Origin of the sequence: Streptomyces sp. NPDC051636 (assembly GCF_044453765.1) — a bacterium.
GTDB lineage: Bacteria > Actinomycetota > Actinomycetes > Streptomycetales > Streptomycetaceae > Streptomyces.
The window spans coordinates 1-55,685 of record NZ_JBITDA010000024.1; the positions used below are offsets into that span (position 1 = coordinate 1).

55 protein-coding genes and 1 tRNA gene (1 of these 56 running past the window's edge) are annotated in these 55,685 nt (G+C 71.1%); 25 read left to right on the top strand and 31 right to left on the bottom strand.

Features of this window, described 5'->3' with window-relative positions; genetic code table 11:
- Positions 1-792: helix-turn-helix domain-containing protein (locus tag ACIBBH_RS32020; RefSeq protein WP_399410614.1), on the bottom strand; the 792-nt coding region annotated here is incomplete at its 3' end.
- Between the two features lie 197 nt (positions 793-989).
- Here ACIBBH_RS32020 and ACIBBH_RS32025 point away from each other — a divergent pair.
- Together ACIBBH_RS32025 and ACIBBH_RS32030 are read left to right on the top strand one after the other, a co-directional pair.
- Positions 990-1,601: a hypothetical protein gene (locus ACIBBH_RS32025; RefSeq protein WP_399410616.1), complete on the top strand. Its 612-nt coding sequence runs from the start codon at positions 990-992 to the stop codon at positions 1,599-1,601.
- Between the two features lie 116 nt (positions 1,602-1,717).
- The gene (locus ACIBBH_RS32030; protein ID WP_399410618.1) at positions 1,718-2,176 is read left to right on the top strand and encodes a hypothetical protein; all 459 of its coding nucleotides are present in this window, start codon (positions 1,718-1,720) and stop codon (positions 2,174-2,176) included.
- A 92-nt stretch (positions 2,177-2,268) separates the two neighbouring features.
- Here the strand turns inward: ACIBBH_RS32030 and ACIBBH_RS32035 are convergent, their stop codons facing one another.
- Together ACIBBH_RS32035 and ACIBBH_RS32040 are read right to left on the bottom strand one after the other, a co-directional pair.
- Positions 2,269-3,282 (bottom strand): hypothetical protein, encoded by a 1,014-nt coding sequence (locus tag ACIBBH_RS32035; protein WP_399410620.1) that lies wholly within the window; start codon positions 3,280-3,282, stop codon positions 2,269-2,271.
- A gap of 197 nt (positions 3,283-3,479) precedes the next feature.
- Positions 3,480-4,649, bottom strand: a complete 1,170-nt coding sequence (locus ACIBBH_RS32040; RefSeq protein ID WP_399410622.1) for a steroid 3-ketoacyl-CoA thiolase — start codon at positions 4,647-4,649, stop codon at positions 3,480-3,482.
- 261 nt (positions 4,650-4,910) lie between these two features.
- Between ACIBBH_RS32040 and ACIBBH_RS32045 the strand changes: the two genes are divergently transcribed.
- On the top strand, positions 4,911-6,146 hold the full coding sequence (locus ACIBBH_RS32045) for a cytochrome P450 (protein ID WP_399410624.1): 1,236 nt from the start codon (positions 4,911-4,913) through the stop codon (positions 6,144-6,146).
- 116 nt (positions 6,147-6,262) lie between these two features.
- Here ACIBBH_RS32045 and ACIBBH_RS32050 read toward each other — a convergent pair whose 3' ends face one another.
- Both ACIBBH_RS32050 and ACIBBH_RS32055 read right to left on the bottom strand, forming a co-directional pair.
- The gene (locus tag ACIBBH_RS32050; RefSeq protein ID WP_399410626.1) at positions 6,263-6,406 is read right to left on the bottom strand and encodes a hypothetical protein; all 144 of its coding nucleotides are present in this window, start codon (positions 6,404-6,406) and stop codon (positions 6,263-6,265) included.
- Positions 6,406-8,463 (bottom strand): bifunctional glycosyltransferase 87/phosphatase PAP2 family protein, encoded by a 2,058-nt coding sequence (locus ACIBBH_RS32055; protein ID WP_399410628.1) that lies wholly within the window; start codon positions 8,461-8,463, stop codon positions 6,406-6,408. Before ACIBBH_RS32055 ends, ACIBBH_RS32050 begins: the two co-directional genes overlap by 1 nt.
- A 715-nt stretch (positions 8,464-9,178) precedes the next feature.
- On the opposite strand from ACIBBH_RS32055, the gene ACIBBH_RS32060 reads away from it, so the two are divergent.
- The 3 genes from ACIBBH_RS32060 (at position 9,179) to ACIBBH_RS32070 (ending at position 11,723) form a co-directional block, all read left to right on the top strand.
- Positions 9,179-10,321 (top strand): DUF2330 domain-containing protein, encoded by a 1,143-nt coding sequence (locus ACIBBH_RS32060; RefSeq protein ID WP_399410630.1) that lies wholly within the window; start codon positions 9,179-9,181, stop codon positions 10,319-10,321.
- Entirely contained in the window at positions 10,318-10,989 is a 672-nt protein-coding gene (locus ACIBBH_RS32065) for an O-methyltransferase (protein ID WP_399410632.1), read from the top strand. The genes ACIBBH_RS32060 and ACIBBH_RS32065 overlap by 4 nt, the downstream gene beginning before the upstream one ends.
- A gap of 104 nt (positions 10,990-11,093) precedes the next feature.
- On the top strand, positions 11,094-11,723 hold the full coding sequence (locus ACIBBH_RS32070) for a hypothetical protein (protein WP_399410634.1): 630 nt from the start codon (positions 11,094-11,096) through the stop codon (positions 11,721-11,723).
- A gap of 6 nt (positions 11,724-11,729) precedes the next feature.
- Here ACIBBH_RS32070 and ACIBBH_RS32075 read toward each other — a convergent pair whose 3' ends face one another.
- Entirely contained in the window at positions 11,730-12,125 is a 396-nt protein-coding gene (locus ACIBBH_RS32075; protein WP_399410636.1) for a hypothetical protein, read from the bottom strand.
- A gap of 99 nt (positions 12,126-12,224) precedes the next feature.
- Here ACIBBH_RS32075 and ACIBBH_RS32080 point away from each other — a divergent pair, with 99 nt between their 5' ends.
- A complete protein-coding gene (locus ACIBBH_RS32080; RefSeq protein ID WP_399410639.1) occupies positions 12,225-12,665 on the top strand; it encodes a DUF1992 domain-containing protein in 441 nt (146 codons plus the stop codon).
- Here the strand turns inward: ACIBBH_RS32080 and ACIBBH_RS32085 are convergent.
- The 4 genes from ACIBBH_RS32085 to ACIBBH_RS32100 form a co-directional block, all read right to left on the bottom strand.
- A complete protein-coding gene (locus ACIBBH_RS32085; protein WP_399410641.1) occupies positions 12,654-13,067 on the bottom strand; it encodes a hypothetical protein in 414 nt (137 codons plus the stop codon). The two genes, ACIBBH_RS32080 and ACIBBH_RS32085, sit on opposite strands and share 12 nt — an antisense overlap.
- 5 nt (positions 13,068-13,072) lie before the next feature.
- Positions 13,073-13,717: a hypothetical protein gene (locus ACIBBH_RS32090; RefSeq protein WP_399410643.1), complete on the bottom strand. Its 645-nt coding sequence runs from the start codon at positions 13,715-13,717 to the stop codon at positions 13,073-13,075.
- Between the two features lie 76 nt (positions 13,718-13,793).
- Positions 13,794-14,198: a nuclear transport factor 2 family protein gene (locus tag ACIBBH_RS32095; protein WP_399410645.1), complete on the bottom strand. Its 405-nt coding sequence runs from the start codon at positions 14,196-14,198 to the stop codon at positions 13,794-13,796.
- A gap of 103 nt (positions 14,199-14,301) precedes the next feature.
- Positions 14,302-15,021 (bottom strand): helix-turn-helix transcriptional regulator, encoded by a 720-nt coding sequence (locus tag ACIBBH_RS32100; protein ID WP_399410647.1) that lies wholly within the window; start codon positions 15,019-15,021, stop codon positions 14,302-14,304.
- A 71-nt stretch (positions 15,022-15,092) separates the two neighbouring features.
- Here ACIBBH_RS32100 and ACIBBH_RS32105 point away from each other — a divergent pair, with 71 nt between their 5' ends.
- A complete protein-coding gene (locus ACIBBH_RS32105) occupies positions 15,093-15,596 on the top strand; it encodes a GNAT family N-acetyltransferase (RefSeq protein ID WP_399410649.1) in 504 nt (167 codons plus the stop codon).
- Here ACIBBH_RS32105 and ACIBBH_RS32110 read toward each other — a convergent pair.
- On the bottom strand, positions 15,589-17,637 hold the full coding sequence (locus ACIBBH_RS32110) for a DHA2 family efflux MFS transporter permease subunit (protein WP_399410844.1): 2,049 nt from the start codon (positions 17,635-17,637) through the stop codon (positions 15,589-15,591). The genes ACIBBH_RS32105 and ACIBBH_RS32110 overlap by 8 nt on opposite strands.
- A gap of 175 nt (positions 17,638-17,812) precedes the next feature.
- Here ACIBBH_RS32110 and ACIBBH_RS32115 point away from each other — a divergent pair, with 175 nt between their 5' ends.
- Entirely contained in the window at positions 17,813-18,838 is a 1,026-nt protein-coding gene (locus ACIBBH_RS32115) for a peptidoglycan-binding protein (protein WP_399410651.1), read from the top strand.
- Positions 18,839-18,846: 8 nt separating this feature from the next.
- Here the strand turns inward: ACIBBH_RS32115 and ACIBBH_RS32120 are convergent, their stop codons facing one another.
- From ACIBBH_RS32120 to ACIBBH_RS32130, 3 genes are all read right to left on the bottom strand, one after another.
- Positions 18,847-20,118, bottom strand: a complete 1,272-nt coding sequence (locus tag ACIBBH_RS32120; RefSeq protein ID WP_399410653.1) for a serine hydrolase domain-containing protein — start codon at positions 20,116-20,118, stop codon at positions 18,847-18,849.
- 129 nt (positions 20,119-20,247) lie between these two features.
- Positions 20,248-20,922, bottom strand: coding sequence for an HAD family hydrolase (locus tag ACIBBH_RS32125; RefSeq protein WP_399410655.1), 675 nt, complete (start codon positions 20,920-20,922; stop codon positions 20,248-20,250).
- Between the two features lie 179 nt (positions 20,923-21,101).
- The gene (locus tag ACIBBH_RS32130; protein WP_399410657.1) at positions 21,102-21,683 is read right to left on the bottom strand and encodes a TMEM165/GDT1 family protein; all 582 of its coding nucleotides are present in this window, start codon (positions 21,681-21,683) and stop codon (positions 21,102-21,104) included.
- A 416-nt stretch (positions 21,684-22,099) separates the two neighbouring features.
- Here ACIBBH_RS32130 and ACIBBH_RS32135 point away from each other — a divergent pair, with 416 nt between their 5' ends.
- The 5 genes from ACIBBH_RS32135 to ACIBBH_RS32155 all read left to right on the top strand — a co-directional run bounded on the left by ACIBBH_RS32135 (position 22,100) and on the right by ACIBBH_RS32155 (position 27,795).
- Positions 22,100-22,753 carry an HNH endonuclease family protein gene (locus ACIBBH_RS32135; RefSeq protein WP_399410659.1) on the top strand — a complete coding sequence of 218 codons (654 nt, stop codon included), beginning with the start codon at positions 22,100-22,102 and terminating at the stop codon, positions 22,751-22,753.
- A gap of 64 nt (positions 22,754-22,817) precedes the next feature.
- Positions 22,818-24,446: an alkaline phosphatase D family protein gene (locus ACIBBH_RS32140; protein ID WP_399410661.1), complete on the top strand. Its 1,629-nt coding sequence runs from the start codon at positions 22,818-22,820 to the stop codon at positions 24,444-24,446.
- A gap of 145 nt (positions 24,447-24,591) precedes the next feature.
- Positions 24,592-26,505: an FAD/NAD(P)-binding protein gene (locus ACIBBH_RS32145; protein ID WP_399410663.1), complete on the top strand. Its 1,914-nt coding sequence runs from the start codon at positions 24,592-24,594 to the stop codon at positions 26,503-26,505.
- Positions 26,506-26,567: 62 nt separating this feature from the next.
- Positions 26,568-27,023: a DoxX family protein gene (locus tag ACIBBH_RS32150; RefSeq protein ID WP_399410665.1), complete on the top strand. Its 456-nt coding sequence runs from the start codon at positions 26,568-26,570 to the stop codon at positions 27,021-27,023.
- A 148-nt stretch (positions 27,024-27,171) separates the two neighbouring features.
- Positions 27,172-27,795: a DedA family protein gene (locus tag ACIBBH_RS32155; protein ID WP_399410667.1), complete on the top strand. Its 624-nt coding sequence runs from the start codon at positions 27,172-27,174 to the stop codon at positions 27,793-27,795.
- Between the two features lie 89 nt (positions 27,796-27,884).
- On the opposite strand, the gene ACIBBH_RS32160 is transcribed toward ACIBBH_RS32155, so the two are convergent.
- Positions 27,885-28,115 (bottom strand): DUF2277 domain-containing protein, encoded by a 231-nt coding sequence (locus ACIBBH_RS32160; protein ID WP_399410669.1) that lies wholly within the window; start codon positions 28,113-28,115, stop codon positions 27,885-27,887.
- 23 nt (positions 28,116-28,138) lie between these two features.
- Positions 28,139-28,510 carry a hypothetical protein gene (locus tag ACIBBH_RS32165; RefSeq protein ID WP_399410671.1) on the bottom strand — a complete coding sequence of 124 codons (372 nt, stop codon included), beginning with the start codon at positions 28,508-28,510 and terminating at the stop codon, positions 28,139-28,141.
- 60 nt (positions 28,511-28,570) lie between these two features.
- On the opposite strand from ACIBBH_RS32165, the gene ACIBBH_RS32170 reads away from it, so the two are divergent.
- Positions 28,571-29,023 carry a MarR family winged helix-turn-helix transcriptional regulator gene (locus ACIBBH_RS32170; protein ID WP_399410673.1) on the top strand — a complete coding sequence of 151 codons (453 nt, stop codon included), beginning with the start codon at positions 28,571-28,573 and terminating at the stop codon, positions 29,021-29,023.
- An 84-nt stretch (positions 29,024-29,107) separates the two neighbouring features.
- Complete coding sequence (locus ACIBBH_RS32175) at positions 29,108-29,449, top strand: hypothetical protein (protein WP_399410675.1); 342 nt, start codon at positions 29,108-29,110, stop codon at positions 29,447-29,449.
- A gap of 45 nt (positions 29,450-29,494) precedes the next feature.
- Here the strand turns inward: ACIBBH_RS32175 and ACIBBH_RS32180 are convergent.
- Positions 29,495-29,566: transfer RNA gene (locus ACIBBH_RS32180), tRNA-Val, on the bottom strand.
- Between the two features lie 153 nt (positions 29,567-29,719).
- Here ACIBBH_RS32180 and ACIBBH_RS32185 point away from each other — a divergent pair.
- Both ACIBBH_RS32185 and ACIBBH_RS32190 read left to right on the top strand, forming a co-directional pair.
- Positions 29,720-30,988, top strand: a complete 1,269-nt coding sequence (locus ACIBBH_RS32185; RefSeq protein ID WP_399410677.1) for a hypothetical protein — start codon at positions 29,720-29,722, stop codon at positions 30,986-30,988.
- A 78-nt stretch (positions 30,989-31,066) separates the two neighbouring features.
- Positions 31,067-31,672 (top strand): DUF4383 domain-containing protein, encoded by a 606-nt coding sequence (locus ACIBBH_RS32190; RefSeq protein WP_399410679.1) that lies wholly within the window; start codon positions 31,067-31,069, stop codon positions 31,670-31,672.
- Here ACIBBH_RS32190 and ACIBBH_RS32195 read toward each other — a convergent pair.
- The 3 genes from ACIBBH_RS32195 to ACIBBH_RS32205 form a co-directional block, all read right to left on the bottom strand.
- The gene (locus tag ACIBBH_RS32195; protein WP_399410846.1) at positions 31,660-32,757 is read right to left on the bottom strand and encodes an amidase domain-containing protein; all 1,098 of its coding nucleotides are present in this window, start codon (positions 32,755-32,757) and stop codon (positions 31,660-31,662) included. The two genes, ACIBBH_RS32190 and ACIBBH_RS32195, sit on opposite strands and share 13 nt — an antisense overlap.
- Positions 32,758-32,943: 186 nt before the next feature.
- Complete coding sequence (locus ACIBBH_RS32200; RefSeq protein ID WP_399410681.1) at positions 32,944-34,245, bottom strand: hypothetical protein; 1,302 nt, start codon at positions 34,243-34,245, stop codon at positions 32,944-32,946.
- A 50-nt stretch (positions 34,246-34,295) separates the two neighbouring features.
- The gene (locus ACIBBH_RS32205; RefSeq protein WP_399410683.1) at positions 34,296-36,662 is read right to left on the bottom strand and encodes a transglycosylase domain-containing protein; all 2,367 of its coding nucleotides are present in this window, start codon (positions 36,660-36,662) and stop codon (positions 34,296-34,298) included.
- A gap of 242 nt (positions 36,663-36,904) precedes the next feature.
- Here ACIBBH_RS32205 and ACIBBH_RS32210 point away from each other — a divergent pair, with 242 nt between their 5' ends.
- Positions 36,905-37,135 (top strand): zinc ribbon domain-containing protein, encoded by a 231-nt coding sequence (locus ACIBBH_RS32210; protein ID WP_399410685.1) that lies wholly within the window; start codon positions 36,905-36,907, stop codon positions 37,133-37,135.
- A 3-nt stretch (positions 37,136-37,138) separates the two neighbouring features.
- On the opposite strand, the gene ACIBBH_RS32215 is transcribed toward ACIBBH_RS32210, so the two are convergent.
- The 3 genes from ACIBBH_RS32215 to ACIBBH_RS32225 are packed head-to-tail and all read right to left on the bottom strand — an operon-like array spanning position 37,139 to position 41,603.
- A complete protein-coding gene (locus ACIBBH_RS32215) occupies positions 37,139-37,951 on the bottom strand; it encodes an HAD family hydrolase (protein ID WP_399410687.1) in 813 nt (270 codons plus the stop codon).
- Complete coding sequence (locus ACIBBH_RS32220; protein WP_399410689.1) at positions 37,951-40,383, bottom strand: phosphoribosyltransferase; 2,433 nt, start codon at positions 40,381-40,383, stop codon at positions 37,951-37,953. The genes ACIBBH_RS32215 and ACIBBH_RS32220 overlap by 1 nt, the downstream gene beginning before the upstream one ends.
- A 53-nt stretch (positions 40,384-40,436) precedes the next feature.
- Positions 40,437-41,603, bottom strand: coding sequence for an HpcH/HpaI aldolase/citrate lyase family protein (locus ACIBBH_RS32225; RefSeq protein ID WP_399410691.1), 1,167 nt, complete (start codon positions 41,601-41,603; stop codon positions 40,437-40,439).
- A 185-nt stretch (positions 41,604-41,788) separates the two neighbouring features.
- On the opposite strand from ACIBBH_RS32225, the gene ACIBBH_RS32230 reads away from it, so the two are divergent.
- The gene (locus ACIBBH_RS32230; protein ID WP_399410693.1) at positions 41,789-42,568 is read left to right on the top strand and encodes a TerD family protein; all 780 of its coding nucleotides are present in this window, start codon (positions 41,789-41,791) and stop codon (positions 42,566-42,568) included.
- Positions 42,569-42,581: 13 nt separating this feature from the next.
- On the opposite strand, the gene ACIBBH_RS32235 is transcribed toward ACIBBH_RS32230, so the two are convergent.
- The 6 genes from ACIBBH_RS32235 to ACIBBH_RS32260 all read right to left on the bottom strand — a co-directional run bounded on the left by ACIBBH_RS32235 (position 42,582) and on the right by ACIBBH_RS32260 (position 47,294).
- Positions 42,582-43,319 (bottom strand): Tellurium resistance, encoded by a 738-nt coding sequence (locus tag ACIBBH_RS32235; RefSeq protein WP_399410695.1) that lies wholly within the window; start codon positions 43,317-43,319, stop codon positions 42,582-42,584.
- Positions 43,320-43,409: 90 nt separating this feature from the next.
- Entirely contained in the window at positions 43,410-44,549 is a 1,140-nt protein-coding gene (locus ACIBBH_RS32240) for a DUF475 domain-containing protein (RefSeq protein WP_399410697.1), read from the bottom strand.
- Positions 44,550-44,668: 119 nt separating this feature from the next.
- On the bottom strand, positions 44,669-45,244 hold the full coding sequence (locus ACIBBH_RS32245) for a TerD family protein (protein WP_399410699.1): 576 nt from the start codon (positions 45,242-45,244) through the stop codon (positions 44,669-44,671).
- A gap of 286 nt (positions 45,245-45,530) precedes the next feature.
- Positions 45,531-46,106 carry a TerD family protein gene (locus ACIBBH_RS32250; RefSeq protein ID WP_399410701.1) on the bottom strand — a complete coding sequence of 192 codons (576 nt, stop codon included), beginning with the start codon at positions 46,104-46,106 and terminating at the stop codon, positions 45,531-45,533.
- Between the two features lie 130 nt (positions 46,107-46,236).
- Positions 46,237-46,695, bottom strand: coding sequence for a peroxiredoxin (locus tag ACIBBH_RS32255; protein ID WP_399410703.1), 459 nt, complete (start codon positions 46,693-46,695; stop codon positions 46,237-46,239).
- 161 nt (positions 46,696-46,856) lie between these two features.
- Entirely contained in the window at positions 46,857-47,294 is a 438-nt protein-coding gene (locus ACIBBH_RS32260) for a DUF3052 domain-containing protein (RefSeq protein ID WP_399410705.1), read from the bottom strand.
- Positions 47,295-47,765: 471 nt separating this feature from the next.
- Here ACIBBH_RS32260 and aceE point away from each other — a divergent pair, with 471 nt between their 5' ends.
- Together aceE and ACIBBH_RS32270 are read left to right on the top strand one after the other, a co-directional pair.
- Positions 47,766-50,513: a pyruvate dehydrogenase (acetyl-transferring), homodimeric type gene (aceE, locus tag ACIBBH_RS32265; RefSeq protein ID WP_399410707.1), complete on the top strand. Its 2,748-nt coding sequence runs from the start codon at positions 47,766-47,768 to the stop codon at positions 50,511-50,513.
- Positions 50,514-50,593: 80 nt separating this feature from the next.
- Complete coding sequence (locus tag ACIBBH_RS32270) at positions 50,594-51,346, top strand: potassium channel family protein (protein WP_399410709.1); 753 nt, start codon at positions 50,594-50,596, stop codon at positions 51,344-51,346.
- A 51-nt stretch (positions 51,347-51,397) separates the two neighbouring features.
- Here ACIBBH_RS32270 and ACIBBH_RS32275 read toward each other — a convergent pair whose 3' ends face one another.
- Positions 51,398-51,706, bottom strand: a complete 309-nt coding sequence (locus ACIBBH_RS32275) for a small hydrophobic protein (protein WP_399410711.1) — start codon at positions 51,704-51,706, stop codon at positions 51,398-51,400.
- Between the two features lie 225 nt (positions 51,707-51,931).
- Positions 51,932-53,548, bottom strand: coding sequence for an MFS transporter (locus tag ACIBBH_RS32280; RefSeq protein WP_399410713.1), 1,617 nt, complete (start codon positions 53,546-53,548; stop codon positions 51,932-51,934).
- A gap of 63 nt (positions 53,549-53,611) precedes the next feature.
- Here ACIBBH_RS32280 and ACIBBH_RS32285 point away from each other — a divergent pair, with 63 nt between their 5' ends.
- From ACIBBH_RS32285 to ACIBBH_RS32295, 3 genes are all read left to right on the top strand, one after another.
- Positions 53,612-54,250 (top strand): TetR/AcrR family transcriptional regulator, encoded by a 639-nt coding sequence (locus ACIBBH_RS32285; protein WP_399410715.1) that lies wholly within the window; start codon positions 53,612-53,614, stop codon positions 54,248-54,250.
- Between the two features lie 82 nt (positions 54,251-54,332).
- Complete coding sequence (locus ACIBBH_RS32290) at positions 54,333-55,550, top strand: alpha/beta hydrolase (protein WP_399410717.1); 1,218 nt, start codon at positions 54,333-54,335, stop codon at positions 55,548-55,550.
- Positions 55,551-55,617: 67 nt separating this feature from the next.
- A protein-coding gene (locus tag ACIBBH_RS32295; RefSeq protein WP_399410719.1) for a DUF4429 domain-containing protein crosses the window boundary here: on the top strand, positions 55,618-55,685 show its 5' portion. The gene runs 784 nt beyond the window's last position; 68 of the gene's 852 nt are visible here — the first part of the coding sequence; it begins with the start codon at positions 55,618-55,620; its stop codon lies off the right edge, out of view.

A 55,685-nucleotide genomic window follows, 5' to 3' on the forward strand; every position in this document is an offset into this window, starting at 1 on the left:
AACGCTCGGCTGGGAAACCCCAGCCGAGCGACTGCATAAACTGCTCGCCGTCTGACACAACCGATCATGTGTTGCGACGATCCCTAGAATCCGCCCGGCGGACGGGGCGGGGGCCTTCTGAGGGGCGCCGGACGACGCGGAGCTCCGGGAAGGGGAGGGGGAGGCGGTAGGCGACGGTTTCGAGGAGCGGTGGCGTGCGCCGGGGGTGGCCGTCCGCGGGCCCGCGGAGCGGGAGGCGTCCGCCTCGGAGGAGCGGTCGTCCGACAGGGCCGACATGCTGCCCAGAGTGGCGAGCAGCGCGCAGGCGACGGCGGTGGACGCCAGGACCCGTCGGCGGCGGTACCAGGGGCGGGGAGCGGGGGAGGTGGCGGGCTCGTCCGGGTCGGGATCGTCCCCTGGCTGGTCCGCGGAGCCGCTCTCCTCGACGAGTGCCCCGTCCGCGTCCGGCGCCGGTGCCGGAACCGGCGCCTCCGCCGAACCGGTCGTACGCACCCGCTGCCGAGCCGCCACCGCCGACAACCACAGCCGGTGCAACTCGAGCCGCTCCTCCGGTGTCGCCTCGCAGAAGGCCGCGAGCCGCTCCACGGGCGCGAAGTCCTGCGGCACCGCCTCGCCCGCGCAGTACCGGTGCAGCGTGGAGGTGTTCATGTTGAGGCGGCGGGCCAGGGAGCCGTAGCTCCGGTTCGTGCGGTCCTTCAGCCGGCGCAGCAGCGCCGCGAACTCCTCGACATCGTCCCGAACCGACACCGTTCCCCCGCCGTCCGCCCGCGACCCCGTATCCCAGGCACTCATGTACCTGCACGTCAGATGGGCTGGGATGGTTCCACCGCCGGCAAGAGGGCGGCAGTCGTTGCGCCGGACTCCGGTGACCGCCGATGCTCTTGGTGTCGCACCGACCAGGACCGGACCGACCAACCGGCGTCGGGCGACGTCCGACACGCATGCACCGCACTCATGCATTCACCGCACTCATCCACGGGGGGACACCCATGCCCAAGCGCACCCGAGCAGGCGCGCTCCTGGCAGTCGCCGTCACGGGTCCGGCCGTGGCGCTCGCCGGACCGGCCACCGCCGCTCCGAAGGCGCCCGGCTTCCTCGCGGCCGCGGACCTGCCGCCGCACCCCACCTCGTCCTGGACGGCCGGCAAGGTCACCGCCGGCGTACCGGAGGAGACGGACTGGGACACCTGTCTGCGGGCGTTGCCGGGCCACGAGTCCGCCTGGCACCGCGACTTCCGCACCGACCTCGACACGAACACCCGGCAGATCACCGTGGTCCTGCCCGACGCCCGTTCGGCGAAGCAGCTGACCTCGTGGCTGAACAAGGACATCAAGTCCTGCACGGCACGCATCGAGCAGCAGGACCCGGACACCGAGGCCACCGGCAAGGACTACGGGAAGCTGTCCGTCGAGGAGGGCGCCCACGTCTACGGCGTCCACGCCGAGACCTCCTGGGGCGCGAGCGACGTCCGCCTGCTGTCGGTCGGCCGGGACGGCCGCACCGTCACGGTCGTGAACTGGGCGCAGCTCGGCGGCTTCGAGGGCGCTCCGGGGAAGGCCTTCAAGAAGACGACCACCAAGGCCGTGAACAAGCTCCACTGAGGGCGCCGCCCGGGGCCGCCCTCCCGCCACGGGGGTCGGGAGGGCGGCCCGGCACCGACGACCACACCACGGCCCGACCACTCGATCACTCGATCACTCGAAAAAGGGGAACAGACGTGAACAGCAAGACCCGCACCGCCCTCACCGCCGGCGTCCTCGCCGTCGCCCTCGGCCTCGGCGCCACCGTCCAGGCCTCCGCCGGGACCCCGCGCAGCGTCAGCGGCAAGCCGTCCGACAACATCACCCGCATCGCCGACTTCTACGGCGCCTACATCGACGCGGTGACCGACGAGGACAGCGGCGACCTCGGGGAGGCACTGCGCGGCCACTACCTCACCGCCGACTTCCAGAGGGAACTGAACGCCTGGGAGGAGAAGAACCACGCCGACGGCGTCCTGCGCGCCCAGAACGTGCCGCTCGCCTGGAAGGTCACCGACAACGGCACCGCCGACTACACGGAGGCCGTGATCACCCTCACCTGGAGCAGGTCCAGCACGACCAAGCTGGTCGTCGACATGACCCGCGGCAGCCACAAGGTCTTCCACATAGGGGAGAAGGGCATCGGCGGGAAGTGACGGCCAGGCAGTTTCGTCGGGCCGGTCGTTCGGGAGGTGATCGATGCATCGCCTTCGAGTTCCAGACCGTCACCAGCCCGGTGGGGAGGGCCTCACCTCGCCTGTCCGCTTCTCCCCGAGCCCTTCGACGGCCGCGGCGGATGCCGCTCCTTACGGCCGCCGGCCGTGCCCTGTTGTGTCCGCGGCCCGCCGGCGGGCCGGCTTGTGCGGTCCTTGGCGTTCTGGTGGCGTCCTGCGGAGCGGCTCATGAGCTGGGTGATGGCCCGCCAGGTCTCCTCCGGGCAGTCGCCCTGCGGAGTGGACTTCAGGAAGCCGCCGTAGGGAACACGGCGGGGCGGCAGGGCGACCTCCAGCCAGTGCTCGTACTCCGTGTTGTCCCAGCCGTCGTTGGGGATCGGGATGTGGTCCCGCCGATCGCTCTTGTCCTTGCTGGTGATCTGCATGACGTCGGCGTACGAGGCGTGGTTCCGCACGACGACGCAGTAGTGCTGCAGTGTCCGACTGTCGTCCTCGCGCAGCGGGACGTCGGCCAGCCATATCTCCCCGGTCCGCGGGCGGCGCACCTCCTGGTCCGCGCTGCCCGGACGGCCCGTGCCGGGGCGGGGGCCGTGGATCACCGCCTGCCACGGCGGCTCGTTGCGCCGGCACCACCGGCGGACGGCGTGGAAGGTGATCGCCACGGCGACCGCCGCGGCCACCGTCTCCAGCGTGGCGGTGAACGACCACGGCAGCTCGGTGGGTGAGGCGGCGTCCCCGGTGGGGTGGGCCCGCAGGTCCGCGGCGACCGACCGGTTGACCCGTATGGCGCCCCGGACCGCAAGGCCGGCAGCGCCGGACAGCAGGGCGGTGTGCAGCAGCAGCGGCAGCGGCCTCGGACGGCGGCGCCCCTGGGCGGCCCAGGCGAGGGCGAGCACCACCAGCGCGGACGCCGTCCACAGGCCGGCGTCCTGGACGGGCGTCGTGGTGCGCGGCCCGTGCTCCTGGACGGCGAGCAGCGCGGGCAGGGTGACCGGCAGCAGCAGCACATGGCCGACGACCAGCCAGCCGAGGAGGAGCCCGAGGCAGCCACCGCATCCGCAGCCAGGTGTGTCCGATCGCCGTGCCATGCCTGTTCCCCCCGGCTGCCTTGCCTTTCCGGTGACGATAGCGACGGGATGGCGGGGATGTCCGGGAAACCGGTGGAGTGGGTCAGACGGTGGACACAGTGCCGTATGAACCGTTTTGCATGCCGGGGCGAGTGACTGGTGCCCGCCCCGGCACCTCCCCTCGCTGCTGCCTGTGCGGCGTCAGCCGATTGGGCACGTCAAAGCCGCTGAATGATCGTCCCGGTGGCCAGCCCTCCCCCGGCGCACATGGTCACCAGCGCGAACTCCTTGCCGATCCGCTCCAATTCGTGAAGGGCCGTCGTGATGAGCCGGGCCCCGGTCGCCCCGACCGGGTGTCCGAGCGCGATCGCGCCGCCGTTGACGTTGACCTTCTCCAGGTCCTGCTCGAAGACCTGGGCCCAGCTCAACACCACCGACGCGAACGCCTCGTTGATCTCGACGAGGTCGATGTCGTTCAGGGACATCCCCGCCTTGCCCAGCACCGCACGCGTGGCGTCGATGGGCCCGTCGAGATGGAAGTGCGGATCGGCGCCGACGAGCGCCTGGGCGACGATCCGCGCCCGGGGCTTCAGCTTCAGCGCCCGCGCCATCCGCTTCGACGCCCACATGATGGCCGCCGCCCCGTCCGAGATCTGCGACGAGTTGCCCGCCGTGTGCACGGCCGTCGGCATGACCGGCTTCAGCCGGGCCAGCGCCTCCATCGACGTGTCCCGCAGCCCCTCGTCCTTGTCGACGAGCCGCCACATGCCCTGCCCGGCGCGCTGCTCCTCTTCCGTGGTCGGGACCTGGACGGCGAACGTCTCCCGCTTGAAGCGTTCCTCGGACCAGGCGACGGCGGCCCGCTCCTGGGAGCGCAGACCGAGGGAGTCGACGTCCGCGCGGGTGAGGCCGCGATGCCGGGCGATGCGCTCGGCGGCCTCGAACTGGTTGGGCAGGTCGACGTTCCACTCGTCGGGGAAGGGCTTGCCGGGCCCGTGCTTGGAGCCGGAGCCGAGCGGCACCCGTGACATCGCCTCGACGCCGCAGCTGATCCCCACGTCGATGACGCCCGCGGCGACCATGTTGGCGACCATGTGCGAGGCCTGCTGCGAGGAGCCGCACTGGCAGTCGACGGTGGTCGCGGCGGTCTCGTACGGCAGTCCCATGGCCAGCCAGGCCGTGCGCGCGGGGTTCATGGACTGCTCGCCGGCGTGGGTGACCGTGCCGCCGGCGATCTGCTCGACGGCGTCGGCGGGGATGCCGGTGCGGCCGAGGAGCTCACGGTAGGTCTCGCCCAGGAGATAGGCGGGGTGGAGGTTGGCGAGCGCGCCGCCGCGCTTGCCGATGGGGGTGCGTACGGCTTCGACGATCACGGGTTCCGCGGCCATGGGGGTGCGTCCTCTCCCTAGGGCCCGTCCGGCGGAGCAGGCCCGGTCAACCCGCGCGGCGCGGGCGTCCCGGCCACCCGCCACGCAGAACTAGTACGCGTTCTAGTTCCGAAGCAGTCTGCTGACAGCCCGTCCGCAACCGCAAGAGGGATGCACGCAATTGAAGATGCCACGCCCCTTGCGACTTGTAGAACCCGTTACTACCTTCACGGCAACCCCGAGTTCCTGATAGGCCGTCAGAGTGGTGGGAGTGTGTCGCTCATGCCCTGTCCCGCGCTGCCCGACGGGTTCGACTTCACCGACCCCGACCTGCTGCACGCCCGCGTCCCGCTCCCGGAGTTCGCCGAACTGCGCCGGGCCGAACCGGTCCGCTGGATTCCGCAGCCGCACGGCATCGCCGGGTTCGCGGACGACGGGTACTGGGCCGTGACGCGGCACGCGGACGTCAAGTACGTCTCCACGCACCCCGAAACCTTCTCCTCCTACCTCAACACGGCGATCATCCGCTTCACCGAGCACATGGAACGGGACGCGATCGACGCGCAGCGCCTGATCCTGCTGAACATGGACCCGCCCGAACACACCCGGGTCCGCCAGATCATCCAGCGCGGCTTCACCCCGCGGTCCGTCCGCGCGCTGGAGGACCGCCTGCGCGCCCGCGCCCGGTCGATCGTCGCGTCGGCCCGAGCCCACTCCGGCCCCTTCGACTTCGTCACGCAGGTCGCCTGCGAACTGCCTTTGCAGGCCATCGCCGAGCTGATCGGCGTCCCGCAGGACGACCGGGCGAAGATCTTCGACTGGTCCAACAAGATGATCTCGTACGACGACCCGGAGTACGCGATCACGGAGGAGGTCGGCCAGGAGTCGGCCACCGAGCTGATCGCCTACGCGATGAACATGGCCGCCGACCGCAAGCAGTGCCCGGCCCGCGACATCGTGACGACGCTGGTGGCGGCGGAGGACGAGGGCAACCTCAACTCGGACGAGTTCGGCTTCTTCGTGCTGATGCTGGCGGTCGCGGGCAACGAGACCACCCGCAACGCCATCACCCACGGCATGCACGCCTTCCTCACCCACCCCGACCAGTGGGACCTCTACAAGCGCCAGCGCCCGTCGACCACCGCCGAGGAGATCGTCCGCTGGGCCACGCCGGTCAACTCCTTCCAGCGCACGGCCACCCAGGACACGGAACTCGGCGGCAGGCAGATCAAGAAGGGCGACCGGGTCGGCCTCTTCTACGCCTCCGCCAACCACGACCCCGAGGTGTTCACCGACCCCGGCACCTTCGACATCACCCGCGACCCCAACCCCCACCTCGGCTTCGGCGGCGGCGGCCCCCACTACTGCCTGGGCAAGTCGCTCGCGGTCCTGGAGATCGACCTGATCTTCACCGCGATAGCGGACACGATGCCGGGCCTGAAGCTCGTGGACGCCCCCCGCCGCCTGCGCTCCGCGTGGATCAACGGCGTAAAGGAACTCCAGGTCACCACGGCCTGAGGACCCGGGCCGACGGCTCCCGGCGCCGCCGGCCCGACCCGGGGGAGGCAGGAGCAGCCCCTACGCCCCGTTCCTGCCTCCCCCGGCTGCCTGCGGCGGTTCGGGTCGGTCAGGGCTCAGGGCCTCTCCGGGAACGGCTCCATGGTGATCAGGACGGCGGGAGTGACCGTGGGCTTCGGTGCGGAGAACCAGGTCACGCCCTCCTCCAGCGGCGTGAGTCCCTGCGCGAACCTGTTGACGATCAGCTCCGGCTCCCGCATCAGCCGGACGCCGCCTCCTTCACCGGTGCCGGCCGCTCGTCACCGGCCTGCGCCGAAGCCCTCGTGGCAACGACCCGTGCCCGCGGTCCCTGGAACACATACGCCAGCCCGAACCCCGCGCCCACCACCACCGCGCCGCCCACCGCGTCCAGCACCCAGTGGTTGCCGGTGCCCACGATCGCGGAGACGGTGAAGAGGGGGTGCAGGAGGCCGAGGGGCTTCATCCACCACCTCGGGGCGATGACCGCTATGACCACCCCGCACCACAGGGACCAGCCGAAGTGCAGCGAGGGCATCGCCGCGTACTGGTTGGTCAGGGCCGTCAGCGTGCCGTAGTCCGGCTTGGAGAAGTCCTGGACGCCGTGGACCGTGTCGATGATGCCGAGGCCGGGCAGGAGGCGCGGCGGGGCGAGGGGGAAGAGCCAGAAGCCGACCAGGGCGAGGAGGGTGGCGAAGCCGAGGGCCGAGCGGGCCCAGCGGTAGTCGACCGGGCGGCGCCAGTAGAGGACGCCGAGGATGGTCAGCGGGACGGCGAAGTGGAAGGACTCGTAGTAGAAGCCGAAGAAGTCGCGCAGCCAGCCGACCTTGACCACCGCGTGGTTGACCGCGAGCTCGATGTCGATGTGCAGGAAGCGTTCGAGGTCCAGGATCAGATGGCCGTGGTGCTCCGCCCGCGCCCGGCCGGCCGAGTTGCTGCCGCCCGTCGCCGCGAGGCGGACCTTCTGGTACGCGGCGTACGTGACCCGAAGGAGGAGCAGCTCCAGGAGGAGGTTCGGGCGGGTGAGCACCCGGCGGAGGAAGGGCAGGAGCGGGACGCGCCGGAAGCGGGCGGGGACCGGCGGCGCGAACTCCGCCGGAATCGGGGACCGGTAGTGCGGGGAGGTGCGGGACAGGAACGGTACGGCGGTCGCGGCGGCCAGGGCCGCCAGCAGCACGATGTTGTCCCGCAGGACGTACATCACCGCCATGTTCGGCAGCATCATCTTCGCCGGGAGGCTGGTGACGAGGACCACCGCCACCGGCCACACATAGCGGTCCGAGGCCCGCTTGCCGACCCGGCCCACCACCGCCAGCAGCACCCACAGCAGCTGGTGCTGCCAGGTCGTCGGCGACACCGCGATCGCCGCGCAGCCGGTGATCGCCACGGCGAGCAGCAGCTGCCCGTCGCGGGCGTAGCGGACGGCGCGGCGCAGGCCGAGGGTCGCCACGGCCGCGCCCAGCAGCAGGAAGAGGCCTATCTCCAGCGGGCCGGTGAGGCCGAGCCGCAGCAGGGCGCCGTGCAGGGACTGGTTGGCGAGGGCGTCGGCTTTGCCGCCGAGCCCGACGCCGGCCATGTGGTGCACCCAGTAGGTGTACGAGTCGTGCGGCATCGCGGCCCAGGCCAGCACGGTGCACGCGGCGAAGGCGGCCCCGGTGGCCAGGGCGGCGTTGCGGCGGCCGGTGAACCACAGCAGCGGCGCGAAGAGCAGCACGGTCGGCTGGAGCGCGGCGGCGAGACCGACGCAGACGCCGCCGGCCCGTTCCCCGCGCACGGTGAAGCAGCCGAGCAGGACGAGCAGCACCGGAATGATGCTGGTCTGGCCCAGCCAGAGCGTGTTGCGCACCGGCAGCGACAGCATCAGCAGGCTGACCGCGACCGGCGCGGCCAGCAGCGAGGTGCGGCGGCCGACCGGCTGGGGCAGGGCGCGGGCGGCGACCAGGCCGAGGGCGGCGACCAGCAGCAGCGTGCCGAAGGTCCAGCCCCAGCCGAGCGCCTGTTCGGCCGAGCGGGTGAGGGGCTTGAGGACCAGCCCGCCGAAGGGGGTGCCGGTGAACCGGGTCGAGTCGTACAGGGAGCCCTTGACGTGCAGGACGCCGTTGGGGCCGACCCAGGTCTCCAGGTCCGTCAGCCGCTCGCCGCTGGGGGTGCTGAGGACGACCGCCACCTGCCGTACCGCCAGGATCGCGGCCACCAGCCACAGGCCGAGCCGGACCGCCCGCAGGCGCGCTCCGGCCCCTTCGACGGCCGTCGCCCCGAACACATCCGCCGGTCCCCCGCCGTGCTCCACGTTCGCCACGCCTCGTCGGCCTCCCGCCCCGTCCGTCCCGCGCGTCCCCCGTTGTCCCACGCGCGGAAGTTCTCCGCGCACCCTATGAGACGCGCGCCCCCGACGAGAGACGCGGGCAACCCCTGCTTCACCTGACGTCCGCTCGCCTTTTGTCCGGATGACGATGGTGCGGGGCGACGAGGTTGCCTGCCGGTGGCGCGAGATGGATCACAGGGGGGTGTCCGGAAACGGACGCGGCGGCGGTCGGACGTGCCTGCGCACACGACATTCAGCCGTACTCTGCATCGAAGTGCATACGCCCGGTAAGCGACACAAGTCTCCCTATGGTCGTTTTTCGGCCCGCCCGCCGTCGTGCGGACCGCGTCCCTGTCCCCGTCGAGAGGTGGGCGAGCGACGTCTTGCCGACTGCCACAGTCGCCCCCGTCCCCGTCCCTGCGTCCGCGTCGGCCCGCCACACCCGCGTACCACATGATGGCCGCGGCCGTCGTCGGCGGCTTCGCGGTCTGGCGGATGGCGGAGTCCGCGGGCCGTCCGCTGCCGGGTTCGGCGCCGTCGGTGGAGCGGCGGTAAGGGCCGTCGGCCGTCCCCCCGCGCGCGGGTGCGTGGGGCTGGTCGCGCAGTTCCCCGCGCCCCTTCCGCCCCGCCCGGCCGACCCGCACCGGAACCGCTGCCTCTCGCACACCGTCTGTGACCCCGTCGGCAACAAGACGGAGGTCAGCGGTTCATGGAGCGGTGGCGGCGGGGGCGCTTGCGTGTCCTGGCGGTGGTTCTGGGAGTGCTGGGTGTGCAGCTGAGCTGGCTCGTGGCTCCCGCGTACGCCTGCGGGTGCGGCGCGATGGTGCCGACCGGGGCACGGCAGATCAGCGTCGCCGAGGAGCAGTCCGTTCTCCGCTGGGACGGGCGGCAGGAGCAGATCGTGATGCGGCTCACCGTGAACGGTGACGCCGAGCGTGCCGCCTGGATCATGCCCGTACCGCACCGGGCGAGTGTGCGGCTCGGTGACGCGGCGGTCTTCGACGAGCTGGCGGGCGCCATCGCCCCCGTGTACCGCGACCGGTACCACTTCTGGCCGCAGAACGACGACTGGCCGCTGACCACCGGCGGCGACACCGCCGACGACGCGCCCGCCGCCGGAGCCGCGCCGGGCGTCGGCGTGGTCGGCCGGCAGCGGCTCGGTCCCTTCGACGTGGCCCGGCTGACCGCCACCGACCCCGGCGCGCTGGACGCCTGGCTGCGCGGCCATGGCTTCACCTTCCCGGCCCGGCTGAAGAGCGCGCTCCAGCCGTACGTCGACCGGCACTGGGAGTACGTGGCCGTCCGCCTCGCCCCCCAGTCCGCGGGCACCGCCCTGCACGGCGCCCTCGACCCGCTGCACCTCACCTTCGCCAGCGACGGACCGGTCTACCCGATGCGCCTGTCCCGCCTCGCCCGCACCCCGCAGGCGCTCGGCCTGTACGTCCTCGCCGCGCACCGCATGGAACCGCGCACCGCGATCGGCGGCGACCGCCCGAAGGTCGTCTTCGCCGGACGCCTCACCGCGCCCAAGAGCCCGCTGGCCGGCCTGACGGCGGGCACCCCGTACCTGACCGCCCTCACCCAGGAGTTCCCGCGGCCGTCGGCGATCTCCGGCGACCACGTGCTGCGGCGGACCGCCGCAGACACGCCGTACCAGCAGGTGATCTACGTGGACCGGCTGCGTAAGGTGGCCGGGATCCCGGCGTGGCTGCTGACGATCGGCGGCACACTGGCGGTGGCCGCAACGGCCGCGGCCGTGTTCGCCGTACGACGGTCCCGACGGTCACGGCTGCCCGCGGCGCTCGCGGGGTATCCGACAAGTACCGGACACGGAAAGGCAGAGGGCGCATGAGCGGGTCGCAGCTCTGGGACGACGTCGACTTCTACTTCACGAGCCACCTATCGCCGGACGACGAGGCGCTTCAGGCGGCCCTGCGCGACAGCGAAGCGGCCCAGCTGCCGCACGTCAACGTCACGGCGAGCCAGGGCAAGCTGCTCCAGCTCCTCGCCCAGATCCAGGGCGCGAACACCATCCTGGAGATCGGCACGCTCGGCGGCTACAGCACCATCTGGCTGGGCCGCGCCCTGCCCGCCGACGGCCGGCTGATCTCGCTGGAGTACAGCGCCAAGCACGCCGAGGTCGCCACCCGCAACATCGCCCGCGCGGGACTGGACAAGATCGTCGAGGTGCGGGTGGGCCCGGCCCTGGAGTCGCTGCCCAAGCTGGCCGACGAGAACCCGGCCCCCTTCGACCTGGTCTTCATCGACGCCGACAAGGCCAACAACGCGCGCTACGTCGAGTGGGCGCTGCGTCTCACCCGCGCGGGCAGCCTGATCATCGTCGACAACGTCGTACGCGGCGGCCGGGTCGTGGACGCCGAGAGCATCGAGCCGGACGTCCGCGGCACCCGCGCCGCCGTCGAACTGATCGCCGCCCACCCGAGGCTGAGCGGCACGGCGATCCAGACGGTGGGCAGCAAGGGCTACGACGGCTTCGCGCTGGCCAGGGTGCTGGCGTAGGGCCTGTAGCGTGACGCGTCCCGAACGGCATGCGGGCTGCCCGGGCGCGCGGCACGCTGGACAGGAGAGGGGGGCGTCCTCGACCAGCGATGGGAGGCCCTTCCGTGGAACGGCAGACGACGACGGAAGCCCCGGCCAGGAAGTCCGTCAGTACCCTCAGCGTCCTCTTCGGCTTCGCCCCGTGGATCGTCTTCGGCGTCGTCGCCAGCCCCAGTACCTGGGAGTACGCGGCGCTGGCGGCACTGATCGTCTCGGTCGTCCTCTCCGGGCGGGACATCCTGCGCGGCCGGCTCTACGTCCTCGACATGGCCGGCATCGTGTTCTTCGCCGTGCTCACGGTCCTCGCGCTGGCCCTGGACCGCGGGCAGCTCAGCTGGCTGGAGACGTACGCCCAGGTCATCGCCAACGGGGTGCTGGCCGCCGTCGCGCTGGGGTCGCTCTTCTTCGACCCCTTCACCGCCCAGTACGCCCGGCAGCAGGTCCCGGCGAGCGTGTGGGACTCCCCCGTCTTCCGGCACGTCAACCGGGTGCTGACGGCGGTGTGGGGGACGGCGTTCGGCCTCATGACCCTCTCCACCTGGCTGGCCATCCGCGTGCCGTCCCAGGACGACTGGCTGAACTGGGTCATCCCGATCGTGCTGCTGGTCTGGGCCGTGAGGTTCACCGAGCACTATCCGGAGTCCTACCGCGAGCGGGCGCTCAAGGGCCTGGCCACGACGGAGCAGGAACCCTGAGCTCCGTCAGGCCTCGTCGTGGTAGAAGCCCACGTTGACGCTGCGCGGCCCGGTGCGGTCCTGGATGACGATCTCACCGGAGCCGCCCCGGGGCAGCCGTACGCTGCCGCCGTAGGCGATGGTCTGCGCGTACTCCCCGACGGTCAGCCGCACCTCGGACGACGGGTCGGCCTGCGAGCCGCGCAGCCAGGACACCTGCCAGCCGCCGTCGGGCCCGCACAGGAACTCCAAGTGGACCCGCGAAACGAACAGCCAGTCCTCGGGCGTCACCAGACGGCACAGCGCCCCGTCCCGCCCCACCCGCAACACGGCACCCGGTTCACTGGAGGCGTCGGCCATCGTCATGCCGGCCGTGGCGCCCGCCTCCGCCGCGGAGACGGTGGCCATGGTGAGTTCGAGCACGTGCGTTCCCCCTGGAATGTGCTGGTACGGCGGCCGGATTGGCGCTCCGCCGCCGCATGATAAAACGCCCGGCGGGGCCACGTCCGGCACAATGACCTCATGACCGAGCGAAAGCCACCGGGTGTGCCGTTCGAGTCCTGGGTGGACAAGCAGATCCGTGACGCCGAGGGGCGCGGCGAGTTCGACCACCTGCCCGGCGCGGGCAGGCCGCTGCCGAGGGACATCGAGACCTCGTACGACGAACTGTGGTGGGTGAAGCGCAAGTTGGCCCGTGAGGGCCTGGCGGTCCTGCCGCCGGCCCTGGCCCTGCGCAAGGAGGCCGAGGACGCGCTCGCGGCAGCTTACGCGGCGTCCTCGGAGCGGATCGCGCGGAAGATCATCGAGGACGTCAACGTCCGGATCCGCGACATGATGTTCAAGCCGCCGCCCGGCCCCCCGCTGGGCAAGAAGCCGTACGACGTCGAGGAGGTCGTCCGGGAGTGGCGGGAGCGCCGGGCGGCGGCGGGCAGGGCTGGGGGACCACAGGGTTCACAGGCGTAGCAGTCGCTCCGCCAGTTCCCGGTAGTCCCGCAGGGCCAGCCGGAGTTGCTCGGTGTCGGTGGCGGACTCGCGCTTGCCCTCGTCGCCGGCCTGCCAGGACATGCGCAGCGTGCGCCGCCGCTGGGTGACGGCCTCCGTGAAGCGGGCGGCGATCTCCTCCACCACCCGGTCGGCCTCCTCCACGGCGTCCCGGGGACCGTCGACGAACCCGGAGACGGCCTGCTGCAGCCGCAGTCCGAGCTTGTCGCTCTCCTCGTGCGGGACCAGCGAGCTGGTGCGGCTCGCGGTCGCGGACCCGGGGGTGCCGGCCGGCGCGGTGGCGGACGTGCCCGTCCCGGACGCCTCGGTCGCCGGCGCCTCGGTGGCCGGCGTCGTCGTCTGCCGGTGGGTCATGTCGGTCATCCGCGTCACCTCCCCGCGATCTGGTGCCGGTGGAACCGGTGCGGCCGGTGGGCGTGCTGTGCCTTGTGGGACAGAGGTGCACGCTGCTCAGGACGCGTCAGCTCCTCGAACAGCGCCCGCGCCTCCACCATCGCCTCGCGCAGTTCCTCGGTGTCGGCGCCGGTGCCGCCCTCGGCGGTGGTGCCGGTGCCGGTCTGGGCGACGCGGTGGACGCGCCGGTAGCCGTGGACGTGGCCGGCGTGGTGCACGGACAGCGCGGCCAACTGCTCCTCGTACTGCCCGCCGTCCGGGAAGCCGCGGGCGCCGGCCACTTCGGCGATCAGCCGGTCGACCTCGGCGACCGCCTCGCGCGGCGAGTCGACGAAGTGCTCCTGCGCCGCCGCCCAGCGGGCCTCGAACTGTTCGCGTTCCGCGGGCTCCAACGGCCGCTCACGCAGCCCGCCGTGCCGCTCCAGCCGCTCCGTCAGCTCGCGTTCGGCGGCCTCGGTGTCGCCGTCGTGCCGGGCCACGGTGTGCTCGTACTCGGGCCCGAAGCGCCGCCTCAGGTCCCGCCCACCGTGCCGGCCGCGGGCGCGCATGGTCAGGACGGCCGCGACAACGACCACGGCCGCCACGATCACGATCAGAGCAATGATCAAGCCTGTGGACATGGTTGCCTTCCGTTGTGTCGGCCCCACGGGCCGGTTCTCTGCCCGGGTTGCCCGGAAGGCGGCCCACAAACGGCGGTCAGTCCGCGAAGCGGCGCAGTCCGGTCACCGACCACACGGTCGCGATGCGCCCCGCCACGATCTCGAACAGGTCGATGCCGCTGCGCTGGACGCCGTCGGGACGCGTCACGTACCAGCAGCAGGCGGCCCGGCCGAGCGCGGGGTCGACCAGCGGGGTGCCGTCGACGGCGTAGCGCAGGCCGGGGTGTCCGGCGCGGAAACCGGTGATGTACTCGACGATGCCGGCGGGACCGTGGATCGCGTCCGTCTGCGCCCTTTCGGGGTCGTTGCCGAAGCGGATGCGGAAGCCGGGGTCGAGGAAGCGCTCCGGGTCGCTGAAGTCGCCGTTCCACAGGGCGGTCCAGCGGTCGAAGAGAGCGATGCCGGTCACGGGGGTGAGGGTGGCGTCGGCAGAGGTGGACATGGGTGCCGCCTTTTCTGGTGATCGTCCGGACGGCCGTCCCGTCCGGTGGTGACGGCCACCAGCCTCCGGCCCCCACGCGACACCACCCTGTCGGTGATTGCCGTCACATCCCGAGCTCGTCCAGGGGCCGCAGATCCGAGCCGAGGGTGTCGAGTTCGGCCAGGTCGAAGGGGCGGGGCGGCACCGGCTCGTCGAGGGCCCCGACGGCCCGGATGCGGTCCAGGCGGAAGCCGCGGGGCGCGTCGCGCAGCCGGCACCAGGCCGCCAGGTACCAGTGCTCGTCACCGCCGAGGAAGCCGAGCGGTTCGACGTCCCGCGCGGTGACGGCGCCCTGGGCGTCGGCGTACTCCAGCCGCAGCACCCGCCCCGCCGACAGCGCCTCCCGCAGCGCCCCCGGCACCACCGGCCCGGCGGTCCGCGCCGCCCGCGCGACCGGCACGAGCAACTGCACCCGCCCCGCCATCTCGGCCGCCGCCGCCCGCTCGCGCCCCGGCATCACCGCCAGCACCTTGCGCAGCGCACTGCGCGCGTCCGCCGCGAACGGCGTCCCGGCCAGCGCGTGCATCCCCACCGCCAGCGCCGTCGCCTCGGCCGGGGTGACGGTCAGCGGCGGCAACGTCCGCTCCTTGTCGAGGACATACCCGCCCGTGCGCCCGGCCTGCGCGTGAATCGGCACCCCGGACTGCTGCAGCGCGGCCAGATCCCGCTCGATGGTCCGCACACTCACCTCGAACCGCCGGGCGAGCGCGCGGGCACTGCGCGGGCGGGGGGCGGCGGCGCGGAGTTCCTCGACGAGGGCGTAGAGGCGGTCGGTGCGGTTCACGGTGCCAAGTCTTCCCGAGGCCACGCATATTCGGTTGCGCCGGGTAGCCGCCGGGTCCTGACAATGCGGGCATGACCTGGACCATCGCCCCGGAACCCTTCGACTCCCCGGTAGCGGCAGCGCTCTGGCGCGCGTACTACACGGAGGTCAGCGACCGCTGGTATCTGCGCTTCGAGGGGCGACGGACCGGACCGGAGGAGCTGGAGCGGGAGATCGCGGCCCGTACCGGCATGGAACTGGGCCCGCCGGGCGGGCAGTTGCTGGTGGCGTGGTACGACGGTGAGCCCGCCGGCAGCGCGGGCGTACGGCTCCTGGAGCCCGCCACCGCGGAACTCACCCGGGTTTTCGTGTACGAGGGGATGCGCGGCAAGGGCGGCGCCGCGCTGCTCGTCGCGGCGGCCGAGGACGCGGCGCGCTCGCTCGGCGCCGAGCGGATGATCCTGGACACCCGCACCGACCTGGTGGAGGCCCGTGCCCTGTACGCCCGGCTGGGCTACACGGAGACCGGCCCGCACAACGACGACCGGTACGCCGAGCACTGGTTCCGCAAGGACCTCGTCGAGGGCCTCAACTGACCTTCGCCACCGTCCCGTTCTGCGGCCGCTCCCGCTCCGAACCGCACAGCTCGTCGGTCAGCTCCCTCACCAACTGGACAAGGTCGGTGGGGCGGTCGGGGCCCCACCAGTCGCCCAGCAGCTCGGCCAGCGACTCCTCGCGGGCGTGAGCCAGCCGGTCGGCGACCACGCGGCCCTCATCGGTCAGCATGAGGTCGAGGCCCTGGCGCACGGCGAGGCGGCGCACCTCGACCTGGCGGGCGGCGGCGAGGATCACGTTCAGCGGGACGGAGCTGCGCTCGGCGAGCATGCCCGGCTCCACCGACCCGTACCGCCTGATCCTCAGCAGCAGCCAGCTCGTCGCGGGCAGCAGGTCGTACCCGGCCCGTTCGGTGATCTCCCGGTAGATCTCCCGCCGCCCCTCCCGGGTGCCGAGCAGGGACAGGGCGCGGCACACCTCGTCGTACGAGGACCGCTCGACCGGGTTGGGGGCGATGGTCTCCGACACGTCCGGCGCCGTGACCGAGCCGCGCAGCCGGTCCTCCTTCAGGAACCACGCCAGTACGAAGCCGAGGAGGGCGACGGGAGCCGCGTACAGGAACACGTCGGTGATCGAGGACGCGTACGCGTGCAGGGCCGCCGGGCGCAGCGCGGGCGGCAGGGCGGCGATGCCGCGCGGGTCGGACTTGAGGGCGTCCGCCGACAGGCCGTCCGGCAGCCGGGCGCCCCGGAAGGCGTCGGTGAGCTTGTCGCCGAGGCGGCTCGCGAACAGCGTGCCGAAGATGGCGACGCCGAACGAGGCCCCGATCGAACGGAAGAAGGTCGCGCCGGAGGTGGCGACGCCGAGGTCCTCGTACGAGACGGCGTTCTGCACGATGAGCACGAGCACCTGCAGGACCAGGCCGAGGCCCAGGCCGAAGACGAAGAAGTACACGCTCATCCCGGCGGTCGAGCTGTGCTCGTCGAGCCGGTGGAGGAGGAGCAGACCGAGGGTGGTGACCGCCGTGCCCGCGATCGGGAACACCTTCCAGCGGCCGGTGCGGCTGACGATCTGCCCGGAAACGGTCGAGGACAGCAGCAGGCCGAACACCATCGGCAGCATGTGCACACCGGACAGCGTCGGCGAGATGCCGTGCACGACCTGGAGGAACGTCGGCAGGTAGGTCATCGCGCCGAACATGGCGAAGCCGACGATGAAGCTGATCACGGCGGCGAGCGTGAAGGTGCGGATGCCGAAGAGCTTCAGCGGGAGGACGGGTTCGGCGGCCCGGCGCTCCACGGCGACGAACACGACGGCGAGGACGACGCCCAGCACCGCGAGCCCGATGATCTGCGCCGAGTCCCAGCCCCAGGTGCTGCCGCCCAGCGAGGCGACCAGCACCAGGCAGGTGGCGACCGCCGCGATCAGGAAGGTGCCCAGGTAGTCGATGACGTGGCGGGCGACCCGGCGCGGGATGTGCAGGGCGGTCGCGATCACGGCGAGCGCGACGACACCGACGGGCAGGTTGACGTAGAACACCCAACGCCAGCTCAGATGCTCGGTGAACAGCCCGCCGAGCAGCGGCCCCAGCACGCTGGTCGCGCCGAAGACGGCGCCGAACAGCCCCTGGTAGCGGCCGCGCTCACGCGGGGGCACGATGTCCCCCACGATCGCCATCGACAGCACGATCAGCCCACCGCCGCCCAGACCCTGCAGCGCCCGGAAGCCGATCAGCTGCGGCATGTTCTGCGCGGCCCCGCACAGCGCGGAGCCGACGAGGAAGATCCCGATCGCCGTCTGGAACAGCTTCTTGCGCCCGTACTGGTCCCCGAGCTTGCCCCACAGCGGGGTCGCGGCCGTGGAGGCCAGCAGGTAGGCGGTGACGACCCACGACAGGTGCTCCAGCCCGCCCAGGTCACTGACGATGGTGGGCAGCGCCGTCGACACGATCGTCTGGTCGAGGGCGGCGAGCAGCAGGCCGAGGAGCAGGGCTCCGATCGAGACGAGGACATTGCCGCGCACGTGCTCGGCGTCCTCGGGACTGTCGGCCTTGCTCCTCCTGCTGTGCGCGTCCAGGGCCATGGAGACCTCCAGGGGCTCTTGTGACACCTTCCATCGTGATCGGTGTCACCCGTTATGGCCTGTTGAGTCCTCTCGGTGACGGTATTCCGGGGGCCGCCGTCCGGTAGATGTGGGGGAGGTCTGCATAATCTGTGGAGCCCTGGGGTCGTGATTCGTATGGGGAGGGAACGAACGCGTGACAGGACCGAAGGGCCACTCATGCCCGGAATGCGGCGCGCCGAAGGGGCCGGGCAACACCCCGACCTGCGGCTGCGCCCAGCGGGCGTCCGACGCCCTGCGCGAGACGCGCACGGCCGATGCGGCGGCTGCGGAGGACTTCGACCCGCTGCGGATACGTCCCTACGTCGACCTGAACGCCCCGCCGCACCGGACGGAACCGGACCCGGGCACCCCGGCCCGGCACCCCTCCGAGCCGACGCCGGGGGCGAGCACCCCGCACCGGCCCGAGCCGGACGGGGACCGGCCGGACACCGGCCCCCTCGGCCCCGCCCCGGCCGCAGACACCACGATGCCGCTGCCCGCGGCGGATCCGGAGCGGGGTCCTGACCGGCCGGGTGACTGGCTCAGCGGGCCCGAGGGCCCCGGGGCCGTCGACGGCGAGCCTCGCCGCCGCCCGCGCCCCGCCCTGCTCCTTTCCGTCGCCGGAGCACTGGCCGCGCTGGTCGCGGCGGCCGGTTTCGCGAGCGGCCTGTTCTCCCACGCCACGCCGTCGCGGGACGGGGCGGCGCCCCAGGAGGTGCGGGAGAGTGTCCCGGACGCGAGGACGAGCGCCCCGGCACCTTCGGCATCCACGCACACGGCCTCGCCGCCCCCGAGGTCCGCGTCCCCCTCCCAGTCCCCCAGCAGCAGCCCGTCCGCCACCCCGTCCTCCTCGGCCTCGACCACGTCACCGCCCTCCCCCAGCCCCACCCGCTCCACCGAGCCGACCCGGACAGCCACGCCGGCCAACACCCCCGCCCCGGCGGCCCCGACCCCCGAGCCGGTCCTGCGCCCCGGCGACCGAGGCCCGGAGGTGACCGAACTCGAGCTCCGCCTGCGCCAGCTGAACCTCTACGCCGGTCCCGTCGACGCCGACTACACCAGCGAGGTCGAGGACGCCGTCCGCACCTACCAGTGGGCCCGGGGCATCCGGACCGACGACCTCGGGGTGTACGGGACGGCGACCCGAACGAGGCTGGAGTCGGAGACGTCGGAACCGTAGAGACGTGATCAACGCACCTGGGCGGTGGGAAGTGAGAGGCCGGCGTAGACCTGGTTGAGGACTGTGGGGAGCAGGGCCTGGGCCGTGGTCCTGCTGTCGGGTGACAGGGTCAGGTTCGTCCAGATGACGAGCGTGACGTCGTTGTCCGGGTCATGGCCGATGAAGGAGTTGAAGCCGGGGAGTTCACCGCCGTGGTAGTACATCGCGGCGTGCGGGCCGAAGCGCTGGTAGGCGATGCCGTATCCGTACTTCTGCCCGTCGGGCGCGGCCGGGTCCTCCGCCTGCGGGCTGCGGAGCCACTGCCGCTGGGAGGCGGGGTCGAGGACCTTGCCCGTCACCAGGGACCGGATCCAGGCGGCCATGTCGTCCGCGGTGGAGATGGCGCCGCCGGCGGCGGTGGCGTAGGAGGGGTTCTGGTGGGTGTAGTCCTCGGGCTTGAGCTTCCCGGACCGGGCGGCGGCCTGCATGTCGGCGGGGTAGGGCTGGTCGGACAGTGCGTGGGCCGTTCCGCCGTACATGTAGCCGTGCGAGTAGGGGGTGGGGATGGACACGTCGGCGGCGCCGGGCAGCGAGGTCCCCGCCAGTCCGAGGGGGGCGAACAACCGGTCCCGGAACTGCTGGGCCAGCGGGCGGCCGCCCGCCTTCTCCGCGACGAGGCCCAGCAGCGCGTAGTTGGTGTTGCAGTATTCGTAGGACGCGTCGGGTGCGAAGTTCGGCGGGCGCCGGAACGCGATGTCGAGCATCTCCTGGGGTGTGCGGGCCTTCCCCGGGTCGGCGTCCAGGGCCGCCGCGAGTTCGGGCGCGCTGGTGTAGTTGTAGAGCCCGCTGCGCATCTTCAGCAGCTCGGCGAGGGTGAGGTGTTCGCCGTTCGGCACTCCGGGCACGTAGGCGGACACCGGGTCGCTCAGCCGGAGTCTGCCGTCGTGGGCGAGGAGGACGATCAGCGCTGCGGTCATGGTCTTGGTGTTGGAGGCGATCCGGAAGTGGTCGCCCGTGGCGGGCGGTTTGGTCGTGCCCGACTCGGTTGTGCCGGTGGTCGCTCGGAACGTTCCCTGCGGGGTGCGGAGCAGGACCACCGCGCCGGGAACCTTCAACTGCTTCGCGGCATGCTCCACGGCGGACCGCAACGCGGCCGGATCGATGGACTTCAGCGCCGGCCCGGTGGGGTCGTCGGCACTCGCCGTCGCCGCAGGTGCTGCCGACGCGGCCGTACGGGACGTGGCACCCGCCTGCGCGGGCAGGGCGCCGGTGACCAGCAGGGCGGCGGCACATGGTGCCACCAGGGCGATGCGGCGAGCGACGCGCCCTGCCCTTGAGCCGGCCCCCGGCCGGGAGTTCCTCATGCCGATATCACGACCATAGTCGCTCAAAAATGAACAATCGCCGCAATTTTAGCATTCTGTGACGAGCTAGCCGACGTACACCCGAACCGCTCCGCCCCCCAGCGCCTCCACCCGCACCTCCCGCAGGTCCCTCACGACCGTGTCCGGCCCATGGACCGCGGCCCTAGGCCCGACCCCCACCACCCGCATCCCCGCGGAGCGCCCCGCCGCGATCCCCGCCCCGGAGTCCTCGAACACCACGCACTCACCAGGACCGGCCCCCAACTCGGCCGCCCCCTTCAGAAACCCTTCGGGATCCGGCTTGCTCGCCCCCACCGACTCCGCCGTGATCCGCACATCCGGCAGCGGAAGCCCGGCCGCGGCCATCCGCGCCGTCGACAGGGGCACATCCGCGGACGTCACCAGCGCGTGTGCCACCCCCGCGCTCCGCAGCGAGGCCAGGAACTCAGCCGCACCCGGCACCGCCACCACGCCCTTCATGTCCGCGGTCTCCTCCGCGAGCATGCGCGCGTTGTCGGCCAGGTTCTCTTCGGCCGGCCGGTCGGGCAACAGCACCGCCATCGACGCGTGCCCCTGCCGCCCGTGCACGACCTTCATCACCTCGTCCCCGTCCAGCCCGTGCCGCTCGGCCCAGCGCCGCCAGACGCGATCCACGACGGCGTCCGAGTTGACGAGGGTGCCGTCCATGTCGAGCAGGAGGGCGCGGGCGGTGAAGACAGGGGGCGTAGCGGTGGCCGTCATCGGCAACTCCAAAGCTCGGACGGGGGAAGGCATGGCTGAACCCCCGGAGGGACAAGGCGGCCCCGCCCGCCGGTCAGGGAAAACGGGCGGGAGCCACTTTGTTCCCCCACGGTACAAAACCCTTCCGGTATCCGCCACCACCCCCGGGCAACGTTCACCCGGTGTTCAGCCCACCCGGCTCACCCCGCGACCGCCTCCCACAGGCTCCACACCCCGAGCACCAGCATCAGCACGGCCGCCACCTGCGTGATCAGCCGCAGCGGCACCCGCCGCATCAGCGCCTGCCCGCCGACGATGCCCAGCCCGGCCACCGCCCACAGCCCGAGCACCGCACCGAGGCCGACCGACAGCGGGTCGTCGTAGCGGGCGGCGAGGTTCGCGGTCATGATCTGGGTGAGGTCACCGAACTCGGCGACCAGGATGAGCGTGAAGCCGGTCCCCGCGACCTTCCAGAAGGACTGGTCGGCGGGCCCGCGGATCTCCTCCTCGTCGTCGCCCTTCTTCAGCAGCAGCGTCGCGGCCCCGCCGAGGAAGAGGACACCGGTGAGCGCGTGCACGATCTGCCGCGGGAGCAGGGTCAGGACGCTGCCCGCCGCGACGGCGAGCACCACGTGCAGCAGGAAGGCGGCGGCGACGCCCGCGAAGACGTACGAGGCGCGGTAGCGGGTGCCGAGGACGAGTCCGGCGAGCGCGGTCTTGTCCGGCAGTTCGGCGAGGAAGATGACGCCGAAGACGAGCGCCGTCACGGTGATGCTGATCAAAATCCCTCAATCGGTCGGGCTGCCCCACCGAGAGTGCTGCGGATCACGTGGACCGGAACGAGACACACCTCGGCACGGCAGCACACGGCACCCGTACCGGACGGCACAGGCGTGCACTGCTTGCCGAAGGTCTCGCTGGCCGGCCCCTCGATCCGGAAGATCCGAGGTCCGCCTCCGGGCGCCGGCTCAGGTGGCTGAGCAGTATGTCGACGGTCCGGCGAAGAGCTACTCCCCTTCAACGCCCTCCATGATACGTGAGGCTTCAACCGACTCGAGGGCCAAAAGTTCGCGCCTGAACCTTGTCGTGTCATGTACACGTCACTAACTTCTTACCGAGCGCACACCTCCCCGCAACGCGACACCGCGAGCATTCCTTCGCCCGCGCTCCGACACCCCCGCCCCACAAGGGAGTTCACATGGCTCGCCGCTCAAGGTTCTACGCGCGTCGACGACTGAGCATACTCGCGGCCCTCACGGGTCTGACAGCCTCCGCCGCCCTCTTCAACTCCCCGAGCGCCTCCGCCGCCCTGCCCACCCCGGTCAGCGGCTCCACCGCCCGCAGCTACCTCTCCCAGCTCACCGTGGCCACCGAGAACCGCACCGGCTACAGCCGCGACCTGTTCCCCACCTGGATCACCATCAGCGGCACCTGCAACACCCGCGAGTACATCCTCAAGCGCGACGGTACGAACGTCACCACCGACTCCGCCTGTGCGGCCACCAGCGGCAGTTGGTACTCCCCGTACGACGCCGCGACCTGGACCGCCGCCTCCGACGTCGACATCGACCACCTCGTCCCGCTCGCCGAGGCCTGGGACTCCGGCGCGAGCAAGTGGACCACCGCCCAGCGCCAGGCGTTCGCCAACGACGTCACCCGGCCCCAGCTGCTCGCCGTCACCGACAACGTCAACCAGTCCAAGGGCGACCAGGACCCGGCCACCTGGATGCCCTCGGTGACCTCCTACCGCTGCACCTACGTCCGCGCCTGGGTCCAGGTGAAGTACTACTACGACCTCTCCGTCGACTCCGGCGAGAAGACCGCGCTCACGAACTACCTCGCCAACTGCTGACGGACCCTCCCCGCCGCCCTCCGCCGTTCCGTACCGTACGGGGCGACGGAGGAGGGTGATCGCCGTGGCCGGACTGCGCCTGGGACCACTGCTGAGATACGCCGACGGCGCGTGCGCGACCGTCTGGGTCGAGGCGAGCCGTCCGTGCGCCGCCGAGGTGCGCTGCGCGGACGGCGCCGGCGGCACGGCCCGCACCTTCCAGGTGGCCGGCCACCACTACGCCCTGGTGCCGGTGACCGGCCTCACACCGGGCACATCGGTGCCGTACGAGGTGTTCCTCGACGGCAGCCGCGTGTGGCCGCCCGCCGACTCCCGCTTCCCGCCCTCCGTCATCCGCACGCCCGCCGATGATCAGGAGGTCCGCGTCACCTTCGGCTCCTGCCGCTGGGCCGCGCCCCCGGCCGACGGCCATGACCCGGTCGGCCCCGACGCCCTCGACTCCCTCGCCGTGCGCCTGGCGGCCGACCCCGAGGGCGAACGGCCGGACGTACTGCTGCTGTTGGGCGACCAGGTGTACGCCGACGAGACCTCGGCCGGGACCCGCCGCTGGCTGGCCGCCCGCCGCGACCTGCGCGAGCCGCCGGGCGCGGAAGTGGCGGACTACGAGGAGTACACCCGGCTCTACCACGAGTCCTGGCTGGACCCCGAGGTGCGCTGGCTGCTGTCCACCGTGCCCAGCTGCATGATCTTCGACGACCACGACGTGGTCGACGACTGGAACACCTCCGCCGCCTGGCTCGACGACATCCGCGCCACCGCCTGGTGGCAGGAGCGGCTGCTGAGCGGCCTGATGTCGTACTGGGTGCACCAGCACCTCGGCAACCTCTCCCCCGCCGAGCTGGCGGCCGACCCCGTCTACGCGGACGTACGAGCCACACCCGACGGCACGGATGTCCTGCGCGCCTTCGCCGCCCGCGCCGACACCGACCCCGCCTCGGTCCGCTGGAGCTACCGGCGCGACTTCGGCCGCGTACGGCTGCTGATGGTCGACTCGCGGGCGGCCCGGGTGCTGGAGGAGGACCGCCGCGCGATGCTCGTCCCCGGCGAGGCCGAGTGGCTGCGCGGGCAGGCGCTCGAGGACCGGGGGGCGTACGACCACCTGCTCGTCGGCACCTCGCTGCCCTGGCTGCTGCCGCACCTGGTGCACGACGTCGAGGCGTGGGACGCGGTGCTGTGCCGGGGCCGGCGCGGCGCGCGCTGGGCCGGGTTCGGGGAGTGGCTGCGCCGCCGGGCCGACCTGGAGCACTGGGCCGCCTTCCCGGAGTCCTTCGCCGACCTGGCGGGACTGCTCGCCGAGGCCGGCTCGGGGCCGGGGGCACCGGCGACGATCTGCGTACTGTCCGGCGACGTCCACCATGCCTACACCGCCGAGCCGTCCTGGCCGGCCCGCGTGCCCGAGGCCCGGGTCCTGCAACTGACGTGCTCCCCCGTACACAACTCCGTCCCGCTGTCTGTCCGGCTGGGCTTCCGCTTCGGCTGGAGCACCCCGGCCCGTCTCCTCGGCCGGCTCTTCGCCCGGCACGGGGGCTGCCCCCGGCCGCCGGTCACCTGGCGCAGGACGGGCGGGCCGTGGTTCGGCAACCAGCTCATGACGCTGACGCTGCACGGGCGTTCGGCCCGGCTGCGGCTGGAGGAGGCGCCGGCGGACGGGACCCTGCGGACCGTGGAGGAGTCCGTCCTCACCCCCGTATGAGGGCACATGGCGGGACAACGGGGACGTGTGGGGCCCGCGTTGGCTTCTGGGAGGGCCGACGGCATGATGAGGCGGACCGTCCGCTTCCCGCGGGCGGTCCGCTCCGTTTACTCCATCGCGCCCCACACGCCCGGGAGTCACACTCTTGTCTGCACCGACCGAGGACACCACCGCGGACCCCGCGGGATCCCTGCCGGTCTCCGTCGCCCTGGTCGGCGCCGGGCCTCGCGGCACCAGCGTCCTGGAACGCCTCTGCGCCTCCGCGCCCGAGCTCCTTCCGCCCGGCGTACGGCTGACCGTGCACGTCGTCGACCCGGCCCCGCCCGGCCCCGGGCGCGTGTGGCGCACCGCGCAGTCGGCCGAGTTGCTGATGAACACCGTGGCGAGCCAGGTGACCCTGTTCACCGACGACAGCGTCGACTGCTCGGGACCGATCCGGTTGGGCCCGAGCCTGCACGAGTGGGCCGACGGCACGCTGGGCCCGGACGACTACCCGACCCGCGCCCACTACGGCCGCTACCTGGAGTGGGTGTTCGCCCGCACCGTGCGCGAGGCACCGCCCGGGGTGCGCGTGGAGACGTACGCGGCCCGCGCGGTACGGCTGGACGACGCCGCCGACGGCCGCCAGGCCCTGACGCTGGACGACGGCCGCGTCCTGCCGGACCTGTCCGCCGTGGTCCTCGCCCAGGGCCACCTCCCCGTGGTCGCGGACGCGGCCCAGCAGCACCTCGCCGCGCACGCCGCGCGCCACGGCCTGCGCCACATTCCGCCCGCCAACCCGGCCGACGTCGACCTCTCCCCGCTCGCGCCCGGCGAACCGGTGCTGCTGCGCGGCCTGGGCCTGAACTTCTTCGACCATCTCGCCCTGCTCACCACCGGCCGCGGCGGCCGCTTCATCCGCGCCACCGACGGCGCCCTGCGCTACACGCCGTCCGGCGACGAGCCGCGCCTGTACGCCGGTTCGCGGCGCGGCGTCCCCCACCAGGCGCGCGGAGACAACGCGAAGGGGCCGTACGGGCGGCACCTCCCGCTCGTCCTCACCCCGGAGGTGATCACGGACCTGCGCAAACGCGCCGACTCCGGGGAGGCGCCGGACTTCCTGGCGCAGGTGTGGCCGCTGGTCGCGAAGGAGGTGGAGACGGTCTACTACGAGACCCTGGTCGGGGAACCGCAGTTCCGGGAGCGCTTCCTCGCGGTGGCCCACGGCAGTCCGCAAGAGGCGCTGATACTGGACGGGTTCGGGATACCGGAGGGCGACCGCTGGTCGTGGGAGCGGGTGTCCCGGCCGTACGCGGGACGGGTCTTCGCGGGACCGGACGACTGGCGGGAGTGGCTGCTCGGGCATCTGCGCGAGGACGCCGGGCAGGCCGCGCTCGGCAACGTCGCCGGTCCGCTGAAAGCGGCCCTGGACGTGCTGCGCGACCTGCGCAACGAGATACGGCAGGTCGTCGACCACGGCGGCCTGGCCGGCGCCTCCCGCCGCGACCACCTGGACCGCTGGTACACCCCGCTCAACGCCTTCCTGTCCATCGGTCCGCCCCGGCGGCGCGTCGAGGAACTGGCCGCGCTGGTCGCGGCGGGCGTGGTGGAGGTGCTCGGGCCGCGCCTGGAGGTGCGGGCGGCGGACGGCGCCTGGGTGGCGCACTCCTCCGACGTACCCGGCTCCGAGGTCCGTGTGAGGACTCTCATAGAGGCCCGGCTGCCGGAACCCGATCTGCGCCGCACCGCCGACGACCTCCTCGCCGGACTGCTGCGGACCGGGCAGTGCCGCCCCCACACCGTCGACGGTTACGTGACCGGAGGGCTGGATGTGACACAGCGCCCGTATCGCCTGATCAACCGTCAGGGCCGGGTCCACCCAAGGCGGTTCGCCTTCGGAGTGCCGACGGAGGGCGTGCACTGGGTGACCGCCGCGGGAGCCCGGCCAGGCGTGGATTCGGTCACGCTTTCGGATGCCGACGCGGTCGCGAGAGCCGCCCTGTGCGCGGCGGCGGCCGAAACGGAACCGCAGGCGGAAGCGGAACCGTCGCCGAATGTTGAACTTGCAAGCATCAGTTAGGACCGCCTAACCTGGGTGCCTCATTCGGTAGCCGCCCCACCGGCCGAAGGAGTCCCCCCACCATGTCCGCACGTCTCAACGCCGCTCAGCCCTACGCCCTCGGCCTGTTCCGGGTAGTCGTCGGCCTGCTCTTCGCCGTGCACGGCGCCGCCTCGCTCTTCGGCGTCCTCGGCGGGGCGACGGGCACCGACGGCGGCACCATCGACGCCGGCACCTGGCCGGGCTGGTACGCGGCCGTGATCCAGCTGGTCGCCGGCGGCCTGGTCCTGCTCGGTCTCGGCACCCGGGGCGCCGCGCTCATCGCCTCGGGCTCGATGGCGTACGCGTACTTCGACGTCCACCAGAAGGCGGCCCTGTGGCCGATCCAGAACGGCGGCGAACTGTCGGTGCTGTTCTGCTGGTCGTTCCTCCTGCTCGTCTTCACCGGCTCGGGCGCCTTCGGACTGGACCGGCTGCCGGCGCGGCGCACGGCGGTCGCGGAGAAGCCTGCGGCCGAGCGGGTCACGGCAGCGGCCTGACCCCGGACCACGGCGGTGCCCTCTCCCGGCTGCGCGGGGGAGGGCACCGTCGTATCCCACCTGGCCCCAACAACCCCCTGTGACCCTGCTGTCACACCCCCGGCGTACGCTGTATGGCTGTCAACGGGGGAATAACGGGGGAGTCGTCGTGTTCGAGAACGTGGGGTCACTGGCAGCCGTGATCGCCGCCGGTCCATGGATCTACGCCATGGTGGCCCTGTCGGTGCTGCTCGACGTCTTCCTGCCGGTGCTGCCGAGCGGCGTACTGGTGATCACGGCGGCCACCGCCGCGGCGGCCGGCTCCAACGCGGCGACGGGAGGCGTCCCGCAGGAGGTGCCGGACATCCTGGTCCTCATCCTCTCCGCGGCCACCGCCTCGCTCCTGGGCGACCTGGTGGCCTACCGGCTGGCCTGGCGCGGCGGGGAGCGACTGGACCGCGCGATCGCCCGCTCCCGCCGCCTGACCACCGCGCAGGAACGTCTCGGCGTGGCCCTCTCCCGGGGCGGCGGCGCCCTGGTGATACTCGCCCGCTTCGCCCCCGCCGGCCGCTCGGTCGTCTCCCTCTGCGCCGGCGCCGCCCACCGCCGCGCCCGCGACTTCCTCCCCTGGTCCGCCCTCGCCGGCCTCTCCTGGGCCGCCTACAGCGTCGCCCTCGGCTACTTCGGCGCGCAGTGGCTGGGCACCACCTGGCTGGCGACGGGGGTGTCCCTGGCAGCGCTGGTCCTTGCCGGGGCCGGCGCGGGGTACGTGATGCGCCGGCAACCGGCTTAGAGCCCCGGGCAAAACGGGAGCCGGGCTCCCGTTTTGTTCGGGGCTCTCAGGGCCTGTCCGACTCACGCCCACCGGGCCCTGGGCGCCCGTTAAACCGCCCGGCGGGCAGCCTGCCCCCGCACCTCCAACGCCCCGAGCAGTTCTGCCGTCGCCGACGCCACCGCCTCGACGGCCCGGTCGAACGCCTCCCGGTTGTGGGCGGCAGGCGCCCGGAACCCGGAGACCTTCCGCACGTACTGCAACGCGGCGGCCCGAATCTCCTCCTCCGTGGCCTCACCGGCCAGCGCGGGCGGACGCAGTGTCTTGATGCTCCGGCACATGACCCCAGTCTCCCCCAGCCTCCTCAGCGCGTCAGCAACCACCCCGCCGACCCCAGGTGCACCGCGGCCAGCGTGGCCGACGAGCCGAGCATGCCGGGGTTGCGCCGGGCGGCCCCGAGAGCCGCGTCGCCGAGCTGGGCCAGGCCGGCCACGACGAGGGCGGGAGCGAGCGCGTCCCACGCCCCGCCGGCCAGGAGCACAAGGACGACCACGCTCAGCGGGACGGCCCGTACGGCGTAGGCCCACGCGTAGAACACGACGCCCGTGTGCACGGGCTCGTCCGGGCCGAGGGCCAGGGCGGGGCGTACGGAACCGACCACGCCGAAGAGTCCCGAGCCGAGCGCGCCGAGCGCGTTGAGCAGGCCGATGAGCAGGTGTGCGGTGTGCGCGGACAATCCAATCACCCCATGAATCATTCTCACCTTGAATGGTTTGGGGACGGTACCGTACTCGGCATGAATGAAGTCAAGGGCTCCGCCGGCCTGCCCCAGACCCTGGTGTTCCGTCTCGGCACCCTGGGGGCGGTGATCGGCGACCGCTTCGCCGAGCGGATCGAGCCGTACGACCTCAAGCCCAAGCACGTGGGCCTGCTCACCGCCCTCGGTCAGGACTCGTTCGCCTCACAGCAGGACCTGGCGGCCCGGCTCGGCGTGGCGCCCAGCCTGGTCGTCTCGCTCGCCGACCACCTCGAGAGCCTCGGCGCTGTCCAGCGGGTGCGCGGCCCGGACGACCGCCGCCGCCAGGTCCTCACCCTGACCGAGCGGGGTCACCAACTCCTGGGCGACTGCGCCGCCGAGGCCCGCGCCCTGGACACGGAGATCACGGCACACCTCTCCGCGGACCAGCGAGACGCCCTCCTGGAAGCGCTGGGCGGGCTCGCGGCACGGGCAGGCCTGCCCACGAACTGAGCACCCCTCAGGACCAGGCACTCGTTCGCATGAACCTCTCGAACGAACTCACCACCCAAAATCGAACAGGCGTATCATTGGCCTGTGGCTGCGACCTATGACTTTCCGAGTGACCTCCTCGCCGGTCAGGAGGAGCTGCACCAGGTCAGGGCCGAGCTGTCGGCCCTGCTGAAGCGGCTGCCCTGGTCGGTCGAGCCGCTGGACGGCTTCAGTGACGACAACGGCTGGCGGAAGGTGGAGCGCCCGGCCTCCCCGGGCTGGACGACGGACGAACAGGCCGAGGTGGAGAAGCTGCGGCAGCGGGAGCACGAACTGGCGGTGTTCGTCAGCTGCCACCGCTTCTGGGCGGAGGTGGCCGCGGGCGACCGCGTCGACGCCCGCATGAAGCTCAAACACGCCCACGAGACACCGGAAGAGACCGACTGACACAAAGAAGGCCCCGGCCGTGATCGGCCGGGGCCTTCCCCGCGGTGGGCGCGGACGGTTTCGAACCGCCGACATCCTGCTTGTAAGGCAGGCGCTCTACCCCTGAGCTACGCACCCGCGACGAGTCGACAGCCTACATTGCCCGGGGCCGTGCCCCGCAAACCCGTATCGGCAAGCTTGGGAAACCGCGAACTGACCAGCCCGTGTGTTCGTCTACAACGGGTGGGAGAATGACGGCGCGCAGAGCGAACCACGGCACAGGAGAGGGATGTGGCGGCGACACCCCGAAGGACCCCTGGTCCGGTCCGTGGCTGGTTCGGCGGGCGGGCGGAGAGCCAGCGGGCGGAGGCGCAGGCGGCCAAGGACGCCGCCGCGGCCGCGTTCTACGAACTCGACACCGCCCAGCGCGACCTGCGGATCTCCATAGAGACGATCAGCGCCGTCGACGACTCGCCGGCGGCCCGCCGCGCGATCTCCGACTTCGAGGCGCTGGGCCGGCGTATCGACGAGGTCAGCCATCGCTACATCGAGGCCGTCGACGCGCATGACCTGGAGCGGGACGATCTGGAGTCCTCCGCCGCCGCCCGGGCCCGCAGCGAGCTGACCGCCGCCAAGGACGAACTGGTCCGCGTCAAGCAGGAACTGGACCGTTTCGGCAGCTCCCTCGGGCCGCTGCTCGGCAAGGCCGAGACGCAGCTGGCCCGGCTCGCCCCCGCCGTGGAGCGGGCCCGGCAGTCGCTGCTCGCCGCCTCGAACGCCCTCGACGCCGTACGCGAGTCCGGGCTGAAGGCCGACGACCTCGCCGCCCGGCTCGCGGCCCTCTCCCCCGAGCTGACCAGGCTGAACCAGGGCGCCGGGCAGCACGGCGTCCCGCAGACACTGGAACGCGCCGCGCGGGTGCAGCGGGAGGCGGAGGCGATCCGCGCCGAGGCCGCCCGGCTGCCGGAGAAGGCCGCCGAGATCGATCACCGCCTGGTCAGCCTGCGGACCCGCGCGCAGGCGCTGACCACCCGGGCCGGGCAGGTCGACCCCGTGCTGAGCGAGTTGCGCCGCCGCTTCGCCGCCGCCTGCTGGCAGGACCTGCAGCACGTGCCGGAACAGGCCGCCGAGAACGTCCGGCAGGCCGAGCGGAAGCTGGCCCAGGCGCAGGCCGCCCGGGACGCCCAGCGCTGGCCGGACGCCACCGCGCTGCTGTCGACGGTACGGGCGCTGCTGACCGCCACCGACGAGGCCGTGTCGGCCGCCGGTGACCGGCTGCGGCGGCTGAACGCCGTACAGAAGGACCCCCAGCAGGAGATCGACCGGACCCGGTTCGCGATCCGGGACGCGCAGCGGCTGGCCATGACCGGCCGGGCCACGCCCGACCCGCGGCACGCCCGGCCGCTGGACGACTCCGTGGCCCGTCTGGAGCGCGCGATCGCCACGTTGGAGGGCCGCCACCCCGACTACTGGCACTTCCTGACCGAGACCGAGGCCGTACGGCAGACGGTGGCGCGAGTGGTCGCGCAGATCCGTGAGGAGCGCGGGGGCGCCCACTGAGCCGTTTGCCGCCGGGGCGGGGCGGGCGGATATTGGGAGATACGTACGTTCTGCGCCCGCACGGACAGGGAGGCGGAGATGGCCTCACACGCAGTGCACTCGGGAAGCCGCCGGCGGATCAGTTTCGACGAGCACCTTCCCGTCGACCACCGGCTCAACACGGTCTACCGGATCGGCGCCGGCCTGATGGGCCTGGCACTGCTCGCCTTCGGCATCCTCGGCCTCATCGACAAGATCGGCTTCTTCGACACCGGCGGTGACACCGTCGCGGGCCTGAACACCAACGGCGCGCTCAGTGTGCTGTCGATCTGCGTGGGGGTGCTGCTCTTCGCCGGCATGGTGATCGGCGGGAACGTCGCCTCGACGCTGAACATGATCCTCGGCGTGCTGTTCATCCTGAACGGCTTCCTGAACCTCGGCCTGCTCGACACCGAGTACAACTTCCTCGCCTTCAAGATCCAGAACGTTCTGTTCAGCTTCGTGGTCGGCCTGCTGCTGATGGTGTTCGGGATGTACGGCAGGGTCGGTTCGTCCCTGCCGCACGACAACCCGTACTGGCGGGCCCGCCACCCCGAACCGTCGCCGCAGGAGCAGCGGACGGTTCAGGAGCAGCGGCCGGCCGAGGAGCGGCAGCCGGTTCAGGAGCAGCGGTACCGGCAGCCCCCGCGGGGTCAGGTGCGGTAGGCGTAGAAGGCCGCGTTCGGGTACGAGGCGACGAGGCTCGCCACCGACCTGTTGTAGGTGTTGGTGGAGTGGTACGTCACGTACGGCACGCCCTGCGGGCTGCGGTAGGTGACGATCATGGAGTGGTCCTTGGACCCGTCCTTGCTGAAGTCCATCTGCAGCACGTCACCGATATCCATCTGGTAGACGTTGGCGAGGCTGGTGACCCGCTTGGAGGACAGGGCGAACCAGGAGAACTCGTTGACGCCGACGAACGAGTCCGACTGGATGTCGGCGTTGCCGAACCACTTGTGGAAGTCGTTCGTGTAGCCCGGGACGTGCTTCCAGCCGCCGGCCTTCAGGGACTGGCTGACGAAGTTGGTGCAGTCGCCGCCGGCCCCCTGCCCGTTGAAGTCCGGGTAGTCCTTGTTGTAGTTGTTCCAGTACTTCGTCGCGTACGCGACCATGGCCTTGTAGTTGTAGCCGCTGGCGGTGAGGTTCTTGACGTTGGCCGGTGCGGGCCACGTGGTCGCCGAGCGGACCGCCTCGGGCGGGCTGTCGTCGGTGGGGCCGGCCTTCACGGCGACGGTCGGCTGCTTGGCCGGCTGGTTCACCGCGATGTAGCCGTTGTCGGTGTCCCGGACGTCGGTCAGCTGCCAGTTGCCCTGCTTGTCGGCCTTGAAGGTCAGCTCGTGGTGGGCCTGGAAGCCGGTGGTCTTCGGCTCGGTGCCCTTGACCTTCTTGTAGGTCAGCGTCGTGGTCTCGGTGACGTCCGCCTTGGCCGTGCGGCCGGTCACCCGCGTCGCGTCCAGGGTGACCCGGGTGCTGCCGACGCTGTACTTCTCGCCCAGCTTCGCGAGGCGGGACTTGCGGCCGCGCAGTTCGGTCAGCGCGGAGTTCTCCTCGCGGGACTGCGTGGCGGACAGCTTGACGTCGCCGGAGAAACCGGACGTGGCCCGCTTCTTGTCACCCCCGTCCACCAGGGCTTCCGTACGGTCGGTGAAGACCGCGTCGGCCAGCCGCTGGAAGGTCGCCTTGGTCGCCGCGTCCACCGTCGGGTCGTCGACGACCGCCGCGCCGGCGCTCCAGTCGGGCACCAGGACCACTCCGGCGACCACAGAGGCTGCGGCCGCGGTGACTAGGGCCGCGCGGCTGCGCTTACGGCTCAGTTTTCTGGATTTCAATGCTGTTCCCCTCTGCACCGGTACACCTACCGGGAGATGGCATCTTCGCACGGCATGTGAGTCGGTTGTGAAGGGGGATGCACAAGTGGAATCAACAGGCTGCGGGCGTCACTTGACGACCGAGGACCAGTCCGGGGACTGAGCGGGATCCAGACTGCGCAGGTTCGCCAGGGTCGAGGGCTTCTGTACGTCCATCCAGTCGGCGAGTTCCTTGAAGGAAACGCACTTGACGCCCTTTTTGGTGCAGACGTTCTTGATGACCTGGTCGATGGACTTCATGTAGATGCCGCCGTTCCAGTCCTCGAAGTGGTTGCCGATGAACAGCGGTGCCCGGCTGCCGTAGTAGACGCGGTTGAACCCGGCCATGTAGGAGTCGACGGTCTGCTGCTCCCACTCGGGGTACTTGACGGGATCGCCCTTGGTCTCGCCGTCGGACTGGTTGTAGAGGAAGTTGAAGTCCATGGACAGGCCCTGGTAGTCGCCGCCCTCATAGGGGAGCATCTGCAGCGGGAAGTCCCAGACGCCGTTCTTCTTGCCCGGCCATATCTGGAAGTCGCCCGGGGAACTGGCGTCGTAGCGCCAGCCGTAGCTCTTGATGGCCTTCAACAGGTTCGGCTGGCCCTCCAGGCAGGGGGCCCGGCCGCCGGTGACCTCCTTCTTGAAGTCGAAGGGCAGCGCGGGCACGTCCTTGAAGCCGGTGTTGGTCTTCCACTTCTCCACGAAGCCGTAGAACTGGTCGATCTCGCTCTTCCACTCGTCGACACTCCAGTCGCCGCCGCCCTTGGCGCCGCAGAAGTGGCCGTTGAAGTGGGTGCCGATCTCGTTGCCCTGGTTGTAGGCGGCGCGGAGCTGCTCCAGCGTGTCGCGTATGTGGTCGTCGGTGGCGTAGTCGATCGCGGCGTCGCCGGCCGAGTGCTGGGGGCCCTGGTAGAGGTCCTTCTTGCTCTTGGGCAGCAGGTAGATGCCCGTGAGGAAGAAGGTCATGTGGGCGTTGTACTCCTTGGCCAGCTCCCGGTAGTGCGAGAAGAGGTGGTCGCTGCCCTCCAGCGCGCCGTCCCAGGAGAAGACGACGAACTGGGGCGGCTTCTCACCCGGCTTGAGCGGAACCGGCTTCAACTGGTCCTTCTGCGGGCCGGTGTAGGAGGTGGAGCCGTCTCCGAGGATCCGGGTCTTGCCGTCCCAGGTGGGTTCCGCGGTGGCCTTGGGGGCGGCCTTGCCGCTCTTGCCCGTCCCGGCGGAGGCGGTGGGCGCGGTGCTGTCCGGCCGGGTGAGGACCAGGAAGCCCGCGACCACGGAGGCCACGACGAGGAGCGCGGCCAGGGTCATGACCTGCGGGCGGGTGGCCCGGGGTACGGGGCGGCGGACGCGGGCCTTGCGGCGGCGGCCGGTCGACGACTTCGTGCGGGTCATGCGGGGCTCATTCTGCGAGGGGTTGGCGGGTTGCGGGGCGGCCGCCGGGGTCAGGCGAATCCCATGGCACCCGACCAGACGGCGTACGGGACGCTGTCGGTTGCGCTGCCGGCGACTCCCTTGAGCGGCAGCGGCTCCAGGGACTTGGCCAGATCGATGCGGTAGACGACGACCGCGGTGGACACGGACGAGGCGGTGCCCGCGTACCAGGCGGCGGTGTCGTTCCCGGTGGTGCCGGCCTTCCCCGACACCTCGGCCGTGGCGGGCGCCGCATCCGGGTGTGCGGTGCGGAAGGACTCCGTCAGCGCCCGGATGACGTCCTCGGCGACGTCCGCGCCGACCGCGCGTTGCGGGCGCGGGCTGGCCAGGGCGACCTTGGAGCCGTTGCGGGTGATCCGGCGCACCGAGTACGGCTCGGTGTGCGTGCCGGAGGCGGCGAACGTGGCGTATCCGCTCGCCATGCGGATCGCGCTGGGCGTGGAGTTGCCCAGGGACAGCGCGGGCACCTGCGGGCCCATGCTGGAGGACAGCAGGCCGGCCGCCACGGCGGTCTGTTTCACCTTGTCCAGGCCGGTGTCCATGCCGAGCTGCATGAACGGCGTGTTCACCGACTGGGCGAGCGCCTTGTCCAGGGTGATCTGCCCGTAGGACTTGCCGCCGTCGTTGTGGGCGGCGACCTTCTTGCCGCTGCGGTCCCAGTACGGTCCCTCGGGGGTGGTGACGGTGACCCCGTCGTCGCCGTCGTAGACCGTCTCGGGTGTCACCGGGGTCGCGGGTCCGCCGCGGGCCTTGTGGACGCCGTGCTCCAGACCGGCGGCGTAGACGAACGGCAGGAACGCCGTACCGGCCTGGACGGTGGTCGCGTTGGACTCGTTGTAGCCCTGGGTACGGTGGTCGGGGCCGCCGTAGACGGCGAGGATCCGGCCGTCGGTGGCCACCGAGGCGGCCCCGTAGTGCGCGGTCTTCGCGGCGCCGGGATGGTTCTGCTCGGCCTGCTTGCGGGCCTTGGCGACGGCCTTGGTGAGCGCGGCCTCCCGCTTGCGGTCGAAGGTCGTGTATATCTGGTAGCCGCCCAGGTCGAACTGCTTGTCCGTGAGGTGCGCGGACTTCTTCGCGTACTGCGACGCCAGTTCCACCAGGTAGTCGCTCTGCTCACCGGTGTCGTACAGCGGGTTCGTCTTCAGCGGCTCGGGGAACTTCTTGTACCTGGCCCGCTCCTGCGGCGACAGCTTGCCTATCTTGACCATCCGGTCCAGGATCCAGGACCAGCGCTCCACGGCCCGCTCGTGGTTGGTCTTGCCGAGCGTGGGGTCGTACAGGCCGGCGCCCTTCAGCAGGGAGGCGAGGCAGGCGGCCTCGGATGCGTTGAGCTTGCTGACGTCCTTGCCGTAGTAGGCCTGGGCCGCGCGCTGGATGCCGTAGGTGCCGCGGCCGAACCAGCTGGTGTTGAGGTAGCCCTCCAGGATCTGGTCCTTGCTCATCTTGTTGTCGAGCTTGAGGGCGATCATCGCCTCGGTGAACTTGCGGCTGACCGTCTGATTCTGCGTCAGGTAGACGTTCTTCACGTACTGCTGGGTGATCGTGGAGCCGCCCTCGGTGTCACCCTCGCCGAGGGTGCGCCACAGGGCCCGCGTGATGCCCTTGAAGGAGATGCCGGGGTCGTTGTAGAAGTTCTCGTTCTCCGCCGCGAGCACCGCCCAGCGGACGTCCTCGGGTATGTCCTTCAGCGGCATCGCCTGCCGCTGCACCCAGCCGGTGCGGGCCATGGGCGTGCCGTCGGACCAGAAGTAGACGTTGTCCTGCTGGGTGGCGTACGCGTTCAGGTCGCTCGGTATGTCCGTGACGGCGTAGGCGACGACCAGGAAGGTGCCGGTCAGGCCGATCGCCGTCAGCCACGCGCCCAGCCACTGCTTCCAGGAGGGCATCCAGCGGCGCCAGCCGGTGCGGCCCGGGCGCGGGTAGACCGGTTTCAGCTTCCGGGCGTACGGGGCTGTTCGGGCGGCGAGTGGTGCGAGGTGCTGCGCGGCGGTGGCGGTGACACGAGCAACGGCCGGGGGCAGCGCGGGCCTGGGCCGCGGTTTGCGGCGGCCGCCCCGCCGGTCGGGCTTGCCGGTCCCGGCGGTCTTGTCGGGCTTCTCAACCTCCTCCGGCCGGAGCGCGCGCAGCGCCATGGTCTCGTCCGGATTCGGCGGAACGTCCTTGCCGAGGGTGTCCTTGCGGAGGGCGTCGACTTTCAGCTGCATCGTCTCGTCGGGCCCGGGCAGGGCGGCCTCGCGCAGGGCGTCGACTTTCAGCTGCATCGTCTCGTCGGCCGGCAGCGGCGGCCCGGCCTCCGGCCGTTTTTCCGGCGTGGCGCGACGCCCCCGGGGACGGCGGTCGTCCTCCGGGGCGCCCTCCCCCTGCCCTGCCTCGGTCACGTCTGTGTCTCCCTCCGCACTCGGTCCTGCGCGCGGGTAGACTCAGCGGGTGGACTTGGCCGCCGCTCACGCGGCGTTACGGCCCCCCTCTTCCCCCGGTCTTCTCCGGTCTTGCGGCTCCTCGCGGCACTCACAAATTATCAGCGATCTTTGCAAAATCTCCGCAGGATCCCCCGACAGAAGCGAACACTAATAAAACTCTGAGACGCCGCTGTCGCGGTCACGCCGGATAGCCTATCCGCATGCCTCGCTACGAGTACCGCTGCCGGAGCTGCGGCGACACCTTCGAACTGAACCGTCCCATGGCTGAGTCCTCCGCCCCCGCGACCTGCCCCGCAGGCCACGAGGACACGGTCAAACTGCTGTCCACGGTAGCGGTCGGCGGCTCCGCGACCGCCCCGGCCCCCGCCCCCCGCGCCGGCGGTGGCGGTGGCGGTGGCGGAGGATGCTGCGGCGGGGGCTGCTGCGGCTGACGCCTATCCGGGCGCCCGGGCCGCCCTGAGGAACTCCCGGGTGATCCGCTCCCCGGCCAGCACCCCGCGCTCGGGCAGGGCACTGATCCCGGGCGCGGTCCAGTCCGTGTCGGCGAGCTCGCCGTGGCCCGGCCGCCAGCCCCGGTCGACAGCCAGCAGCAGGTCGGCGTCGAGGAGCGAGTCGCCCGCGCCGAGGACGAGGTCGGCGCCGGTGCGGCGGGCGACCTCGCGGACGGCGGCGCTCTTGGTGAGCGGCTTGGGAACGGCGTAGATCTTGCGGCCCTGCAGCGAGACCGTCCAGCCGCGGTTCTCCGCCCACACGGCGAGCTCCTTCACCCACTCCTCGGACAGCAGCTCGCGCTCCACGACGAGGTAGGCGAAGAGGTCCTCGGCGACGCGGTGCTTGCGCACCCACACCGGGTCGGCGGTCCGCAGCAAATGCTCCTGCACCTCCGCCAGCGGCGCGCACTCGCCGGCCAGCCGGCCGGTCACCTGCCGGTGCCAGTCGGCGTCCGACACGCCGTCCACCAGCAGATGGCCGCCGTTGGCGCAGATCGCGTACGTCGGCGCCGGGCCCGGCAGGTTGATGCGCGTGTACTGCTTGCGCGTACGGGTGGTCGTCGGCACGAACACCGCCGCGTCGCCGAGGTCGGTGAGCAGCTGGGCCGCCGTCTCCGTCATGTACGACAGCGGCCGGCTCTCGTGCACCTCCACGCACAGCAGCCGGGGCGCCCGCGCGTCGGGCATGGTCAGCGCCAGCGCCGCCGAGGAGTAGATCAGCGTACGGTCGAGGTCGCTCGCCACCAGCACCGGCATCAGACGTTCACCGCCCTGCCGTCGGCGCCCGTCGCTCCGCGCGTGTACTTGGGGTGGATCAGCCCCACGCAGGTGTACGGCAGTCCGTCGACCTCCTCCACGGGTACCCCCCGCTGCTCGGCCAGCAGGCGTACGTGGTGCAGGTCGGCGCCCGCCCCGGCCCTGGCCAGGATCTTCCACGGCACCCGGCGCAGCAGCACGCGGGTGGCCTCGCCGACGCCGGGCTTGACGAGGTTGACGTCGTGGATGCCGTACTCCTCGCTGATGCGTTCCACCGCCTTCCAGCCCTCCCAGGTGGGCGTGCGGTCGCCAGCCGCCAGCTCCTTCACCGCCTCCTCCACACCGTCCGCGACCTCCGGGAAACGGGCGGAGACCGCGTCCAGGAAGGCCACGGACACGTCCGCTCCGGCGAGCTCCCGGTAGAACTTCGCCCCGTGGAAGTCGCGGGGTCCCACCAGGTCGGCGCGCAGCACGGTCCGCGAGACGAGGCCGGACACCGTCGAGTTGAGGCAGGCGGAGGGGATGAGGAAGTCCTCGCGGGTGCCGTACGTCCGCACGCACGAGCCCGGGTCGGCCAGCACCGCGATCTCCGGGTCGAAGCCGGTGATCCCGTCGGAGGCCTCGAACTCCTCGATCGCGTCGGCGAGTTCCCGGGTGATGGCGCCCTTGCCGGTCCAGCCGTCGACGAAGACGACGTCCCTCGGGTCGTGGTGGGCGGCCAGCCAGCGCAGGGCGTTGGCGTCGATGCCCCGGCCGCGCACGATCGACACGGCGTAGTGCGGCAGCTCGAGTCCGTGCCGGAAATGCGCCCAGCGGCGCATGAGCACGCCGACGGGGGTGCCCGCGCGGGCGAGGGAGACGAGGACCGGCCGGGGCGACCGCTCGGCGATCACCGTTTCCGTCACCACACCGACCGCCTGGGCGATCCGGGCGGCCGAGGTCTCCAGGGCCGCGTGGAACAGCGCCTGGTACTGCTCGCTCGGCTGGTACTCCACCGGCAGCGACTCGGCGTAGTGGGCCCCGCCGCTCTGGATCGCCTCCTCGCGCTCCTCGGTCGGCGCCTCCAGTGTCACGTCCGAGAGGTCCTGCAGCAGCCAGCCGACCTCCTCGGGCGCGTACGAGGAGAAGGCGGGGCCGCGGAGGGGCTCGGGCAGCATGGCGGGCCTTTCGGGGACGTACGACGGTACGGCGGCGAGCAGAACGTGCGGCGTGTGCGCGGCCAGCTGGGCCAGCAGGCCGTCGGGGGCGTGCAGTGCGGGTGTGTCGGCGACCGAGTCGACGACTGCGACGACCGCGTCGAACCCGGCGCCCGCGACGTTGTAGGCGTAGCGCTCGCCGGGGCCGTCGGCGGGGTCGTCGTGGGCGGGGAAGACGATGCGGCTGCGTATCGCGTAGCCGGGATCGTCGACCGCGAGGACGGGCGACCGGGTGGTGGTGGAGTACCGCACCTCGGCGTCCACGCACTGCTCCAGTGCCTCGGCCAGCCGCAGCGGGGCGTACATCAACTCCTCGAAGCCGAGCACGAGCACGCGGCGGGCGCCGGCGGGCAGCGCCTCGGCGACCCGGGCGGCCATGGCGGGCAGCGCCTCCTCGAGGCGCGCGCGCTGGGCGGGCGTGAAGCCGTGCCGGCCGCCGTCGGGGAGGCCCGCGGGCCAGTCGAGCCGGACGCGGGTGATCCGGCCGGTGGACGAGCGCTGGACGGGCACCGCCGCCGACTCGTACCGCGCCACCAGTTCCTGCCCCTTCGCCAGCACTCCTTCCGGCAGGAGGACCGTGCCCGAGGCGGCGGCGATCAGGTCCACGCGGGCGCCGATCTCGCGGGCGAAGTCCGCGAGGCGGTCCGCGTCCCGCGCAGAGCGCATGTCGACCAGGGCGACCACGACGTACCGCTTCCGCGGGTAGCGGTCCTGCAGGTCGCGGATGGTGTTCAGGACCGTGTTGCCGGTGGAGAACTCGTCGTCGACGAGGACCAGCGGGCCGTCACCGGTCAGCAGCGCCGGGTTCTCGGGGAGCAGCAGGTGCGAGGTGGCGTGGGAGTGGGACTCCTCGAAGCCGCCCGCCGGGGCGAGGCCGGCGACCGGGCGGCGGGTGGAGTGCAGGTACGGGGCGAGGCCCAGGCCGTCGGCGACCGAGTGGCCGAGGCCGGTGGCGGTCTCCGCGTAGCCCAGCACGACCGCGCGGGCCGCCTCCTCGTCGCCGAGCAGCTCACGGACCCGCCGGCCCAGGGCGACCCCGTGGCCGTACACCACGGACGGCGACTGCGGTACGTGCTTGCCCAGCACGTTGGAGACCAGCAGATGGGCCCGCTTGGGGTTACGGCGCAGCGCGAGCCCCAGCAGGCCCGTCAGCGCGTCGTCTCCCCTGAGCTCGACCCCGAGCCGCTCGGTGACCCAGGTGCCGGACCAGACCCCGTCGTTCACTGCCTTGTTCATGCGTCCCTTGTGTTCAGAACCGGGTGTCGAGCCGGTGTGTTCAGCCGGTGTGTTCAGCCGGGTATCCCGGCGGCGAGCAGTTCCACGAAGCCGACGTCCTCGTTGGCGACGCCGAACACCTCGGCCCGCAGCATGGTCCGCTCGGCCCAGGCGCGGTGCGGCTTCACCTCGTTCATCTTGTTCGTGTAGGCCGACCTGAGTACACCCCCGCCGCCCCGTTCCGGCCGCAGGATGTCCGCCGCGTCACTGAACTCCTCGTGGCTGACCACGGAGAGTGCGTGCACGGGCAGCACGTGCGAGGGATGGATGCAGGTCTTGCCGAGCAGCCCGTTGGCCTGGTCGAGGGATACCTCCCGCAGCAGCCCGTCCATCGCGTGCTCGATGAGCCGCTCGCGCAGCTCCACCGCCTGCCCCTCCAGGAAGGGGCTGTGCCGCAGCATCGGCTTGAACATGCGCTCGGGCACCCGGAAGTACTCCCACACCGGCCCGGTCACCGTGAACCCCGTGCCGTCCGCCCGGCCCAGCATGTTCACCACGTCGGCGATCACGGAGGCGACGATCTGCACGTCGTACGCGGTCATGTCGGGGGCCCGGCGCAGCCCGTAGGAGGAGCAGAAGTCGGTGACGCCCAGGCGCAGGGCGAGCACCCGGTCGCGGTACTTGTCGACCGCGCGGAAGATCCCCTCCAGGGCCTCCACCCGCGACTCCTGGTACAGCAACTCGGGCGACTCCAGCACCGGCATGGCGAACAGCCGCCGCCCGCTCTCCGTCCCGGCGGTCGTCAGCGCCTCCAGGAAAGGGATGCCGCGCTCCTCGGTGAACTTGGGCATGACGAACCCGGACAGCAGCCGGACGGCGGGGCCGAGCCGGCGGGCCAGGTCGGGGATCTGCTCGGGCACGCGGACCCGGATGAAGAGCAGGGGCAGCCCGACGCCCTGCCGCCCGGCCAGGTCGGCGAACTGCCGTACGAGGTTCTCCTCGCCGTGCACGACGTCCGCGTCGTCGATCGAGTCCTCCAGGCACAGCACCATCGAGACCACGCCGTTCCCGGCCTGCTTGACGATGTCGTCGGCCAGCCGCGGCCGGGTGGCCGGGCTGTACAGCGTGGCGCCCAGGGCCGCGGAGAGCAGCCGGGCCGGGGAGTCGGTGGTGAACTCGCACGGCTCCTGGTGGAAGAGGCGCTGCCGCACCTCAGGGGCGATGTGCCCGAAATGACGCATGGAACTCCCCCGTGGCGCAAGGTATGCCTGTGGATGTGCAAACAGGTGGCCGGTAATAGTACGTAGGTCTCCATGTCCGGAGTTCCCCCCAGCCATGAATTTCACGTAACGGGGGTTGCCACCGCCGGATGGGCAGCGGCACCCCCGCATTGTCGTGAGCAGGACCGAGAGGGCAGGATGACCGCATGACGCACGCGATGCTGAAGGGGTCGAACGTCCCGCTCGAAGCCACGACGGTACGCGCCGTGCTGCGCTGGGCGCCCGGGCAGGGGGTCCCGGACGTCGATGCCTCGGCGCTGCTCCTCGGCCCCGACGGTCGTGTGCGCTCCGACGAGGACTTCGTCTTCTACAACCAGCCCCGGCACCCCTCCGGGAAGGTGTGGCGGCTCGGCAAGAAACGCGTCGCCGAGGGCCTCACCGACACGATCCAGACAGATCTCGCCGGTGTCGAGCCCGATGTCAGCCGGATTCTGCTGGTCGCTTCGGCGGACGGCGTCCCCTTCGACCGCGTACAGGCCCTGCGCATCCTGCTGTACGACGCGGCCGTCCCCGACGGTGAACCGCTGGCCCACTTCGACATCAAGCCCGAGACCGGTGCCGAGACCGCGCTGATCTGCGGTGAGCTGTACCGGCGCGGCGAGGGCTGGAAGTTCCGCGCGCTGGGCGAGGGCTACTCCAACGGTCTCAAGGGCCTGGCGACCGACTTCGGCATCTCGGTGGACGAGTCGGAGGCGGCGGAGGAGCCGTCCGCGTCCCAGCCGCTGCCCCCCGAGCAGCCGACGACCACGGTCCCGCCCCAGCCGGCGTACGGCTATCCCCAGCCCCAGCCGGCGACCACGCAGCCCGCCTACGGCTATCCGCACGCCACGAGCCAGCCGGCGTACGGCTACCCGTCGGCGGCGACGGTGTTCCCGGACGCGGACTTCCGCCTGCCCCCTCAGGGCCCGCAGTTCGTCGGGCGTTAGGCCGGCCAGGGGGTTACCGCTCCGCCTTCGCCTTGTAGCCCCGCCCCCACTGCAGCCCCCACCCGTACAGCCGGTCGAGCTCCGCCTGGAACCCGTACACGAACCTCACCTCGCGCCGGACGACCAGCTCGCCCTTGACGTTCTCGATCATGACCACGGCACAGGAGCGGGCCTGCTGGTGCCGTTCGTCCAGGCCTATCTCGATCCGGGGCCCGTTGCTCGGGTAAAGGGTGACGATCGCGTGGGTACGGTCGAACGCCGGCGTCTGGTCGTAGATGTAGACGAAGACCAGCAGGCGCTTGATGTCGTCCCGGTGGTCCAGATTGACGTAGATCGTCTCGCCGGACGCCGAGCCGAACCGGTCGTCGCCGCTGAGCTTGACGTACGGCGGCGCGTTGACGTCGCCGAGGTAGCCGCCGAGCGGCTGTACGACCCCCTTGGTGCCGTCCGTGAGCTCGTACAGACAGCCCAGGTCGAGGTCGACGTTGACCATGCTCTGCCCGTGCCCGAGGACCTCCGGCGGCTTGAGCGCCTTGAAGGGATCCCGGAACAGGCTCGGGCGAGGGCCGCCGTCGAGGTCGGACGTCCGCATCCGCCAGGTCAGGTTGACGCGCAGGTGCCCGGTGGCCGCGCCCTGCCTGGTGAGGGACACCTGGTGGTGCCGCTTGGTGAGCTTGATGGAGTTGGACGCGGCACTGCCCGAGTCGAAGTCGTCCGCGCGCGCGCCCAGCAGCCCGTCGAAGAAGCCCATTCCCGCCCCCAGGGACTCAGGTCAAAAAGCAGGCGGGGCGGCCGCCGGCGACGGCCGCCCCGCTCAGAGCGTTCCTCACTCGAAGGGGCGTCACACCCCGGAGGAGACCTCAGCCTTCTCGTCCGCTTTTCCCTCCGCGGCCGCCAGTGCGCGGTTGCGGCGGACGGAGGACCAGAAGGACCAGGCGATCAGGACGACGCCGACGAGGCCGGTGATGACCTCGTTGATCTCGTACTGGATGGTGACCATGAGGATCACGGCCAGCGCGCCGATCGCGTAGTGGGCGCCGTGCTCCAGGTAGACGTAGTCGTCCAGGGTGCCCTGGCGGACCAGATAGACGGTGAGCGACCGGACGTACATCGCGCCGATGCCCAGGCCCAGCGCCATCAGCACGATGTCGTTGGTGATGGCGAAGGCGCCGATCACGCCGTCGAAGGAGAAGGACGCGTCGAGGACCTCGAGGTAGAGGAACATGAAGAACGCGGCCTGACCGGCCAGCACGACCGCCGAGCGCTGTTTGCCGGTACGGGCGGCCTCTTCCTCCGCCTCGTGCTCGCGCTCCTCCTCTTCCTCGAGTTTGTCCTCGAAGTAGCCGGAGAGACCACCGACGACCATGTACGTGATCAGGCCGGCGATACCGGAGATCAGGACCGTCTGCGCCTTGTCGACGTGCGCGCCGCCGTGCTGGTGGGCGTGGGTGGCGAAGGTGAAGGAGGTGACCAGCAGGACGATCAGGGAGATGCAGACCGACAGCATGTCGACCTTGCCGAGCTTGGCCAGGGGGCGCTCGATCCAGCGCAGCCACTGGATGTCCCGGTCCTCGAAGATGAAGTCGAGGAAGATCATCAACAGGAACATGCCACCGAAGGCGGCGATCGCCGGGTGTGCGTCGGTGACGAGCTGCTGGTAGCGGTCCTTGTTGTTCAGCGCCAGGTCGACGGCCTCGATGGGGCCCATCTTCGCGCTGATGGCGACGATCACGACCGGGAAGACCAGACGCATGCCGAAGACCGCGATGAGGACGCCGACCGTGAGGAAGATCTTCTGCCAGAAGGCGTTCATCTTCTTCAGGATCCCGGCGTTGACCACCGCGTTGTCGAAGGACAGCGAGATCTCCAGGACGGCAAGGATCGCCACTAGGCCGAAGGCTTCCCACCCCCCGTAGAAGATCGCCGCGACCAGGCCGAGCGCGGTGACCGCGAACGACCAGCCGAAGGTTTTGAGAAGCACTGCTTACCCCATCGTGTCTGTACGGGTCCGCCCCGGTCCGTACTCGGCTTTACTCACTGTTGACCCCGAAGTCTAGAGCGTGGCCCTTGAGCCCGGCCAGGAGGGGCGTCCGGACCCGCCTAGGAGACGTTGACCCCGAAGTCCAGGGCGATGCCCCGCAGTCCGGACGCGTACCCCTGACCGACCGCCCGGAACTTCCACTCGCCGCCGTAGCGGTAGAGCTCGCCGAAGATCATGGCCGTTTCGGTGGAGGCGTCCTCGCTGAGGTCGTAGCGGGCCAGTTCCTGGCCGTCGGCCTGGTTGACGACGCGGATGAAGGCGTTGGAGACCTGGCCGAACGTCTGGCCGCGCTCGTCCGCGAGGTGGATGGAGACCGGGAAGACGATCTTGTCGCAGGTGGCCGGCACCTTCTGCAGGTCGACCAGGATGGACTCGTCGTCGCCCTCGCCCTCACCGGTGAGGTTGTCACCGGTGTGCTCGACCGAGCCGTCCGGGCTCTTGAGCTGGTTGTAGAACACGAACCACTCGTCGCCGAGCACCCGCCCGCTGTTGCACAGCAGCGCGCTGGCGTCCAGGTCGAAGGGGGCGCCGGTGGTGGAGCGGGCGTCCCAGCCGAGTCCGATCATGACGTTCGTGAGGTTCGGTGCGGCCTTGGAGAGGGAGACGTTGCCTCCCTTGGCGAGCGTGACGCCCATGATGCTGGTCCTCCCCTTGGAGCCCGACTTTCGGATCATCCCGGGGCCGCGGGGTCCGGTACGCACATCTGCGGCGTTGTCGTCGGTCGCCGAAGCTCCCGCTTCGACTCCCTCCTCCGCCTGGCAGCTGCACGTACCAGACCCCGCTCACCGGAGCTTGTCCGGCGCCGCCTCTCGGAGTCGGGCTGATCCGAAAGACGGGCCCAGGTGGTTCTTCCTCGGTTGTCCTGCGCGTCCGGCGCCGACCGTAAACGGTGCGGCGCCGGAACGGGGCGGTCGGCTTGTCTCAGACGTTCACGCCGAAGTCCTGGGCGATCCCGCGCAGGCCCGAGGCATAGCCCTGGCCGATGGCACGGAACTTCCACTCCGTGCCGTGCCGGTACAGCTCACCGAAGACCATGGCGGTCTCGGTGGAGGCGTCCTCGCTCAGGTCGTACCGGGCGATCTCCTGTCCGCCGGCCTGGTTGACCACGCGGATGAACGCGTTGCGCACCTGGCCGAAGGACTGCTGGCGGTTCTCGGCGTCGTAGATCGACACCGGGAACACGATCTTGTCGACGTCGGCCGGGACGCCGACCAGGTTGACCTTGATCTGCTCGTCGTCGCCCTCGCCCTCACCGGTGAGGTTGTCACCGGTGTGCTCCACGGAGCCGTCCGGGCTCTTGAGGTTGTTGAAGAAGACGAAGTGCTGGTCGCTGACGACCTTGCCGGAGTTGTTCAGCAGCAGCGCGCTGGCGTCCAGGTCGAAGTCGGTGCCGGTCGTGGTGCGGACGTCCCACCCCAGACCGACGATGACGGCGGTCAGGCCCGGGGCCTCCTTCGTCAGCGATACGTTGCCGCCCTTGCTGAGGCTGACTCCCACGAGTCCTCCATGTTGGGTCCAGGGGCGGGGAGCCCCGTCGTGCGTCGGATACCGGATCAACGACTCGATCCTAGTGACGGGTTCCCGCACCCCGCAGTCCCTGGACCCGAAGAATCACAGGGTGTCGAGATCAGATGGTGTCGAGCGCCCTGACGTACTCGTTCAGGTCGCGGGCGTCCGGCAGCGCGTTGACGACCGTCCAGCGGACCACGCCCTCCTTGTCGATGACGAAGGTGCCGCGCACCGCGCAGCCCTTGTCCTCGGCGAAGACGCCGTACGCGCGGGAGACCTCCCCGTGCGGCCAGAAGTCACTCAGCAGCGGATACTCCAGACCCTCCTGCTCGGCGAAGACGCGCAGGGTGTGGATGGAGTCGTTGGAGACGGCGAGCACCTGGGTGTCGCGGTCGGCGAACTTCGGCAGGTGGTCGCGCACCTCGCACAGCTCACCGGTGCACACGCCGGTGAAGGCGAAGGGGTAGAAGAGCAGCACCACGTTCTTCTGACCGCGGAAGTCGGACAGCTTCACGGACGCGCCGTGGTTGTCCTTGAGCTCGAAGTCTGGGGCCTTGTCGCCGACCTGGATCGCCATCGTCCTGCATCCCTTTCGGTGGGCTGTTCGGGTGAGAACACCTGAGCACACTGTGCTGGAACAGTGTGCCGGGAACACCCTACGCAGCGATCACCGAAGACCATGCGGCGGCCGGGCCGGGCACACGGCCCGGCCCGGCGCGGACGATCACCTCTTGGACGTCACCTCTTGGACTTCGCGGCCTTCGGCGTCGCGAGCCGCGAGCCGCTCCAGTCCTTGCCGACGCTGACGCTCTTGGACGCCGTCAGCCCCGCCGTCGCCGCGGCTTCCGAGATGTCACTCGGCTCCACGTACCCCGCACGGCCGGTCTTCGGCGTGAGGAGCAGGATCGCGCCGCCTTCCTCGATGTACGTGGTGGCATCCACCAGCGCATCCGTCAGGTCGCCGTCCTCGTCGCGGAACCACAGCACCACGGCGTCGGCCACGTCGTCGTAGTCCTCGTCCACCAGGTCGCTGCCGATGACTTCCTCAATGGCCTCGCGGAGCTCCTGGTCGACGTCGTCGTCGTAGCCGATCTCCTGGACCACCTGCTCGGGCTGGAACCCCAGCCTGACGGCAGGGCTCGTCCGCTCCTCCGCGTGGTCCGCGGTCGCGCTCACGGGTTGCCTCCTGATCATGTCTTGGTGAATATCTCAGCCACGCGCGTGCGCGAAGCATTGGCCGTAGTCCACACGGGCGGGGCGGATCGCGCAAGTACCCGGCCGTTCGGACCGCCGAAACGGTGACGATCCCGGCCGTGTCGCCGCAACTCACGGCACCGTATCGCGAGCCCGCCGGACATACACCACACCGTTGTGCCCGGTTTGCGAGGTTTGAAATCATTCACCATCATCCATGGATACGGCCACAATCATCCACGGATACAACCCTCGAACAACTTTGCCAAACCCGTCACACCCCGGGCGTATCGTTGCCTTTTGGCCGGGTCCGCCCGAGTGCCGCTCGAGGGGAACCGTACGGACGCCTCGGTTACCTCACGGTAGAGATGACGTACGCCTTCCCGAGGTACACGATGGGGAACGGCTGTAGATACGAGCAAAAAAGTGGCCCTCTGACAGGTAAGGAACAGCGTGGCTTCCGGATCCGATCGCAACCCGATCATCATTGGCGGCCTTCCGAGTCAGGTTCCTGACTTCGATCCCGAAGAGACCCAGGAGTGGCTCGACTCCCTGGACGCCGCCGTCGACGAGCGCGGCCGGGAACGGGCCCGCTATCTCATGCTGCGCCTGATCGAGCGGGCCCGCGAGAAGCGCGTGGCCGTGCCCGAGATGCGCAGCACGGACTACGTCAACACGATCCCCACCAAGAGCGAGCCGTTCTTCCCCGGCAACGAGGAGATCGAGCGCCGGATCCTCAACGCCACCCGCTGGAACGCGGCCGTCATGGTGTCCCGGGCCCAGCGGCCGGGCATCGGCGTCGGCGGGCACATCGCCACCTTCGCCTCCTCCGCCTCCCTCTACGACGTGGGCTTCAACCACTTCTTCCGCGGCAAGGACGAGGGCGACGGCGGCGACCAGGTCTTCTTCCAGGGCCACGCCTCCCCGGGCATCTACGCGCGCGCCTACCTGCTGGACCGGCTCAGCGAGGAGCAGCTGGACGGCTTCCGCCAGGAGAAGTCGAAGTACCCGAGCGGCCTTTCCAGCTACCCGCACCCGCGCTCCATGCCGGACTTCTGGGAGTTCCCCACGGTCTCCATGGGCCTCGGCCCGCTGGGCGCGATCTACCAGGCGCGGATGAACCGCTACATGGAGGCGCGCGGCATCGCGGACACCTCCAAGTCGCACGTGTGGGCGTTCCTCGGCGACGGCGAGATGGACGAGCCGGAGTCGCTCGGCCAGCTGTCCATCGCCGCCCGTGAGGGCCTGGACAACCTGACCTTCGTCGTCAACTGCAACCTCCAGCGGCTCGACGGCCCGGTGCGCGGCAACGGCAAGATCATCCAGGAGCTGGAGTCGGTCTTCCGGGGCGCCGGCTGGAACGTGATCAAGCTGATCTGGGACCGCTCCTGGGACCCGCTGCTGGCCCAGGACCGGGACGGCGTGCTGGTCAACAAGATGAACACCACGCCGGACGGCCAGTTCCAGACGTACGCCACCGAGACCGGCGCGTACATCCGCGAGCACTTCTTCGGCGACGACCACCGGCTGCGGGCGATGGTCGAGAACATGAGCGACCACCAGATCCTGATGCTGGGGCGCGGCGGCCACGACCACCGCAAGATCTACGCGGCGTTCAAGGCGGCCAAGGAGCACAAGGGCCAGCCGACGGTCATCCTGGCCAAGACGATCAAGGGCTGGACGCTGGGCCCGAACTTCGAGGGCCGCAACGCCACGCACCAGATGAAGAAGCTGACGGCCGACGACCTCAAGCGCTTCCGTGACCGGCTGCACCTGCCGATCTCCGACAAGGAGCTGGAGTCCGGCGCGCCGCCGTACTACCACCCGGGCCGGAACTCCGAGGAGATCCAGTACATGCACGACCGGCGCAAGGGGCTCGGCGGGTACGTCCCGACGCGCGTCGTGCGCTCCAAGCCGCTCGCGCTGCCGGACGACAAGACGTACGCGACGGTGAAGAAGGGCTCCGGCCAGCAGTCCATCGCGACGACCATGGCCTTCGTCCGGCTCCTGAAGGACCTCATGCGGGACAAGGAGATCGGCAGGCGGTTCGTGCTGATCGCGCCGGACGAGTACCGCACGTTCGGCATGGACTCCTTCTTCCCGAGCGCGAAGATCTACAACCCGCTGGGCCAGCAGTACGAGGCGGTGGACCGGGACCTGCTCCTTGCGTACAAGGAGTCGCCGACCGGCCAGATGCTGCACGACGGCATCTCCGAGGCGGGCTGCACGGCCTCGCTGATCGCGGCGGGCTCGGCGTACGCCACGCACGGCGAGCCGCTGATCCCGGTGTACGTCTTCTACTCGATGTTCGGCTTCCAGCGCACCGGCGACCAGTTCTGGCAGATGGCCGACCAGCTGGCGCGCGGTTTCGTGCTGGGCGCGACCGCCGGCCGTACGACCCTGACCGGTGAGGGCCTCCAGCACGCGGACGGCCACTCGCAGCTGCTCGCCTCGACGAACCCCGCCTGTGTCGCCTACGACCCGGCGTACTCGTACGAGATCGCGCACATCGTGCAGGACGGCCTGCGCCGGATGTACGGCGGGACGCCCGAACACCCGCAGGGCGAGGACGTCTTCTACTACCTGACCGTCTACAACGAGCCCATCCAGCACCCGGTCGAGCCGGCGAACGTGGACGTCGAGGGCATCCTCAAGGGCATCCACAAGATCGCCGAGGGCACCTCGGGCTCGGTCCCCGCGCAGATCATGGCGTCGGGTGTGGCGGTTCCGTGGGCGGTGGAGGCGCAGCGCATCCTCGCCGAGGAGTGGAACGTCAAGGCCGACGTGTGGTCGGCGACCTCCTGGAACGAGCTGCGGCGCGAGGCCGTCGCCGTGGAGGAGCACAACCTGCTGCACCCCGAGGAGGAGCAGCGGGTGCCGTACGTGACGCGGAAGCTGAGCGGGTCCGAGGGTCCGTTCGTGGCCGTGTCCGACTGGATGCGGTCGGTTCCGGACCAGATCGCGCGGTGGGTGCCGGGGACGTACCAGTCGCTGGGCGCGGACGGCTTCGGCTTCGCGGACACGCGCGGCGCGGCCCGCCGGTTCTTCCACATCGACGCCCAGTCGATCGTGGTGGCGGTGCTGACCGAGCTGGCCCGGGAGGGCAAGGTCGACCGGTCCGTGCTGAAGCAGGCCATCGACCGCTACCAGCTGCTGGACGTGTCGGCGGCGGATCCGGGGGCGGCCGGGGGCGACGCGTAGCCGCTGCGCGGCTTCGGCGGCGGCCGAGGGCGGTGGAGCTCGGGTCTCCACCGCCCTTACGTTTTCTTTACGATGCCGATATGGAACGACAATCGGCGCAAGCGCGGTGGGAGCGGCGCACCCAGCGGCCCCTGCTGGCGCTGGCGGTGGCCTTCGCCGTCGCGTATGCCGTGCCGATCGTGGACGGCTCGGCGAACCGGTCCCTGACCGCGCTGTGCACGGTGACGGAGTGGGTGGTGTGGGGCGCGTTCGCCGTCGACTACCTGGTGCGGCTGGTCCTCGCCCCGCAGCGCGGGGAGTTCATGCGGACACACTGGCTCGACCTGTGTGCGGTGGTGCTGCCGGTGTTGCAGCCCCTGCGGCTGCTGCGGTTGGTGTCGACGCTGCTGCTGGTGGGGCGGCGGGCGCGGATGGCCTCGCAGATCCGGCTGACGACGTATGTCGCCGGTGCGGTGGTGGGGTTGCTGATGTTCGGGTCGCTGGCGGTGCTGTCCGTGGAGCGGGAGTCGCCGCGGGGGAACATCCGGACGCTGGGTGACGCGGTGTGGTGGTCGTTCACGACGATGACGACCGTGGGATACGGGGATCACGCGCCGACGACCGGGCTGGGGCGGATGATCGCGGTCGGGCTGATGCTGTCGGGGATCGCGCTGCTGGGTGTCGTCACCGCGAACATCGCGGCGTGGTTCATCGCGCGGTTCGAGAAGGACGACGTGGAGGAGCGGCGGCAGACGGAGGCCATCGAGACGCTGACCGAGGAGGTTCGCCTGCTGCGCGCGGAAGTCGCGGCGCTGACCACGCGGGAGCGGGTCGGTGAGGAGCAGCCGCGTTGAGCCGAGCGGGGGCCTGGGGGCGGTGCCCCCAGAGACCACCCGGGGGAACCCTCAGAACATCCCGTTGCCCATCGTCGCCGGCCCCGCCAGCCAGATGATGGCCAGCAGGGTGTCTATGGCGCCCAGGACCAGGGCCACCAGAGCGGGGATGTTGCGGTCGGAGGACCATGTGCGGCCCATCGCCAGCCAGCCGCAGACGACGGCCACCGGGCCGAGGATGATGCCCAGCGTGAAGAAGCCGGCGACCGCACAGATGGTTCCGATGATTCCGAGCGTCGCGCGATCCGGCCCGCTCCGAGACCACGTCCGGCCGCGTGAGCGGGGGTACCTGCGCGTTCCGTGCCCGAAGCCCGCCATCATCAACTCCCTGGGCCGTCATGGACAGTTCGGGTTCGATGCGCGGGTACCCCTGTTCCGCGTCCCCAGACCTGCCTGCGCGCTGCCCCCCTCCGGCAGCGCGCCGCGGCCCAGGTGTCCTCCCTTGCCCTGCGGAGGAGTTGACCCACTGTGACCTGCGACGCGTGCCGGGGGCGAGGAATCTTGAGCGGAGTCACCCTGATAGGCGAACTCCGCCCCGCGGCGACCTCAGATGTGGCCGACGCCCGCGCCCGCCTCCGCGTTCTCGCCGCGCTTGGTGAGCAGGGCGACCAGGACCGCCACCGCCGCCACGCCCGCCGCGACCAGGGAAGCCAGGCTCATGCCGGAGACGAAGGTGTCGTGCGCGACGTCCGCGATCTTCGCGGCGATCGGCTCGGGAGTGCCCTTGGCCACTGGTGCGACGCCCTGCTGGACGGCCTCCGCGGCCTGGTCCAGCTGAGCCGGGGTGAGCTTCGGCAGACCCGCGTCCGCCCAGTTGCCCGCGAGGTCGTTGTCGACCTTGGAGGCCATCACGGCACCCAGGACGGCCGTGCCGAGGCTGCCGCCGATCTGCATCGCCGCCTGCTGGAGACCGCCGGCCACGCCGGAGAGCTCCATCGGGGCGTTGCCGACGATGACCTCCGTGGCGCCGACCATGACCGGCGCGAGGCCGAGGCCCAGCAGAGCGAACCAGAGCGACATCACCGCGCTGCCGGTGTCCGTCTGAAGCGTGGACATGCCGTACATGGCGATCGCCGTGGCCGCCATGCCGCCCGCGAGCGGGATGCGCGGGCCCAGCCTGGTGATCAGGGCGCCGGCCAGCGGGGAGCCGACGATCATCATCCCGGTGAGCGGGAGGAGATGGAGTCCGGCACCGATCGGGCTCATACCGTGCACGTTCTGGAGGTAGAACGTGACGAAGAACAGGCCGCCCATGAACGCGATGGCCATCAGCACCATGAGGACCACGCCCGCCGACAGCGGGACCGAGCGGAACAGGCCCAGCGGGACCAGCGGCTCCTTCACCTTGGTCTCCCAGAAGGAGAACAGCGCGAACCCGACCACGGAGGCAACGATGAAAAGCCATGTCCTTCCGTCGCCCCAGCCCCACGTAGGGGCCTTGATGAGCGCCCAGACCAGGCAGAACATCGCGCCGGACAGCAGGGCGATGCCCGGGACGTCGAAGGAGCGAGGGGCGTTCTCGGCTCGGTGGTCGAGCAGGATCAGCAGGCCGAGGAAGAGGGCGAGCAGACCGACCGGCACGTTGACGAAGAAGACGGACTGCCAGTTGACGTGCTCGACGAGGACGCCGCCGAGGATCGGACCGCCCGCGGTGGACGCACCGATCACCATGCCCCAGATGCCGATCGCCATGTTCAGCTTCTCGGCCGGGAAGGTGGCGCGCAGCAGACCGAGCGCGGCGGGCATCAGCAGCGCACCGAAAAGCCCCTGGAAGACGCGGAAGGTCACGACCATCGCGATGCTGTCCGAAAGCCCGATGGCGCCGGAGGCGGCGGCGAAGCCGGTCACGCCGATCAGGAAGGTCTGCCGGTGCCCGAAACGGTCACCCAGCTTCCCGGCGGTGATCAGGGAGACCGCCAGGGCGAGGAAGTAGGCGTTGGTGATCCACTGCAACTGGGCCCAGCTGGCGTGCAGGTCCTTGCCGATGGCCGGATTGGCGATCGCCACGATGGTCCCGTCCAGGGCCACCATCATGACGCCTACGGCCACGGTGATCAGGGTGAGCCACGGATGGCCGCGCCGCCCCGTGGCCGGTGTCGCCTCCGACGGGGCTGCCGGTACCTCGTCCCCCGGCCCCGTCGCATTGACGGTCTGACTAGTCATACGTGTCAGACTAGTGTCAGCCGCTGACAATTGACAAACGGATTCAGTTATCAGGAGGAGCTCATGCCCGCACCGCGCCCAGGACTGCGCGAGCGCAAGAAGCAGCGCACCCGGGACGCACTGCTGCGGGCCGCGCTCGAACTGTTCCTCACCCAGGGGTACGAGCACACGACCGTCGACGAGATCGCCGAGGCCGTCGACGTCTCGCAGCGCACCTTCTTCCGCTACTTCGCCGGCAAGGAGGACGCGGCCTTCTTCGTTCCCCGGCTCGCCGAGTCGCACTACGTCCAGGCCCTGCGCGAACGCCCCCCGGACGAGGCCCCGTTGGAGGCCCTGCGCAAGGCCGTCATGGAGAGCTGGGACACCATCGGGGAGGTCATCGAGCAGGTCGTCCCGGTCGAACTCCACCTGCGCGCCCAGAAGATGATCGAGGCCACGCCCGCCCTGCTCGCCGCCCATCTGCGGCGCCAGGAGGAACTGGAGGAGGAGATCGCGGGCATCATCGCCGGGCGCGAGGGCCTGAACGTGGAGACCGACCCGCGACCGCGCCTGCTGGTGGCCCTGTTCGGTGCCGTGATACGGGTCACCCAACGGACCTGGTCGGTGGGCGAGGAGTGCAGCATCGAGGCGATGCGCGAGCTCACCGCCGCGTACCTCGACCAGGTGGGCCCCGCGCTGACCGGGGACTGGCGAACCGCCTGAGTTCCCCGTCCCATTTACCGAAACGTGATCCCTGTCACTCGGTTACCGCGAGACCCTCCCGTTCTCCTAGTGTGTCCTCCCAGTGACTTCCTTCGACACCTCCCCGCAACTCAACGTCTGGCGCGCACTGCTCGCTCTGGCCGTCGTGTTCGTCATGCTCGCGACCACCGGCTGGACCGCCCTGAGCAGTCACCGGGCGACGACCTCGCTGCAGGCCTCGCTCACCGCCTGGGAGCACGGCCGTATCGGCGGGCACCGGCTGCCGGACCCGGACGGGAGCCCGGCCCGGCTCGCCCGCTTCTTCGCCTCGCTCACCGCGCGGCAGCGTGCCGGCCTGGCCCACGACTACCCGCTCGCGGTCGGCAACATGAACGGCGCCCCCGTCGGACTGCGCTACCGCGCCAACCGCATCGCGTTGAAGAAGGCGCGCAAGGTGGAGAAGAAGCGGATGCACGACAGCCGGCTCTCCGCCGCCGGGCAGCAGCAGGCGGGCCGTCGCATGCACCGCTTCGAGTCGCTCATGCGTGCCGACCGCCGCATCCTCGCCTTCGACCCCGACGGCTCCGGCCGCGTCGCCGAGGTGTTCGGCAACCTCACAAGGGCCGAGCGAATCTCCGTCGTCGTCCCCGGCGTCGACACCGACCTGCTCACCTTCCAGAGGACGAACCGCCGGTACACCGCGCCGGTCGGCATGGCCAAGGCCCTGTACGCCGCCGAGCGCACGGCGAGCCCCACGACCCGTACGGCCGTGATCGCCTGGGCCGACTACACCGCGCCCAGCGGGCTCGGCGTGGACGCGGCCACGGCGATGCGGGCCGAGGAGGGCGCCATACGCCTGAACGCGCTGCTGGGCGCGCTGCCCGGCAGCGCACCGGTCTCCGTGTTCTGCCACAGCTACGGCTCCGTGCTGTGCGGTGTGGCCGCGCATGCGATGCCGCGCCGGGTGGCCGACATAGCCGTGGCCGCCAGCCCCGGCATGCGCGTCTCCCAGGCCTCGCACCTGGGCACCGACGCCCGGGTGTGGGCGATGCGGGACGCCGACGACTGGGTCCAGGACGTGCCGTACCTCGAGGTCGGCGGGCTCGGGCACGGGGCCGACCCGGTGTCCGCCGCGTTCGGCGCGCGGGTGCTGTCGGCGCGGGACGCCGAGGGACACAGCGGCTATTTCGAGCCGGGCACGGACAGCCTGCGCAACCTCGCCGACATCGGGGTCGGCGCGTACGACGCGGTCCGCTGTGCCCACCACGATGACGGGTGCCGGGCGGGTTTGTCCGGTGGGACGACGGCCGGACGCGCGTAGAGACAACAGGAAGTGCGGTCCGCGCGGGGAGGGACGTGAGGAGCGGATGCCCCATACGATGAGCCGCATGGGTGACGTACTGGCCGGATTTCATGCCGCCTGGGAGTTCGAGTCCGACTCCGTGCTCATCCGTTA

Excerpts from the sequence above, each read along its gene's own strand:
- ACIBBH_RS32255 (WP_399410703.1), bottom strand. The coding sequence starts at position 46,695 with ATGGCGATCCAGGTCGGCGACAAGGCCCCAGACTTCGAGCTCAAGGAC.
- ACIBBH_RS32220 (WP_399410689.1), bottom strand. The coding sequence starts at position 40,383 with ATGAACAAGGCAGTGAACGACGGGGTCTGGTCCGGCACCTGGGTCACC.
- ACIBBH_RS32045 (WP_399410624.1), top strand. The coding sequence starts at position 4,911 with ATGCCCTGTCCCGCGCTGCCCGACGGGTTCGACTTCACCGACCCCGAC.
- ACIBBH_RS32285 (WP_399410715.1), top strand. The coding sequence starts at position 53,612 with ATGCCCGCACCGCGCCCAGGACTGCGCGAGCGCAAGAAGCAGCGCACC.
- ACIBBH_RS32210 (WP_399410685.1), top strand. The coding sequence starts at position 36,905 with ATGCCTCGCTACGAGTACCGCTGCCGGAGCTGCGGCGACACCTTCGAA.
- ACIBBH_RS32225 (WP_399410691.1), bottom strand. The coding sequence starts at position 41,603 with ATGCGTCATTTCGGGCACATCGCCCCTGAGGTGCGGCAGCGCCTCTTC.
- ACIBBH_RS32085 (WP_399410641.1), bottom strand. The coding sequence starts at position 13,067 with ATGACCGACATGACCCACCGGCAGACGACGACGCCGGCCACCGAGGCG.
- ACIBBH_RS32170 (WP_399410673.1), top strand. The coding sequence starts at position 28,571 with ATGAATGAAGTCAAGGGCTCCGCCGGCCTGCCCCAGACCCTGGTGTTC.
- ACIBBH_RS32190 (WP_399410679.1), top strand. The coding sequence starts at position 31,067 with ATGGCCTCACACGCAGTGCACTCGGGAAGCCGCCGGCGGATCAGTTTC.
- ACIBBH_RS32050 (WP_399410626.1), bottom strand. The coding sequence starts at position 6,406 with ATGCGGGAGCCGGAGCTGATCGTCAACAGGTTCGCGCAGGGACTCACG.
- ACIBBH_RS32245 (WP_399410699.1), bottom strand. The coding sequence starts at position 45,244 with ATGGGCGTCACGCTCGCCAAGGGAGGCAACGTCTCCCTCTCCAAGGCC.
- ACIBBH_RS32270 (WP_399410709.1), top strand. The coding sequence starts at position 50,594 with ATGGAACGACAATCGGCGCAAGCGCGGTGGGAGCGGCGCACCCAGCGG.
- ACIBBH_RS32280 (WP_399410713.1), bottom strand. The coding sequence starts at position 53,548 with ATGACTAGTCAGACCGTCAATGCGACGGGGCCGGGGGACGAGGTACCG.
- ACIBBH_RS32230 (WP_399410693.1), top strand. The coding sequence starts at position 41,789 with ATGACGCACGCGATGCTGAAGGGGTCGAACGTCCCGCTCGAAGCCACG.
- ACIBBH_RS32060 (WP_399410630.1), top strand. The coding sequence starts at position 9,179 with ATGGAGCGGTGGCGGCGGGGGCGCTTGCGTGTCCTGGCGGTGGTTCTG.
- ACIBBH_RS32035 (WP_399410620.1), bottom strand. The coding sequence starts at position 3,282 with ATGGCACGGCGATCGGACACACCTGGCTGCGGATGCGGTGGCTGCCTC.
- ACIBBH_RS32095 (WP_399410645.1), bottom strand. The coding sequence starts at position 14,198 with ATGTCCACCTCTGCCGACGCCACCCTCACCCCCGTGACCGGCATCGCT.
- ACIBBH_RS32235 (WP_399410695.1), bottom strand. The coding sequence starts at position 43,319 with ATGGGCTTCTTCGACGGGCTGCTGGGCGCGCGCGCGGACGACTTCGAC.
- ACIBBH_RS32275 (WP_399410711.1), bottom strand. The coding sequence starts at position 51,706 with ATGATGGCGGGCTTCGGGCACGGAACGCGCAGGTACCCCCGCTCACGC.
- ACIBBH_RS32215 (WP_399410687.1), bottom strand. The coding sequence starts at position 37,951 with ATGCCGGTGCTGGTGGCGAGCGACCTCGACCGTACGCTGATCTACTCC.
- ACIBBH_RS32150 (WP_399410665.1), top strand. The coding sequence starts at position 26,568 with ATGTCCGCACGTCTCAACGCCGCTCAGCCCTACGCCCTCGGCCTGTTC.
- ACIBBH_RS32040 (WP_399410622.1), bottom strand. The coding sequence starts at position 4,649 with ATGGCCGCGGAACCCGTGATCGTCGAAGCCGTACGCACCCCCATCGGC.
- ACIBBH_RS32125 (WP_399410655.1), bottom strand. The coding sequence starts at position 20,922 with ATGACGGCCACCGCTACGCCCCCTGTCTTCACCGCCCGCGCCCTCCTG.
- ACIBBH_RS32080 (WP_399410639.1), top strand. The coding sequence starts at position 12,225 with ATGACCGAGCGAAAGCCACCGGGTGTGCCGTTCGAGTCCTGGGTGGAC.
- ACIBBH_RS32200 (WP_399410681.1), bottom strand. The coding sequence starts at position 34,245 with ATGACCCGCACGAAGTCGTCGACCGGCCGCCGCCGCAAGGCCCGCGTC.
- ACIBBH_RS32105 (WP_399410649.1), top strand. The coding sequence starts at position 15,093 with ATGACCTGGACCATCGCCCCGGAACCCTTCGACTCCCCGGTAGCGGCA.
- ACIBBH_RS32135 (WP_399410659.1), top strand. The coding sequence starts at position 22,100 with ATGGCTCGCCGCTCAAGGTTCTACGCGCGTCGACGACTGAGCATACTC.
- ACIBBH_RS32110 (WP_399410844.1), bottom strand. The coding sequence starts at position 17,637 with ATGGCCCTGGACGCGCACAGCAGGAGGAGCAAGGCCGACAGTCCCGAG.
- ACIBBH_RS32160 (WP_399410669.1), bottom strand. The coding sequence starts at position 28,115 with ATGTGCCGGAGCATCAAGACACTGCGTCCGCCCGCGCTGGCCGGTGAG.
- ACIBBH_RS32090 (WP_399410643.1), bottom strand. The coding sequence starts at position 13,717 with ATGTCCACAGGCTTGATCATTGCTCTGATCGTGATCGTGGCGGCCGTG.
- ACIBBH_RS32065 (WP_399410632.1), top strand. The coding sequence starts at position 10,318 with ATGAGCGGGTCGCAGCTCTGGGACGACGTCGACTTCTACTTCACGAGC.
- ACIBBH_RS32025 (WP_399410616.1), top strand. The coding sequence starts at position 990 with ATGCCCAAGCGCACCCGAGCAGGCGCGCTCCTGGCAGTCGCCGTCACG.